Here is a 57,671-nt window from a genome sequence, read left to right on the forward strand (position 1 = left end):
ACAAACCATATACCACCGGTAAAAAGAGGAATCACGGCGAAAGGCCACATATATCCAAGTCCCTTACCTTTGATGCATTGAAAGGAGCTATAGACAGCCAGGATCGCCGACGGCAGAATCTCCAAAATAATCGACATCAGTCCAGTCCTCCCTTATAGAAATTGATGAACGCTTCGTTTACGGCATTATAGGAATTCCTGCTGATAGGTATGGTCTCTTTTGTATTTATAATGCAATCTGTTCTGGTTATTTTCTCAATGCAACTAAGATTAACTAGATAACTACGATGGGTGGAGACAAATCCTTTTGTCAGCTGTTTTTCCATGTCACTCATATTCATTTTCACCTCGTAAACCTTATCTGTTGTGTGAATTCTAACATAATGTCCTAAGGCCTCTACATAGTTGATTGACTCCGTATATAATTTGATCTTCTCCCTGTCTGCCACGATAATAATATAATCCGCTTCTTCTGTAAGCAGACTTTGGACCCGGTCAAGAAGAGGAAACAACTGTGTCTCTGTAAGGGGTTTTAGCAAATACCTCACAGCCCCTACTTCATATCCCTCAAATACATATTCTTTACTGTTGGAGAGAAATGCAATGGTCACATGCTTGTCTACCTGCCTGATATTTCTTGCCAGCTCCACTCCGTTCATCTTATCCAGCTCAATATCCAAGAGGATAAAGTCAAAGGAAAAGTTCCCCTGGTTCTCAAAGAGCATTTCCTCAGCACTCTGGTATACACTGATCTCACACTTTTTCTCCTGCTTTAATTCCCATTTATCTATTAATTCTTTTAAATATACGTATTGAACTTTTTCATCGTCACAATAAGCAATTCTCATATCTGACTCCCAACTGTCTTTTGCCCCACGGGTATATGATCTAGTATAGTTTCCCGCTGCTTTTCTTATGCTATTCTTTAATAGATGTATTTTAACATCTAGTTACCGGATTGCAAAGTACTTTTTCACCGCCGTAATTTCTGGTGTTGCAATCTATCCTATCTGTAAAATGCGAAAGCTCCAGTCCTGGTCTTTACACATTGGAACCGTTTATTTGTTCCATTATGTATTGAGAAGTTCTGGAGCCTGCAGTTTTGTTGCTTCTATTTATATGTCTAAATCCTGAATCTTGAGACTGCCTCTCTCATTTCTTTTGTCCGGTTTCCTAAATTAACCGCAGATGCTGCGACATCTTCCGTGGACTTGGCAATCTCTTCCGTGGAGGCTGAGATTTCTTCAGAGGACGCAGAGGTCTCCTCTGATACGGCAGAGATTTCTTCAATTCTGCTCATAATATCATTCTTCTCTGAATTTATTGAGTTAGCAGCCTGATTGACTCTATCGATCTTTGGTAAGATTTCATTTACTGCTTCAATAATTGCATGGAAGGAGATAAGTGTTGATTCAATAGCGGATGATTGGTTTGTAAATTCACTGCTTACAAAACCGGCAGTTTCCATCATTGCTTCACCTTCCTTTTGTATATCATCAATCAGTACGGAAATGTTAACAGCAGAAGCTCTGGACTGTTCGGCAAGTTTTCGGATTTCCTCTGCTACCACTGCAAAGCCCTTACCCGACTCTCCTGCTCTGGCAGCTTCAATTGCAGCATTTAAGGATAACAGATTGGTTTGTTCGGATATGGAATTGATTAAGTTCGTAATCTCATTTATCTTACTGATATTCTGATTCAGGTTAACAATACCTCTCTCAAATTTTGAGAAGGCAGTATTTAAATCATTCACTGATTTTGCAAGACTCTGCATTTTTTCGTTACTTTCCTGAGAGGAGGTAAAGATATCTCCTGCATTGCCATCTACATTTTTAATATCATCCGTTATTCTGTCGATATTAGAACCAAAAACACTGATCCCTTCTGTAATTTCAGCTAATGCGTCTGTCTGGGAAATAGTTCCTCTTGCCACTTCCTGAATCGAATTTGTCATTACATTGGTTGAGGCACTCATTTCCTGGGATACGGCGGATAAGCTCTCTGCATCTTCATCTATCTGTGTTGAGTTGACAATTACAAGACCAAGCATTTCTTTTAAGGACTCCTGCATGGAATCAAGTCCATTTAACATCTGCCCTACTTCATCCTTTATCTTTAAGTGCCTTTCACTGATCTTCGCTGTGAAATCTCCCTGTGCAATTGGCTTCATATAATTTACTGCCAATTTGATGCCTTTGGTAATACTGCCGGAGATAATGAATATAAGCACACTGGAGATTGCCAGAAAAATTACTGCCAATACGATACAGACACCTGTGAGCCAGGTAAGTTCAGAGAGCAGCTCACTGTTTTCTATTGTAACTCCCAAAGACCAGCCGGTATCTCCTACCGGTGTATATGCCATGAATTTATCTACTCCCATATAAAAATAATTACCGGAACCTGCTTCGCCGGCAACCATTTTCTTCTCCAGCTCTACAAGAGATTTCAGATCGGGATTTGCTTTCACATTTTCGAAGTCATTGTCCTGTTTATCCACCAGCTCCTGGTTGTAATGTGCAATTTTTACTCCGTCTTTGTTAAGCATAAATGCTTTACCGGTATTGCCGAAGGTAATTGCATTTACTATATTACTGATTTCACTGCCGTCTTTTAAGGCTGTCAAAACTCCTGTAACTTGTCCACCCTTGATAATAGGCACCGCATAAACTTCTACAATTATCCCTTCACTCTTGCTCATCAGAGGATCGGAGGCATTGGGTTCTCCTTTTGCTGCTTTGGCAAAATACTCTCGGTCAGCTACATTTGAATTGGTACCATTGCTAAAAATTGCATTTCCCTCCAGATCTACAATGCCAATTTTGAGATATCCGTTCTTCTCAATAGCTGCCGCAAAATGTGCCAGCTTCTCTTCAATGTTTCGTGTGTCATCTGTGAGAAATTCATTTTGTGCCAGAGTTTCCATAACTGAAATCTGCCAGTTAATCTTACTTTCAACAACTTCTGCTCCCTGCTCGACCATTGCCTCCATGGTCTTTTCCGCTGTTTTTTCCAATGCGGTCCGTGCACTGAGAATTGATAATACACTTACTCCGGTGATTACAGCAAAGACTAATGTGACAGTAAATAAAATAAGTTTTGTTCTAATGCTCTTCATCTTTAGCTCCCTTTCCCATGAAAGATTTCATCTGATGCCCTATTATCAGCATGACATTTTAATACATTATATCACACATCTCGACATTGTGAAGTGGAACCTATCCTGTTCCGTTAACAATTTTTATGTTATACTGATTTCGCCTGTTCTATATATTACTTCAAACAGTAGCATTAAGAATGGAGCCACGAAAATATCTGATATCAGGAGTATAAGAGGTTATGATGGATAGTGAATTTATTTCAATCAGCAAAATGGCCAGACTGCATCATCTTACCAGACAAACGCTCATCTACTACGATCATATAGATCTGTTGAAACCAGTTTATGTTAACGAGCATGGATACCGTTATTACAGTGCATACCAAATTCCCTTTCTCAGGGAAATCTGTCTTTTGAAAGAGTTAGGGGTAAAATTGGAGGACATTAAGAATAGTATTGAGAATAGAAACCCTGATTCGGTGGTAAATCTGTTAGAAAAGCAAAAAATTCAGATTGAAGAGCAAATACAGGAGCTAAATAGAACCCGCATGCTCCTGCAGCAGCGAATTAACTTTTATGAAGATACACGGGTAAGTCATATTCTTAACACCCCTATTATTAAGAAGCTCCCTCCCAGAAAAGTCTTCTACATGCCTTTTACGTCTAAACCCGGTAAAGATACCCTTCGTCTTACACTGATGAAGGCCTGGAATCTGTTATACGATTACCGTATACTGCCTTCCAGTGGCTTTGGTACCCTTATCCGGCAAAGCAGCTTTTGCTCGGAGGATTTTTATAAGAGTGCCGGTATCTTTATTATCCTCCCCGACACACAGGAAGATATCAACGATATCCTTAATATTCCTGACACACAGGAAGATATCAGCGATATCCTTAATATTCCTGACACACAAGAAGATATCAACGGTAACATTAATGTTCCCGGCGCACAAGAAGATATCAACGGTAGCATTAGTATTCCCAGCACACAAGAAGATATCAACGGTAACATTAGTATTCCCGGCACACAAGAAGATATCAACGGTAACATTAGTAATCCCGGCATAGAGGATGTTCCCGGCACTACCTTTGCATGTATGTATAAATACTCTTTCCCATATGATAAGAAGGATTTCTGCTTCCTAAAAGAGTGGATTCATAAACAGAATTATGAGATTATTGGCGATGCACTTGATGTATGTCTTTTAGATGCCACTTTCTACACCTCCGAAAATGAAGTGGATTATTGCTGTCTGCAAATACCTGTGAGAAAGAAATAAATTTATTTTCAGATTTTGCTTGACTGTATAGTAGCAATATAGTTCATAGTATTCTTATTGTCCTGATTAACACAGGATATATGAAATATATAAGAAGAGGTATAACAAGATGCCAATCGGAATTATCGTGAATAGCCTGGCAATACTCACAGGCGGTGCTGCAGGTGTCTTATTGGGTAATAATCTTTCTGAACAGCTGCGTAACAATCTGACCTTAATCTTTGGTGTTGCTTCCATGTCAATGGGCATTGCTTCTATTGTTCATTTAACCTATCTGCCAGCTGTAATTTTCGCTGTTATCATTGGTACGGCAATGGGAGAATTGATCCGGCTGGAACACAGTATAAGCCTGGCTGCCGGTAAGGTGCAGGCTCCTGTAGCCAGAATTCTTTCCCATAAAGATGATGGGCTGAGTAAGGAGGAGTTCCTTCATAAACTCGTAAGTGTAATTGTGTTGTTCTGTGCCAGTGGAACCGGTATTTTTGGTTCTCTGCAGTCCGGTATGACGGGAGATCATACCATATTAATCTCCAAATCCATTCTGGACTTTTTTACTGCTGCTATTTTTGGTGCCAGTTTAGGTTTTATCGTCTGCCTGATCTGCATCCCACAGTTTATTATCTTTTTTCTTCTATTTCTTAGTGCTGTTTTTATTCTGCCGCTGACCACGCAAGAAATGTTAAATGATTTTACAGCCTGTGGTGGTATCCTGATGCTTGCAACCGGCTTTCGTATCTCAGGTATAAAGTCTTTTCCAGTAGCCAATATGCTTCCAGCCATGGTACTCGTTATGCCCTTTTCCTATGTCTGGTCTCACGTGATACTGCCTTTATTGTAATACATACATTTATCGCTACTAAGCAAAAGCCAGCTAAGCCTTCTGCGGCGAGGCAGTAAGGCTTAACTGGAGGTCTGCAAAGCAATGGCTGATTAGCTTTTATTAGTTAATTACGAATGAAAAGAGAGTATCCCTAATCACATCTTCATCTATTAGGAATACTCTCTTTATCGATTAATATTAATTACTTACTCTTTTACAGTTACGCAAACTCATAATACAGTTTTATCTATTATCGCTTATTCTGTTATATCAGCATACTGGAAGTACCAGTATCCGTAAGGAGAATGCCAGGAACCTGTAATTTTTGAGCTCTGAAGATAGAAGTCATTGTAATAAGCAACCGGAATAATACCAGCTTCTGCCATAACCAGATCTTCTGCCTCATGCAGATATCCGGAACGAGTCTTAGGATCTGTCTCAGCTGCTGCTTTCTTCATTAACTCATCATAAGCAGGGTTATTGTACTTCGCATTATTGTTGCCATTTGTACTAACCATAAGGTCGAGCATATTGGAAGGATCATTGTAATCGAATAACCAACCATCACGGCTTGCTTCATAATCTCCTGCACGACGCATAGGAGTAAAGGAAGCCCACTCAACAACATTAACATTTACAGTAACTCCAAGTTCTTTCCAAGCCTGCTGCAAATACTGAGCAACAACCTTGTGGTAACCGGTATCATTAAGGGAGTAGTTGATAACAGGGAAATCTTTTCCATCAGGATATCCGGCTTCCTTCATAAGTTCTTTTGCTTTTGCAAGATTTCCGGCATGATCTTCAACATTGATATAAGGAGTTCCGCCGTTAGCGTTATCCATAAAGTTGCTGCCATCCCAATCTGCAACACCTGTTCCAATGAAGTTAGAAGCAGGAGTATAGGTTCCCTGCATTAATGTGTTTGCTACATATTTTCTATCAATAGCAAGGCTTAAGGCCTGACGTACTTTCGGATCAGAGAACTGATCAAGTGTATTGTTAAGATCGATGTAATATGTTCCCAAAAGAGGATCAATGTGGAACTCTGGATTATCCTGTAATGAGGGAATTTCAGCAGTAGGAACATCTTTTATCATCATTGCCTCACCACTCTGGTAAGCACCATAAGAAGCATTAGAATCTTCAATCAGAAGAAGCTTAATGGAATCCAGTTTGATGGAAGCAGCATCCCAGTAATTTGGGTTCTTTGTAAACAGGATGTAAGAACTGGGTACCCACTCGCTGATAAAGAAAGGACCATTCGTGATATATGTTTCAGGTTTTGTAGCCCAAGCATCACCGTTAGCCTCGATTGTTGCCTTATTTACAGGGCTTAATACACCGAAAGCTGCAAGCTTATCAAAAAATGCACAAGGATTTGAAAGTTCAACTTTAAATGTTGTTTCATCTGGTGCGGATACAGCTAAAGCGTCGATGTCACCGCCAGCTGCTTCAGCATAACCTTTCACCATACCAAGTACTGTCTCACCATAAGGAGCAGCGGTAGCAGGGTCAGCAACACGTTTCCAGCTGTATACGAAATCATTTGCTGTTAAAGGAGAGCCATCAGACCATTTTAAACCTGCGCGAAGCTTAAAAGTCCAGGTAAGACCATCAGCGCTTACTTCATAAGACTCCGCAGCGCCGGGGATAACCTTGTTATCCTTGTCAATTGCCAACAGGGTATCAAATGCGAATAATAGCATGTTACCACCATCAACAGCACTATTAAGAGCAGGATCAAGAGTTTCAGGGTTGGGACCGATCTGTGCTACCAGCTGTTTTGCTGAGCCAGAAGGTGTGTCTGTGGTGCCGGCATCACTGCCGCTGTTAGTGCCATTGCTACCGCTGTTCTTATTGGTGTCAGCTTTGCCGCAAGCTGCAAGAACTGTTGTAGCCATCATAATAAGAATTAATAAAAGTGAAAGCTTTCTTTTCATAAATTTCCTCCTTTTAAGGTTTATTTACAATTCACCGTTTACGGTGAGATTGGGCAAAATCAGGGAACCGTTGTTATTTTACACGGTCGAGGTGGTGGCAGGCTGCATAATGTCCGGCGGATACTTCCTTAAATACCGGTTCTTCGGCAGCACATCGCTCATCTGCATATGGGCATCGGGTTCTGAAACGACATCCGGAAGGCGGGTATACAGGACTTGGTACATCTCCCGCAAGGACTATACGCTTAGAGCTTCTTGTGGTTTTGGGATCTGCAACCGGAATTGCAGAAATCAGGCTTCGTGTATATGGATGAACACTATGTGTTGTTAATTCATAACTGTCTGCTAATTCTACCAGCTTACCCAGATACATTACGCCGATACGGTTGGAAATATGCTTTACAACACTGAGGTTATGGGAGATAAACAAATAAGTTAGTCCCATATTCGCCTGCAGTTCTTCAAACATGTTGACTACCTGGGCCTGAATGGACACATCCAGGGCAGATATCGGTTCATCACAAACAATAAATTCCGGATTAACTGCCAGAGCTCTGGCTATTCCTACGCGCTGGCGCTGTCCGCCGGAGAATTCATGGGGATAACGATTTGCATGCTCCGTATTAAGACCAACAAGACTCAACAGTTCTACAATACGGTCACGGCGTTCTTTTGCATTGGTTGCAAGCTTGTGAATATCTATGGCTTCCCCTACAATATCACCAACTGTCATACGAGGGTCCAGACTGGCGTAAGGATCCTGAAATACGATCTGCATCTTTCTGCGGTAAGGAAGCATTTTAGCATGAGTAATGTCTTTACCATCATATATTATCTTGCCTCCGGTAGGTTCATGGAGCCGAAGGAGAGTTCTGCCGGTAGTTGTCTTGCCGCAACCGGATTCTCCTACCAGACCGAGGGTTTCTCCTTTGTTTACATAAAAGGATACGTCGTCTACAGCCTTTACTACTCTTTTCTCTCCGAATTTTCCGCCATGTACGGGAAAATACTGTTTAAGGTGCTCTACCTCGACCAGTTTCTTATTTTCCATTGGTCTGCACCTCCCCTTTTTCAAATTTCTCTTTATCCAAGAGCCAGCAGGCACTGTAATGGTCCTCTGCCACCTGTGTATACTCAGGCATTGTACGAAGACAAATCTTCATACAGGCGCGGCAACGAGGTGCAAACGGACATCCGGCCGGTGGATTCAACATATCTACAGGCTGACCTTCAATTGGAATCAGCTTCTTATGGTCTGTGTCATTCAAGCTTGGAACACTTTGCAGCAGTCCTTTGGTATATTCATGAGACGGATGATAGAAAATTTCATCTGTTGTTCCTGTCTCGACAACCTTACCGGCATACATTACAGCTATTCTGTCACACATTCCGGCTACTACTCCAAGATCATGGGTTATTAGAATAATGGCCATTCCAAGCTTATTCTTAAGTTCCGTCATCAGCTCTAAAATCTGTGCCTGAATGGTCACGTCAAGAGCTGTTGTGGGTTCATCTGCAATCAGCAGTTTCGGTTCACAGGCAAGAGCCATGGCAATCATAACACGCTGACGCATACCGCCTGATAATTCATGAGGATGCTGTTTCAGACGCTTCTCCGGCTCGTTGATACCAACCAGCTGAAGCAGTTCCTTTGCTCTGTCATAAGCCTGCTTTTTGTTTTTATCTGTATGGAGCAGGATTGCTTCCATAATTTGATTACCGACAGTGAATACGGGATTTAAGCTGGTCATAGGATCCTGAAATATAATGGAAACCTCATTACCGCGAATCTTACGCATTTCTTTTTCTTTCATCTTATTGATGTGATGGCCGTTGAAATAGATATCTCCACCAATCATACGTCCCGGATGTGCTGTAATTCCCATAAGGCTGTAAGCCGTTACGGATTTTCCGGAACCACTCTCTCCAACTATCCCCAGCACTTCGCCTTCTCTGACAGACAAAGAGACATCATTAAGGGATTTTACTTCACCTGCAGGGGTAAAGAATGAGAGACGCTCATTTTTTATATCAACTAAATATTCACTCATTTTAAGTTACTCCTCTCCACCTGTCAGCTCTTCATTTTGGGATCGAATGCATCACGCAGACCGTCACCAAATAAATTAAAGCTGAGGATAATGAGACTGATAGTGATAGCCGGAGCTATCAGCAAATATGGATAAGTATTCAAACCATTTACGGCATCACTTGCAAGGGAGCCCAAGGAAGGAAGCGGAATCGCAACACCTAATCCTAAGAAGCTTAAGAAGCTTTCCGTAAAAATAGAGGCTGGAATCTGTAAGGTTGTTGTTACAATCAATGTACCGATACAATTGGTCAGCAGATGCTTGCGGATAATACGTCCGTTGGAAGCACCCAGTGCTTTGGCTGCAGTCACATACTCACTTTGTTTTAACGTAAGTACCTGACTTCTTACGATACGAGCCATACCAACCCAGTAGAGCAGTGCAAATACCAGGAAGATACTGATAAGATTAACACCGACTGTCTGTATCCATTGAAATCCCGGCTTAGTAGCCAAAGTTTTCATAGGCTCATTTATAGCAAAAGATATTAATACTATCAATAAAATATCCGGTACCGTGTATACAATATCCGCCAGACGCATCATTATCATATCTGTCCAGCCGCCAAAGAAACCGGCTACGGAACCGTAAAGTGATCCGATTATTAAAATGATTCCTGAAGCGATAAGACCGACCAACAGAGATATTCGGCTACCCACCATTAATCGTACTGCATAATCACGACCCAGGTTATCCGTTCCCAGGAAATGTGGGAATACCTTCTCGCCGGAATCAATCCTTGCCTGCTCCTGTACGGAATAGGTCATAGGCTTTAAGTACTCCGAGCCCTGAATCTGCTGGTCATATTTATAAGGATAGAAACCGGGAACGAAAAAGGAAAATATCATTATAAACAAAATGATAGCAAGGCTTACCATTGCAACCTTATTCTTACCCAATCTTTTTAATGCATCTTTCCAGAAGCTTACACTGGGGCGCATCAGCACCAGGCTCTGCTTCTCATCATCAGTAGCGGGCAGAAAATCATCTACCTTTAACTGAAAGCTCAATATATTCTTTTCCTTCATATCTTCCTCCTAATTCAGCTGAATACGAGGGTCAATTAGTTTATAAACAATATCAACCAAGGTATTCATCACGATAACAAGCGTTGCAAGAAAAATGGTAGTTCCCATGATAACGGTATAATCGCGATTCATAATAGAACTTACGAACTGACCGCCAAGGCCTGGGATAACAAAGATCTTTTCAACGATGAAACTGCCTGTCAGGGTGTATGCCAACAGGGGACCCACATAAGTAATTACCGGCAGAATCGCGTTACGCAGAGCATGTTTGAAAAGGGATAAGAACTGAGAAACACCTTTTGCTCTGGAGGTACGGATATAGTCCTGTCCGATTACATCCAGCATAGATGAACGCATCAATCTGGTAATGTAAGCTGTAGGATAGAAGGAAAGTGCAAAAACCGGCAGGATATAATGTAATGGTGTAGTAAGTCCAAAGGTGGGAAGCCAGCGTAAATGCACACCGAATAGGTACATACCCACCGTACAGATAACAAAACTTGGTACTGCTATTCCACCCGTAGCTATGACGATAATAAAGTTATCCAGCCATTTACCTCTGTTAACTGACGCTACACAGCCAAGGGGTATTCCTATCAGCAGAGCAACCAGAACGGAGATGCCTCCAAGCCTTGCTGAAATCGGAAATTTACTAAAAATGATATCGGTAACATCACGACCCCTTTGCTTTAAGCTGAGACCTAAGTCTCCATGAAGTGCGTTAACCATATAATTTTTATACTGCACAATCAGTGGCTTATCCAGACCGAACTTTTCTCTCAGCGCCTGCTGAGCCTGCTCACTGATGGATTTTTCTGCAACGAAGGGACCGCCTGGTACCAGGTTCATAAGGAAAAACGTTATGGTGGCAACCAGAAATATGGTCAGGATTGCCGCACCCACTCTTTTAAGAATGTACTTACCCATACAATAACCTACCTTTTATCTTTTATTATAACACTATGATATATCAAATATTAATTGCAAACCCTTTAACCAGAAAGACAAATTTACCCAGAAATAAAAAAAATTGCACCTATGGTGTGTATTTTATACACATCCTTGTGCAAATTCGAGTTGGTAAATTATATATTATAACCAATATATGTTAAGTATCAGCAATTTATATATCACTTTTTAAAGAATAGTATAAAACATTATAAATGTCAAGTGTAAACAAATACCTGTACTTTGCTATGATAAAATCCTACATCTTTATTACATTTTCACTAATAAAAAAACATTTTCCCCAACCAGTAAATGCTTTATAATCCGCTGTTTTACTGTATAAACAATGATTTTTTACCTTTATGTAAATAACATGTATACAATCTCATTATAGCCGGTACGACGGTACATTCCCACAAAATCTTTTTGGATAATTGAGGAATTGTTGTATGATTTTATATTTTATTCTATTAAAATATTAACAATACAGTTGGATATAATCTCTCCGACTCCTTGCACTATCATGTATAAAAACCAGGAATTACTGTGAACTCTATGGCGGCAGCTTATCGGTTATCGTCAGGTTCATCCAGCAGTAATTCCTTTTATTTTATGAAATTCATTCCTCTGTCCGTGTATGTCTAAAAATTATCGTTTTTTTGTGTTCCATCTTACAGCCCGGAGCCTGCAATAAACACACTTTCTACCAGATACCCTGTGCTATCATAGCTTCCGACACCTTTAAAAAGCCTGCAATATTAGCGCCTAGAACATAATTGTCTTTCGCCCCGTATTGCTCTGCTGCTTCAGACATATTAACAAAAATATTCCTCATGATCTTCTTCAGCCTGTCATCCACTTCTTCAAAGGACCAGCTGAGTCTCTCACTGTTCTGGGACATCTCAAGAGCAGAAGTAGCAACACCTCCTGCATTGGCCGCCTTACCAGGAGCAAATAATACTCCTTTTTCCTGCAGAAAGAGAGTAGCATCAAGAGAGGTCGGCATATTGGCACCTTCTGCTACTGCAATACAGCCATTTTCCACCAGAACCTTTGCATCTTCTATGAGTAATTCATTCTGTGTAGCACAGGGCAGTGCTATATCACATTTAACACTCCATACCCCTTTGCCCTCTTTATACAAAGCTTGTGGACGGTATTTTATATATTCTGTGAGCCGGGCTCTTTTTACCTCTTTTATTTCTTTTAATGCGGCTAAATCTATTCCTTCCGCATCATATACCCAGCCATTCGAATCACTTACCGTTATTACTGTAGCGCCAAGTTCCTGAATTTTTTCAGCTGCGTATATGGCTACATTACCGGAACCGGATATCGCTACCTTTTTACCGGCAATGGAATGACCATGAGCTTTTAACATTTCCTCGGTCAGATATACAAGACCATATCCGGTAGCTTCCTTTCTGACTAAGGAGCCACCATAAGTCAATCCTTTACCGGTCAGCACACCCTCATAAGTTCCCCTGATCTTCTTATATTGTCCATACATATAGCCGATTTCTCTTGCTCCGGTTCCGATGTCACCTGCCGGTACATCCGTGTCGGCACCTATATACTTATATAACTCTGTCATAAAACTGGTGCAAAACGCCAGTACTTCTCTATCAGATTTATTCTTTGGATCAAAATCAGAACCACCTTTACCGCCTCCTATGGGCAGACCCGTAAGTGAATTCTTAAATATCTGCTCAAAACCCAGGAATTTTATAATTCCGATATTAACGGAAGGGTGAAGTCTTAATCCCCCCTTATAAGGTCCAATGGCATTGTTGAACTGAACACGGTAGCCGGTATTCACCTGTACTTTACCGCTGTCATCTACCCAGGGAACTTTAAACTTTATCTGACGGTCGGGTTCAACCAGACGCTCCAGTAAAGCTTCCTTACGAAATTTTTCTTCATTCGCCTCCACTACAGGACGTAATGACTCCAATACTTCTTTCACTGCCTGGTGAAATTCTGCTTCTGAAGGATTTTTGCGAATCACCATATCAATAATTTCATTTATATAATCCATGCTTCTCCTCGCCACCTCTCTTAGCTGTATGAATTATTGTGGCCTACTCTTAAATTTTCATACAGCCTGAGCTGCCAAAGCCATACAATTTCCCGGCATCGTAGCTATACCAATATATGTAAAACAAAAAAGGGTAACACAAAGACAGGGTTACCCTTTGGCCTCGCTCAAAATAATTATAAGCGATATCTCGTTATTTTTCAACAGTTTAATTTGATGCAGTAATAAAGCTTCCTTATTATATGTAAAATAAATCCGATGCAGCAACTGCCAGCAGCAGTTCCTTGGGGATTGTTATTTTATATCTGTTCACTTTATGTTCTATCTTTTTGATATCTCTCAGATACGTTATTATACTGTTATAATTAAATACTTTTTCAACAAGGAAGACTCTCTTCGTAAAATGGAACAGGATTTCGTACTTAACACCATTTTCCAGATCTATAATACATTTCTCCAATACATTAAAAGAATCGTCGTGTTTCTTGATACATCGATAAACAACGGAAGCAGATATCCCTTTTTGCTTGAGCAGCTTTATCAGCGACAAGCAGATATACTCATGGGTATTGGTTTGAAGGTTTTTGTTCCTGTATTTTTTTGGTATTGACAGCAATCCCTCCATGAAAACCTTTATCAGGTCGGAAGATTTACTAAAATATTTTGTGTTCATATAGATCCTTCCGGTAAATGGGCCAAGATACATATATGAATTAATCTTTATAAGAGCTGTTGCATAAATCACTTTTATGGCGATCCAGCAAAATACTGTTATCGAAAAAGCCCAAACAGCTAATCTGGGAGCACGAAGCAAATATGTGATAATTGAACTATAGGATTTCAATAATAGTTCCAGTAACATCAGTTCAAGAAACAGAATTACAAAAATAAATAGATATAATTTCCTTAGAAATGCATAGATAACAGATAGTTTAATAATCTTCAGCATAACCCCCTCCTTTTACCTGGTGTCTTCCGTACGATTAAATAGTATAGTAATATCTTGTAATAGGCAATAAAAAATCCATAAATATCCAGACCACTGGCACCCCATAGACTTTCTAATATGCGCTGGTAAAAAAATAAGCCGCTACCAAGTGTATTATCATCACTTGATAGTGGCTTATTAACTAATTACCTATGAGCAGCTCGTAGGGGAATCGAACCCCTGTTTCCGCCGTGAGAGGGCGGCGTCTTAACCGCTTGACCAACGAGCCTTAAGAACAATATTTATAATATACTATCTCAAGGAAAAAGTAAAGAGTTTTTTTAATTTTTTTTATTTTTTTAATTATCCTGATAATTTACACTTCTTTTGCTATGTCAATTCTTTCACAAAAAACAGAATCAATTCATCATCATTTTCACAAGTTCCATAAGGTTCCAGAGGTTTGTCTTTATACCAGACTCCAGATCCATCGGGGATATACCCCCTCTTTACATACATTCTTTGTGCTGTTCCATATCCGATGTGCATGCCAACAGCCAGTGTTACATAATCACTGGCTTCTTTTGCAAGCTGCTCTGTGACATCCATAAGCTTATTACCAATTCCTCTTTTCTGAAATTGGATCAATACGTTAAAATCTACAATCTCAGGATAACCTTTGTCAGCAAAAGGCCCAACTGCCGCAGAAGGAAGCAGTGTGACATATCCGGCTGTACAGCCCTTATACTCAGCGACAATAACTTTTCTTATGCCGTCATCTTGTTCCTTATAATATTTTTGAAACTGCTCTGCAGGTTTATTCCATCCCTGACTGGCAAATCCCTGTACAAAAGCTTCCGTGTCAGTATAAGCCATTGAACGTATTAACAAACCATCTCCATTAAAATAAATCATTTAATCCCCCAAGTTTCTACATTAAACAAATAATTTCTATCGGCTACCAAACTATATTTTTTGTGAATTTTCTAACACGCTTCAACTAGTTTTTTTCTACAGATTCACCCTACTCCTCCAGAAATATTTCCAAATACCCCTGTACTCTTGCTTTGGGATAACGGTTTTCTAAAAGTCCGAACTCAGGGTCATAATATTTGCCTTTATAATAGACTGCCCAATGGCTATAACCCGGTAATAAAAGCTTCAGAAGACACACCTCTGGTAAAGGAGAAGAATTATCTGCTTTTGTCATGGTTTTTCCATGCCTTATTCCATAATGGGTAAGGGAGTCTGCTATTTCTTTTTTTGAGGTTCCTTTGTCATTGTTCATTAATTGTATAACCGCTTCCACAGTAACCCCTGCGAGCATTGCTACACAAGCCTGTCCGCATAAATACTCTGTAGGCTGCTTGATAAAATTAATTTCCATCATCTATTCCCCTCTCTCTTATAAAGCTTAAGTGATAAAACTACTCTTTTCAATAATATCCAAAGGTTATATGGGCCACCTTTGTAATCAGTGGCCCTTATACGCTCAACTTAATTATAGTTTTTATATTATAGATTCTCCAGCATAGTATTAACCATCTTATAAATATAGTCAAAACAGTCCTTGTTAAAAGGAGAACGAAGTCCGCATTTCTCTATGATTTCAGGAAAGGTCATTGTACCTGCTGCCCCCAAAAACGATAGATATCGTTTCCAGGCACTATCCATGTCCTCTAAGGATTCTGCAAAGAACTGGAAGGCCAGTGTCTGAGCCAGTGCATAGTCAATAAGATAGAAGGGCATTGCGTAAATAACCGTCATATCCTGCCACATACAACCCCAGGAATCAAAGGGCAGGTCTGAATAATCAATATAGGGGTTGTACTTCTTATGTATTTCTTCAAAAGTCCTGTTCCGTTCCTCCGGCGTCATATCAGGATTATCATAGATAAGATGCTGAAATTCATCTCCGATGCAGATTGAGCTGATGAAATAAGCGGAATACTCAATTTTCTTCTGTTCATATTTTTTCAGGTTGTACTCATCGAAGAAAAGATAGTCATACTTGCTGGTAATCAGCTCCATTGTCTTTGAATGGGTTTCTGCTATTTCCTGTCCCAGAGGATTTCTTGATTCCACTAGCAGGACCGGCTGTTCCGTGGAAACCTTACCTGCAAAAGAATGCCCAAACTCATGGGTAAATACTTCCAGGTCAGACTCATTCCCATTAAAACGACCAAATATAAAGTTCTCGTTATAAGCCGTGAAGTCCATGCTAAAGCCATCATAAGGTGCTTTCCCCGGACGGTCAAACAAATCCATTAGTTCATTTTCAAGCATGAAATCGATATATTCACCGGTATCTTTACTCATTAGATGAAACATTTCAACACCAGCTTTGATAAAATCATCCTCTTTTACTTTCATAACAGGACTGCCGTCTTTGAACCGCATAGGTGAATCATAAATTCGAAAAGTAGGCACCTCCAAACGTTTACGTTGTCCTTCTTTTAACTCTACTATGAAAGGCACCCATTTCTTAAGTACCTCCTGGCGAAAGATTTCAACCTCTGAACGACCATAGCCAATTCGTCCCCTTAGTATGTATGCAAGTTCGGTATAGCTTTGAAAGCCCAATTCCTTTGCCTGCTTGGTACGGTTTTTAACCAGTTTATCAAAAATTTCATCCAGTTCCTCTCTATTCTCATAAAACCAATGATTATAGGTATATAACGCATTGCGGCGCTCCTCCCTGTCTACTTCATAGAAGTAGGTTTTCATTTTAGATAGAGGTACTTCTTCCCCTTTGTAGTTAACTGTGGCTGTTGCAAATAGTTTCATATATTTTGTGACTAATTCATTTTCTTCAGCCATCAGAGGCAGAATGGATTCATTAATAGCTTTTGTTTCTGCTTCCCATTTATAGAAAATAGTATTGCCCAACCGTTCTTTCAGTTCTTCAATATAAGGAGAGTTTACCATAGCTTCCTGTATCTTCGTCTCTAATTCTTTTATCTCCGGCTGCACATTGTCCCAATATTCCTGCTCTTTGCTATAAAATTCATCGTTTACATCAAGATAAGTTCTGACTTCACTTATTTCCTGCATCGTGACAGCTTTATATAACATTTTCTCATATTCTCTGAACAAATCCTCCTGCTCTTTGGCACTGCCTGCTTTCTGAATCCGCTCTAAATAATCCTTCATCCCTGCCATTACTTCCTCAATATCTGGTCTTACATAAAGCATTTCACTAAACTTTACACCTTTTTGTACTTCAGCCATTCTGCTTTCTCCTTCTACTCTGCTGTTAATAATAACCCAAGAATTCCAGTCATCTGGTTTTTTGCTTGTTTGCTATTATAGTCGAAGGAGCCAAAAATATCTACTAATTTTTACAAAAGCGACATCTTTTAAATATAATAATTTGAAATCTTAAGAAGCACACTGAAATATGTTATATTATTTAACCTCAACTCCTAAAAAACGAGCTAAGGCTGCAGCTTGATATGTATCCACGATTGCTCCGGCCAGTTCTTTGTAACTGTCCGACAATACGATTCCATCAATAGAGCTATCTCTAAAATCAATTCCTTTTAAAGGTGTTTTGAAAAAATCGCAGTTATTAAATTCTACCTTTTGAAGTTCGATCTCTTTTAGTATACATTCTGCCAATGCTGCATTTCCAAAGTTTGAAGCAGTTATCATTACCTTCTGAAACTTTGAATGCTCAAAGTTAGCATAGGTAAAATTCCCATCATTAATCAACACATGCTTGATGGTTGAATTCTGAAATTTACTCCCCACCCCTTTGCAGGAGATAAATTCCACCTGACTAAAATAACAGTTTTCAAAATTGCAATTGGAGATATCACAGTACCTGAAAGAAACATTCGTAAAACCTGCTTTGTTAAAATTACAGCTTACCAGCTTGCAATTGTCAAATTCAACACAGTTATAATCTATCCCTGACAGGTCTTCTCCTGACAGATAATCTGATGAGAACCTTAAGCTTTCCGCGGATTGTTCCAATGCCTGCAGTTCAATTATTTGATTTATCAGTGGGCCTGCTTCTCTTAAGCTTGTTATTTTCGGTTCATTTATCTTCATTTTTTTACCTTCTATTGTCTCAAATCACTTTGAGGCATGTCCGTTACTACTGCTATACAGATATTAATAACGGGCTTTCCTTTCACAATTCTACCTGAACTATCTTTCTATTATTATAATATATATTCATCGATAATTACAGTTAAAAAGTTCCTCCAAAAATATTAAAAGCTCCGCTGGTACCAGCAGAGCTCTTAATATTTTCGTTATTACTATCTCTATCTTACCATTGTAAATGTTGCTAAAACGCCTTCCCTTCCTATTGACAACATGTTACAAACTGTTTTCCTTCCATGTTATTGCATATTGATGATCAATCCAGGAGAGCTGTTACGATTATCTGTGCGTAGCGGGTAATCTTTTTTTTCGCATCATCCTGTACTTCCATAATCAGATTAAAATAATCCCCTGGTCTGGCATCCTTTGGAACTGTAAAACGAGTGCGAAAAAGCATTGGTTCCCAGTTCAGAGACAGCTGTTTGCCATATTGAAAAATCTCCGGTTCGCCTTCATAATAAGTCCCATCTCCGAAAAGACCATATTTAGACATCAAGGCACCATGGTCATACTTAACCCTCTGTAGCTTCTCTGACATCCCCTTCAAAGGCAATATATAAACATAACTTATCTCTTAATGGAAAAGATATCCCAGCCAGTTCCTCTTCCTAATTCATAACTCTCAAAGCAAATATAAATTTTACTTTTGCTCAGATAAAATTTATAATCCTTTAACTTACAGGACTTAATATAATCGTAGGCACTCTTATCAAAATCGTTACCGGAAGTAAGATATTTTTTAGCGGCTGCCAATATATTTTTCTTGATCGTATCCGGTTCTCCCGGAGCGACCTCCTTTAATGCCAGCTTTGCGCCTCTCTTTAAATCAAAGGTATATCCATAATCTGCTTGATTATAAACTCCGCCTGCATACCAACCATTTATCATATGCAAGCTAATGATGGAGTCGTCGCTATAGGTCACCTTGCAATCTGTTTTATAATAATATTGTTCATCCTCGTCATAAAAAGCATTATTCGCAATTGCTGATTCTGCGTATTCTTTCAAACTTGCAGCACTCTCACTCTGCAAATATGCTTTACTCTCTTTTTTTAGTATATCATTAATTTTCTTTGCAGCACTTGTATCCCCTTTTATAACAGGGTATTGAAAAGAGATAATACCCCTTACTTTCCCCTTCTTATCTTTAAAAGTCACCTTATCTATTTTCATTGTATATTCTGCTTTTGTTGCTGATGCAGCAAAAGCTACCGGTCTTGAGCCTAACATAAAGATTGCTATAATAACCAAAAAACAGATTACCTGTTTTAATTTATAACTTTTCATATAAGAATCTCTCCTTCTAATGATTGCAAAAAAGCCGTTACATAAGTCATGTAACGGCTTTACATTATTAATCCAGTGTGTAAGGCATAAGTGCAATGTGTCTTGCTCTCTTAATTGCTACTGTAAGAGCTCTCTGATGTTTTGCACAGTTTCCGGTGATTCTTCTGGGAAGAATCTTACCTCTTTCGGATACGTATCTCTTTAACTTGTTAACATCCTTATAGTCAATTCCTGTATGGTTCTTATCCGCACAGAATACGCAAACCTTTTTTCTTCTACGAGTATTTCTTCTTCTCATAGGTGAATCGCCTTTATCATCTCTATTGTTTCTGTCATTTTTATTGTATGCCATGACTTGACCTCCTTATCCAATGAATAACTGATTATTCTCTATTCTTTATGCTTTAACTAAATGGCAGCTCCTCATCCAGTCCGTCGGGGATATTCATAAATCCGTCGCCTACGGCTTGGCTAGGTGTTGGCCTCTGGGTCTGCTGATAGCCGGACTCGTTATTTGATGAGCTTTTGCTTTCTGCAAATTCCTGCTCTTCTACTACTACATCCGTTGTATATACCTTCTGTCCATCCTTGTTAGTATAACTGCCTGTCTGGATTCTTCCTGTAACAGCAATCTTGGTTCCCTGTTTAAAATACTTTTCTGCAAATTCCGCACTTTTACCAAAGCTTACGCAATTGATAAAGTCCGCATCTGCTTCTCCGGGTCTTTTAAATCTGCGGTCTACTGCCAGGCTATATCTGGCAATTGCTGTGGAATTCTCCCCCTGGGAGTATCTAACTTCCGGGTCTCTGGTAAGACGACCCATTAAAATGACTTTATTCATACTAAGGAATACCTCCTTTTACTATGCGTCCCGTCTAATGCATAAGAATCTGATTACATTTTCCATAATGCGAATACGATCTTCAACTTCGCCTGGGCATGTTGAATCAGCATCGAATTGGATAAAATAATAAAAGCCTTCTTTCATCTTCTGAACTTCGTAAGCTAATTTCTTCTTACCCCATTCATCAATGTTTGTAATGTTGCCGCCGAATCTTGTAATAAGTTCTTTAACGGCTTCCACTGTTGCGTTTCTGGCTTCGTCTTCGATTTTTGCATTTACAACTAAGGATAATTCATACTGGTTCATAGTTGTCTGCACCTCCTTCTGGTCTCTGGCCCTCTCTCGCTATTACCGCAGCGGTAATTGACAAAGTCGGATTCATGGAATCCCTTTGTATGGAAAGAGCAAGGAAAATTATTTATAACATATCACAAATATGTATTTTATCATATTTTGTAAAGCTTGGCAAGTTAATTTTATCTTTATTTGGTAAGAAAATAATTGGGGCTTATTACACATAAAATTTTTATTAACACGCTGCTATTTGTAATTGGCTGTATAACTGTCATACTCAACTTTTACGTACTTCAAGTTGCTTACTAAGAAAAATCAATACTCTCCGTAAGGAGAATCAAATAATGCAAATTTATACGTTAAGGAGCTGGATTTTCCTTTCTTATATACCTTTATATAATAAGTACCTTTGCTGTAAGTATTGCTACACCAGTGCACCATATTCCCTTGAGTTATATCCCCTTGTTCACTTAATTTAAACAATACCTTTCCCTTTGCATCCAGAATTTCATAATCAAAATATCCATCCAGGTAGTATTGCATGTTTAATTTTACATATTGATCGGATGATAAAGTAAATTTATACCAGTCAACAACAGATGTTTTGTCTGTATATAAAAAATAACCAGCTCCCTGTGTTTGCATCACTTTAAGTGTTTTTGCCTTGCTCTTTGTAGCACCTGCATTTTTTACTATACCAAAATCAATGTATTTTAATTGATACAGGTTACAGGAGGAAGTTACTTGCACATAGTATGTACCAGCAGGAACAGTATACATTTTTTCACTGATATATTCCTTATCGTCGTCATCTTTTCTGGCGTATACCTTGCTGCTTTTGGATATAACTTTCCCATCCTTATCCAGTAAGCTAAAGGTTGCATATCCACCTCCGGAATTAAGAAAGGGTGTTACTACAACTCCCAGTATACTCTTAGATTTTACAGTTACTTTATATCTTATCTTTTTACCTTCTTTATCCTGATAGGCTAAGGTACTCTTACCGCTGGTCAAAGTTCTGGCATTACTATTTATTTCATAAAGCTTAACAAGAAAGGATGTCACCCCCACTGCATCATAATTATTAGAGGTAAACTTTATATAATAAGTACCTGCACCTGCTAAGCTTCTGAAATAATCTTGATATTCATCACCATAATTAAATCTGAAGCTTTTCCCGACAGGGGTCGTACACTCTTTATCCTTATAAATTGATCCTTGTATATAATTGAAACCACCCTTTTTTTCGCCAAGTGAAATGTATAATCCATCACCATTTTTAACCTTAAAAGGAATAATAATATCTGTATTCTCTCCATCTCCGAACTTAAGCTCTTCGTAATTTTTTTTTACTATTTCTTCGAATGAATCAACCCTATTTACCTTTAGTAGAGAAATATTTTCCGGAACAGTTGGAAGAATTTCCTGCGAACAATATAGTGATATCGCAGTATATGTTAAATTACCACTATCATTTTCCAATTCACAGTGAATCACATAAGTCCCTTTCTTCAAGTCTATAATTGTATCTGTTACAGGCGTACTATCACTAATGTCAGTAAATTGTATAACCGTTTCAGAAACCAATAAAGAATCTTTTGTAATACTTATTGTTAATGTACCTGGTACACTACCAATATTTTTTACATTTGCGTTGAATCTAATCTGTCCATCCTTAGGCATTACAAACTCATAAGATCTACCAGTATGCATAATATCAAAATCTCTACTCATACTACTAAAATTCTTATAGGCGTAAGCGTCGATTTGTGATAATAAAAAGATTGCAACAAAAACTGCTGCAAAAGCCAAAATTTTCTTTCGTATATTAGACACTATCGTTTCCTCCCTATTTTACCGTAAGTCATTGCTTAATAGGAACATAGTACCAAATTCAACCAGTATAATCAATACATAAAGAGACCGTTTACCCTTAAGTCAATACCTCATTCAACCCGAAGCTAATACAAATTATTACAAAAATTATACTTTCCAACAAAACAGGAGCAACAGACTATAACATAACTGCTGCTCCTGTATGCTCTATTCTAACCAAAATAATCTCCCAGCACATCATCAACAGTTCTTATCCTGTCTTCAAGATATGCGTTGGCTCCACAGAATAACAAGGCCTTCTGAATATTTCCTTTTGCTGCATTAATCAATGCTTCTGTTATACAATAAGGTGTTTCCTTTGGGTTACAGGTCTTTATACAGCCGTGGCAATGATTAACCGGAACTTTGCCAAGGAGTGTTTTTTCAATAAAATCATTCCTGATAGCTCTTCCTGGCATTCCTACAGGGCTTTTTACAATCATAATGTCTTCTTTTTTACAGTTTATATAGGCTTCTTTATAACGATAATCGGCATCACATTCCTCCGTGGTCACGAATTTCGTTGCCACCTGTATGCCCTTGACACCAAGGGAGAAATATTCTTCCATGTCCTGCTTATTCAAGATTCCACCTGCCGTAATAACCGGGATGTCTTTTTCATACTTTTCGCTGTATTCTTTTACAAGACTAACAATTTCTTCTATTTCTTTCTTGTAGACACCTTCCTCATGATTCTGAATCTCTTCTACCGTAAAACCTAAATGTCCTCCGGCTTTGGGTCCCTCAATAAGTACTGCATCCGGTGCGGTATTTTCTTTTCTGTCCCAGAGTTTTAGAAGTACTCTGGCTCCCTTTAAAGAAGATATAATGGGTATAATCTTAGTTTTTGTTCCCTTTACTAACGCCGGCAGCTCAGTGGGAAGGCCTGCCCCGGAAATGATAATATCAATGCCATTTTTCACCGCTTCTTTTACATACATTTCATAATTTTTCGTGGCAACCATAATATTAACACCCAGGATACCTCCTTTGGCTGCCTGTCTTGCTCTTCTTATATGTTCTCCAACCATCCTTAAATTTGCTTCAAGGGGTTTCCTGTCATAATCCGCTTCGGTAAAGCCTATCTGGGCAGTTGATATTACTCCGATTCCTCCTTTGGCAGCTACTGCGCCGGCCAGAGAACTTAAGCTGATACCCACGCCCATTCCACCTTGTATAATTGGTAATTTAGCGGTAAGATCTCCTATTTTCAATGAGTGAAACATCGCAATTCCTCTTTTCTTCCTGCTGCTAACAGGCAAATTACAACAACCACGGCCTTGGCCGTTTTTGTCTGCTTCCTTTAGGAAATGTTCCGGTATAAAGCAAAAGCTATTGCAAAAAACCGGAATCCGTTCACTTATACACCGGATTTCCTGATTTCTTGCAATAGCTTTATTCAGATAACCATTTCTTATTCGCCGCCGGGCAATAATTCTTCTTCATAGCTGCCCTTAGTTCCACATAACAGCCGCACTGCCTGCACATACCGTTTAACAGCTGGTCGCACTGTCTGCAATGCTTTAACCGTTCTTCATAGACATTGTGAGACACCTTTATGTCTTCATCCAGATGGGCTACATATTCTTTCAGACTTTTGAAATATTCATTTTCCGGCATATCCTCCAGCAGGCATTTTCTGCAAAAGGCTTTTGTATCTTCTGCCACACTTTTCTCCTTGACTTCACTCTGATGAAACTTCTCTACTTGTTGTATATAAAATCTACTGCTTTGTTTATCCATTCAGCAGAGGGATGTTTTTCTTCATACTTCCAGTCTCCGTTTACCACATGATTTCCAAGGGAAAGGCCATGGTTCCCATGGGGATAGAGATGCATCTCGGTTACTACCTTATTTTTAGCCAGCGCTGCGGCAAAGTATAGTGAATTCTCAACGGGAACAGCACCGTCATCCCACGTATGCCACAGGAAGGTTCTTGGTGTATCCTCTGCCACCTGAGCTTCCAGACAGTTAAAAGCGATAAGCTCTGCGTCCTGTCTTCTCTCAGCCAGAAGATTAGTCATGGAACCCTCGTGGGTGTATTCACCGCTGGTAATAACAGGGTAGCATAATATCAAATTGTCCGGTCTTACTTCCAAAGCTTTCCTGCCAATTCCCTTTAGTATCTCTTCTTTGTTCCAGTGAACACCTGTGGAGGCCGCTAAATGCCCTCCCGCAGAGAATCCGCAGACACTGACATTGGCACTGTCTATATGATATTCTTCGCTGTTTTCTCTTATGTAAGCAATTGCCGTTAAAGCTTCACTAAGTGCTACCGGGAATCTGGCAGGTGCTGTATGGTATTTCAGCACAAAAGCACATATGCCCTCCGCTGCCAGTCTGAGCGCCACTGCTTCGCCCTCCCGCTCGGAGGTGTAGCCATATCCGCCGCCTGGTAATACTAAGACTGCCGGATGTTTTCTGTCTATATCAATCTCAGAGAAATTACTCGGTATATATCCCCATAATACAGCCGGTTCCTTTAATTCTCCAAACTCAAGTTTAATCTCCGTTGTAAAACACCTCATACGTACTAATACCTTCCTTTCCAACCTTATCTAACTGTCTGTTTATAAGCAATAATTTAATCTATTATAGCACCATCCGCTTAAACCCTCAACCATTATACGGGAATAAATACCTTGCAGGTTGAACATTTTCCCCCACCGAGTGATCAACACAGGAAATACCACAATAATATAATTTGACCTATATTTTTTTTCCGTTATAAGTTAAAATAGGGACAATGAATATTTTTACAACGGAGGATACTATTTATGTTACTTGGTGCTTTAGAAGCCGGCGGAACCAAAATGGTGCTTGCAGTCGGCAATGAAAATGGTGAAATACTGGAGCAAATCTCAATTCCAACAGAAACCCCTGACATTACCTTACCGAAAATCATAGATTACTTTAAGGAAAAAAAGATTGAAGCACTTGGTATTGGCTGCTTTGGTCCCATTGATCCTGATAAAACCTCGAAGACCTACGGTTACATTACATCGACTCCTAAATTAGCCTGGATCGACTGTAATATCGTTGGTATCATGAAGGAAGGCCTTGGCATTCCTGTAGGTTTTGATACGGATGTCAACGGCTCTGCACTGGGAGAAGCTACCTGGGGCAGCACAAGAGGTCTTGGCACCAGTATCTATGTTACCATCGGTACCGGTGTTGGTGTTGGTGTGTATCAGAACGGAGGACTTCTCCACGGTATGCTCCATCCGGAAGCAGGACATGTTCCTTTAGGCAGACATCCAGAGGATTCTTTTGAAGGCGTATGCCCTTATCACCCTAATTGTCTGGAAGGCCTTGCAAGCGGTCCTTCTATTGAAAAGCGCTGGGGAAAGAAGGCTTATGAGCTGGAACCTTCTCATAAAGCCTGGGAACTGGAGGCATATTATATCGCACAGGCTTTAGTAGGTTACATATTACTCCTGTCCCCTCACAGAATCGTATTAGGCGGCGGTGTTATGCACCAGACGCAGTTATTCCCTCTAATCAGAGAACAGGTAAAAGTACAACTGAATGGATATTTGAAAACTGCTCTTTTAGATGACATGGATAACTATATTGTTCCAGCAGCTTTAAAGGATGACCAGGGTATTATGGGATGTATTAAACTGGCATTATTAGAGCTTGAGTAATATTATATATTAGGAAAAGTAAAAAATTCTGCCAAAGAAGATTTTTGTAAATAATTAGTAGGGTTAAAAACAGTAGGGGCACAAGTTATATCACACTTGTGCCCCTAAATTTCACAGATAAACTTCTCTAATAATTCCTTTTAATGTGATTATAATAACAAGGTTCATCGTATTAACGCCAGACCCCCCTCTTACAAGTCAAAACTACCGAACAGATAAGCTATGGAACTTTCGTCCCTGGAACCTTTGTTCCAACCCCTTATCAATCCGTCAGTTATATTATGTTTCCATAACAGTTATTTTCTTATCAATAAGTGACATCCTCTTCCATTTACCTTGCTTATAGCGGATTACACTGAACAGACCAGTAATAAACCAGGTTAAGCCGGAAGTATACCAGATACCCCATATGCCGATAAAAGGAATTGTAACCAATATAGCTGCAAAGCCTACCCTTCCAATTACCTCAACCAGACCAACCAACATGGCATAAGCCGCATCACCGGCCCCGTTTAAGGTACCTCTGGCAACATAGATCATACCAAGAGGAAAGTAGAACAGGCTTGTGATCTTCAAAGCCTTGCTGCCTATACGGATAACCTCAGCATTATTAACAAAGAGCTGCATAATAGGCCTGCTTGTCAGCTGTATCAGTACGAGCATAAACAAGCTGAATACGGCAACAATGATAACACTCTTGTTAAAGCCTTTTCTTACCCGGTCTAGTTTTCTGGCACCGATATTCTGACCCGCAAAGGTAGAAACAGCTGCACCCAGTGAATTAAAGGGCTGTTGTACCAATTGCTCTATACGTCCGGCTGCTGTAAATGCCGCTGTTACATCTTTTCCAAAAGAATTGACAACCCCCTGTAAGATAACGCAGGAAACTGCAATCAAAGCGGTCTGTGCTGCTACCGGAAGCCCAATCAGAATACTTCTTTTCATAATAAATTTATCAAATTTCATGTCCTGTTTTTTGATACGGAAGTAGGGGTTTTTTATAACAGCATAGGTTCCACAGCTGACCGCAGCCATAAACTGGGAAACCACCGTTGCGATACCGGCTCCTCTTACACCCCAATGAAAAACGCAGACAAACAGCAGATCCAGTGCCACATTAAGAAGACAAGCCATAATCAGAAATATCAGAGGCGTCTTGGCATCGCCAAGAGCTCTTAATATAGCTGCCACTCCATTGTAAGCCGCGACCGCAAGAATACCTCCGCACATAATCTGCATGAAAGCTACCGAATCGTTAAGAATTTTAGGATCCGTATTTAATAATACCAGAATCTGCCTTGCAAAAATTACACTTATGCTGCTCATAAGAATACCGGCAGTCATGATAATATAAATTGCATTGGCAATGGTCTTCTTAACTTCCTTTTCCTGATTAGCACCAAAGTACTGGGATATTAGTATACCGATACCGGTTGACATACCAATACATAGTGAAAAGAATAAAAAATGCAGGGATGCTGAGGTTCCAATTGCCGCTAAAGCATCGGACCCAACAAAATGACCTACAATAATAGAATCTATCAGATTATAAAACTGTTGAAATATGTTTCCTATTAGCATAGGAAAGGCAAACCTGATAAGCAGAGAGAACTCTTTTCCCTCTGTCATGTTACGCACATTTGAATTTGACATGTCTACTCCCTCGCTGATTTCTTAAAATTCCTTTGTAAACACCCGTGTTTGGATCTGTTGAACCCAATATGAATAGTTTTTGCATAAAGCAGGTTTATGGAACGGACTGCTTTCTATAACTGCTCTCTTACAACATTGGATCCCGGGTGAACTGTCATATCCTTTGAACTTTAATCAGCGAAAGTTTAACAATAATCATTCAGGTCTTCTGTATAACGAAGCATTACTCTGGATATTATAACACAAAATGCATTTATTCGAAATGGTGTATCTTCTACCAATAATGCATTCCCATGTTATAAATTCTCTTGGTTTTCCTCTTTTCTGATTAATTGCCGCAGATTCTTTTCTACCAGTTTTCTCGGTATCATAATCTGATGACCACAGCCTTGGCATTTCAGTCGGAAATCCATACCAATACGAAGTACCTCCCAAAGAGAACTGCCGCATGGATGCTGTTTTTTTAATTTCACTACATCTCCTACTTTGATATCCATTTATGTTCCAACCTTTCCCGGGTGATTCTTTACTTATTTACACCCAAAATATAAAAATAAAAATATTTTTAAAAACCCCTTGATTTTTTCTCACCACGTGATATAGTATATTCATACATTACATGTAGTATTGAAAACTACATGATGCGTCTATCAATAACGTTTTATGAAAGGAATGATTATTATGGCTCATTTTATCAAACACCCAAAAGATCCTGGAAGTGCAATCACACACTTCATCGGCATGCTTATGGCTGCCTTTGCCGCATTTCCCTTACTCATCAAAGCCTCTAAAACCCCTGATAAAACAGGAGTCATCGCGCTTGGTATATTTGCCTTGAGCATGATACTTCTCTATACCGCAAGCACAGTATATCATACCTTTGATTTATCTGACAAGGTTAATAGAGCCCTGAAAAAATTTGATCATATGATGATCTTTATATTAATAGCCGGTACTTATACGCCTATCTGTCTTGTTCCACTGAAAGGAAAAGTAGGTACTGCTCTCCTGATTCTAATATGGGGAATGGCAATACTTGGAATTTTATTAAAAGCACTTTGGGTATATTGCCCTAAGTGGGTATCCTCCGTTATCTACATCGCTATGGGTTGGACTTGTGTACTTGCATTTGCACCTATTTTAAACACGCTGCCAAGAGAAGGTTTTAACTGGCTTCTGGCAGGCGGAATAATCTATACCGTTGGAGGTGTGATATATGCGCTGAAGCTTCCTATCTTTAACAGCCGTCATAAGAACTTCGGCTCCCACGAGATCTTTCATTTATTCTGTATCGGCGGTACTGTATGCCATTTTATACTGATGTATAAGTTCATAGCCGGGGGGAATTTTTAAATATTGACAATTTAGCTCATCTGTGATAAAATTGATAATAATTATTGTTATTGGAGGTGAGCTATGACAACTACAAAGTTTAGCCGACAAAGAGAATCTATTAAAGAATATTTGTCTACTACCAAAGATCATCCTACGGCTGATATGGTATATGACCATATTAAGAAGATATATCCGAATATCAGTTTAGGAACTGTATACCGCAATCTGAATTTTTTGGTTGAACAGGGATCGATTATTAAGGTATCTTATGGTAATGGCAGTGATCACTTTGATGGCAATGTCTTACCCCATTATCATTTTATCTGTAGAAATTGTTCCGCAATCGAAGATATTTCATTGCCGGCAGAGGCAGTTGAAGAATTCCTTCATTCTGCAGATGAGAACTTCGCAGGAACCATTGAAGCCAGCAGTACCTATTTCTATGGACTCTGTAAAAAATGTTCAGAAAAATAAACATTAAGCATGTGATAAACCCAGCCCCATATCCGATCAGGATAATGGGGCATTTTATATATGAAGGAGTAATACCCCCAACCATTCAGCCACCACGATGTAAAATTCCATCTGAAGAATATGTCTTTGCAAGATGATTATGCTCATGTCTACAATGCATCTACTCACATAGTTTCTGCCCTTATCTGTTAATTCCATGACTGTACACAGCCTATTTGCTGTAATCCCTTCTGCTCGTACCATGGTATTCAACTGAGAAACTATCGACCTTTTCCAGTGTTTCCCATTACCAATATCAAGATAAGGCTGTTCCAAACATCGAAGGGATGCCCCTGCATGCAAGACTTTCTCACAGAATACGACATAATATTATTTCATGTTCTGATACCACATCAGTATTGATGAAATCAATTCAGTTTACACGAAAAGCGAATCAGTAGAACCTGAAACGACTTAGTGTACATTAAAACGATATTTATATTACAATATATAAGCTACATTCTTCATACTCTATAGAGAGATTTACTTTAACATTTTTCCATCTCATAAACTTTTTCATAATCTGTCATTTCATCAGCATATGTAAGCGTAAGCCACTTACAATTGCTTGTCTCTGTTGCATTACATCGAATTAAATCCATCAGTTTTTTGATACTCTTTTTAACACTTTTGGGAGACTGGTAATGGTTCTTCAGATTTATTTCTCTCTTTGATTTCTCCAGTTTCTCTATCAAGGTATTTGTCCTTAGAAATATTTTGTATCGGACACCTTCTGCTAACTCCTGAAGAAAACTGGACTTCTCGGGTGTTTCCCGCTATTTTGAATTTACTTCGGTCTCCTCATAGAGAATAATTGATTTTGAATCGCACCTTTCGCAACAAATTTTTTGCTATAAAAAGTACGTTTATATGAGAGTATTGGAACTACACCTAAAGATCCGATTGTATACCCAAGGTAAATTTTTTCGCTAAATTTTCTTAATTCATATCATGGATTACGTCACTTCGTGAGAGCCATAATATTGAATTAAGAGACAAGGATTTAGGTAGTTGGAGTCCTAAAGTATAACCCTAATATATATTATTGAAATTCTAACTCATTTTTTATATATCTTATTTCCTCGACATTTAATTGAGTCATGCAAATCTCTGTGATTTCACTTGAATTTGATAGCCCTATATACAATGTATCTATTATTATATATTTAGCACTATTCTCATTGGAAAGCACAATCTTAATACCATCATTGAATAAGTAGGTCGTAAATTTTTCACATTCAACTACGTCATATTCTTCAAACTTTATTATCCCATATTCATAATTTATTTCATCAATAATCATTTTACTTTGAAAAATCACATAGTCTTTACTCAGTAAAAGTGTAATTTTTTTTATTAATCCGCTGTATGCACCTACCGCTATTTCCAGTAATGATGTTTTATCTTTTGAATATGAAAAAAAGTTAACTGGCTCTTCTTCACCACTGTATATTATTTTCAATGGTATATATTCTTCTAGCTCTAATTTAATTTTGGTATCTTCATTTTTTTCAATTGAAAATTTCACACTTTATACCTCCTAATGCCATCCTTTAAACATTGCGTGCTTTATTACTGGAAGTTGACCTTCCTGCCTTGGTGATGCAAAAATGAACTCCCAATTACCGCTAGTTATTTTTTCTCCATATGTAATTCCTGATGATGTTGCTTGTTCTAATGAACCATAAAAATCGTTCATAAGTTCTTGCGAATACAAATCAGGATTAGTGTATGCTGTTCCATTGCCAGTACTTATTCCTTTATACACATCTTCATACATATGCTCAGTAGCATTACCATGAACCCACATTTTTTGACCATTTACCTCAATCTCAAACGATCTAGGTATCTTAGTGTTTGGATAATTATTTTGCGTTGCTGTTATATTATCCCATACTGTTCCTGTTTCACTGCCACCCTTAATTACATCATCTGACCCTTTAATGGCCTTATCAACCTTATCCAAACCTTTCAAATACTGAGCATATTCCTCAGATGTCATACCATAAGGTATATCATACTTTCCATTAGCAACATCATCCCAATACTTTTTGTATTTTACAGTATCATCAATCTCAATTCCGTTTTTAAGCAATGCTTTATCCGCAATAACTCCTGTAGTAGATCCTAAAAAAATCGCCAAAGCGACCGTCACTGTAGAAGGTACTCCTGCCTTATCACAAACGATTACGGTTGACCCTGACACCGCTTCAGCCAGTATATCTGCAGCAAAAATCTTGCCGAATGCCGCTCCCCCGCCTTTCGTGACTATCGCTCCATACGCTCCATATCCTAAAGTCGCCAGACTTACTACCCCTGATACTACCTTAAAAGCTTGTTCATCACCCGTTAGATAATCTCCCGTTATAAGGGTTTTACCCGTTGCTGCCTCAATAATAGGAATTACGACAGTAATCTCGCTTAACGATTCTAATAGTTCTTTCCAGAAAGGAGAGTCCTTTTTATGGGCAAATTCTTTTAATACCAGGCTGTCCAGATACTCCTGCAAAGTCTTTTTATTTGGGTCTATTTTATCATTATTTACCAGATTTTCATAGTCTTTTGCAAATAAATCCGCAAAATCATCTACTTTCTGATAATTGGTGAGACTTTTATTCTTATTACGGCTGCCTATAAAATCTTCCAGATTAAGAGAGAGCATATCTCCCCCAACCTCATCATACATTCCAGCACCCACATACAAACTTGTATGTTCCTGTAACCCAATGGTATTATCTGTCTTTGCATCTCTCATATCAATGGCAGCCATCATATCCATGGCATGATTAAACCCTTTATAAAGTGGATTTTCCAGATATTCATCTATATCATATAAGACATCACTGGTATAGCTTAACAACGCACTTCTATGTTCTACGAATTCATCGATCCGCTGCCCTTGGGAAGAGAAGCCTGCTCCCAGGGCTTGGGCGTCCAGTTCGCCTTCGATATCCTTGCACAGATCATCCAGATCAACGAAATCAAAGAGGAGGTTCGTGGAATAACCCATGGTAATATTTGCTCTCTCCAGCCAGGTGTATTTGTCAATTATTTCTCTTCCCAGTTGTCTTACCATTTTGCCACCCCCCGCTGCAATGCCAATAAATTTGTAGTATCCATCTGGCAGATACTAAATTTATTATCATACATGTTAACGAACTCTCCAGCCAGGATTTCCTTCGTTTCGGTCCCTTTTATTATCTTAAACGCCATATCACAGCCTGTTTTTAATTTGTGATAGAGTTCTTCCTCCTTGGGAATCTTCTTATTTAGATATTGGAGTAATTTACTGTATTCCTCTCTTTTTCGTTCATTGTCCGATATATGAAAAAAATCACCACCCAAATCCCAGTAATACATCCCATACCTCCTTCCTAGGTTATTATCCGCTCTATTGCATTTTGCTTTGTCCAAGCATATACAGTTTTATTGTGAATTCTGAAAAAAGCTGCAATAGGAAAGGATTTTTGTTACCAACCCCTTCCTGCTGCAGCCTCTTTATAGCTTAATTCTTATAATTTTAGCCTGTCAGCGATTGCCTTATCTGTCTCCTCCAACGTAGTTGCAGTTTCTGTTAACTGCGTTTGAATTCCAGTAAGAATCTGAGGCATCGTCTTGTCCAGAACCGGCCATAAGTCGTAAGTAAAGCCGCTGATAAATGCAGATTGAGCAGCACCTTCCCAATTCGCTGCAATTTCATTGATTTTTGCATTCAATGCATTTGCATCTGCTGTCATTGCATCCTGTTTCTGTTTGATAAAATTCGCGGCTTCTCTTAGTTCTTCCGGTGTAATTCTAATGGTTCCTGCCATTTTTTATCCCCTTTCAATTTGTATGATTTTATTTTAATGCTCCTTATATATAGGAGAATTAATATCACATTCACAAAACTCTAACGATATTTTTTATATGTGTTTTATATATCATAACTTTGTTTAATCTTTTTATTTCATTTATGTTTTTACTTACAGAAACAATATGACATTTATTTTTGTTTTTAGTATCTTTTTTGAGGATTCTAAAATATCTATCTATATATATAGATAGATAGATGATTCATCTAGCTTCAAATAAAGCTAGAGTAGCAGTAACAATGAATATTAACAGTTTTGTAGAAATTTTACATTGCGCAAGGATATTGCGTTCTTTTTTAGGTTAGTTGATTAGGGAAAATATCTATAAAATAGTTAAAAGTAACTTTTGGTGTTGAACCTATTGTTTTTTATCGCCATGAATATTTCTGGTTTAATGATAATTTTTTATAAAAAAGGGTTGACTTTTATAAGATATTATAATAATATAATAACGATAATTATTACTATAATAATAAAATGTCAAAGGAGAGCAATACAATGAAGAAATTTGTCTGTCAGGTTTGTGGTTATGTTCATGAAGGAGATTCTGCACCGGAGCAATGTCCAGTATGTAAGGCACCTTCTGCTAAATTTACAGAGCAGAGCGGAGATATGACTTGGGCTGCTGAGCATGTTGTTGGCGTAGCACAGGGTGTAAGCGAAGATATCTTAAAAGATTTAAGAGCTAATTTCACAGGTGAATGTACCGAAGTAGGTATGTACTTAGCAATGGCCAGAGTAGCACATAGAGAAGGATATCCTGAAATCGGCTTATATTATGAAAAGGCAGCTTTTGAAGAAGCTGAACATGCTGCAAAATTTGCTGAGCTTTTAGGCGAAGTTATTACTCCCAGCACAAAGAAAAATCTTGAGCTCAGAGTAGATGCTGAGAACGGCGCTACTGCTGGAAAGACTGACCTTGCAAAACGTGCAAAGGCTGCTAACCTTGATGCTATTCATGACACTGTTCATGAAATGGCAAGAGATGAAGCAAGACATGGTAAAGCATTCGCCGGTTTACTTGAGAGATATTTCGGAAAGTAAGAAGTACTCCTTTCATTATACGTGACCTTATGCAATAATAATTTAACTATTATTAGATTTTGAAATACATACAAGAAAAGAGGAAGCTCCTCCTGGACCTTCCTCTTTTCTTGTATACAGCATTTTACCGCCTATCCTCTTGAAGTATTTTATGTACAAGATACTGCCATAAGGCTCTTTTAAAATATGAACGCAAGAGAGCATTAAAACCATTTCTAACATCTTTCCAAGTTTGCAGTTTCTACAAGCATACAGAAAAGGGCTGATTCATCTTCGCAGAAAAATCAGCCCCTTAAAATTATTTTAAATATTCCAGATTCTTAGCAATAAAATCACATCTCTGCTTTACACAGTCCACGGAACGAAGAGGATCCACAGGTGTATGAAAGGTATAATCCAATAGCTTATCAATCGTTGTCGCCGCTACATGAAGCCTTGTATCAGAAGAAGCGTAATAGATATATACTTCTCCGTTATCTCTTGCTATGGCACCGTTTGTAAAAGCTACATTGGAGACATCCCCGACTCTTTCTTCCCCTAAAGGAGCAATGAAGAAACCGGAGGGCTCTGCAATCACTTTTGCAGGATCTTTTAGATCTGTTGCAAATACGTAGATAACATAACGAAGTCCTGCTGCTGTATTACGTACACCATGGGCAATATGAAGCCAGCCTTTTTCAGTCTTAATTGGAACAGCACCTGCACCGTTTTTCGCTTCTGTTATGGTGTGGTATTTTCTCTCACTTGTAATGATTTCTTCATCGATTACTGCATTTGTGATATCATCGCAATAACCAAAACCAATACCGCCGCCGGAACCTGTATTAATAAAGTCATCCATAGGTCTGGTATAGAAAGCATATTTTCCATTAATGAATTCGGGATGAAGTACCACATTTCTCTGCTGAGGTGATCTTAAGGTCTTTAAGTTAGGCAGCCTCTCCCAGGTCTTTAAATCCTTGGTTCTTACAATTCCGGCTTCTGCTTTGGCAGCGGAAAGATCAGAGCTTGTAGTATCCTTGCTTTCGGAGCAGAATACACCGTAGATATAACCGTCTTCATGTTTGGTAAGTCTCATATCATAGACATTGGTCTCTTCCTTGCAGGTATCAGGAAGAAGGATCGGATAATCCCAGAATTTAAAGCCTTCAGTAGGGCTGTCACTTTCTGCTACACCAAAGAAGGATTTTCTGTCATTTCCTTCAATTCTGGCAACCAGATAATATTTTCCGTTTAATTCAATTGCTCCGGAATTAAATACCGCATTTACACCAAGACGTTCCATAAAATATGGGTTCGTCTCCTCGTTTAAATCATATTTCCAGAACAGGGGAATATGCTCATTGGTAAGCACGGGATTAACATATCTGTCATAGATACCGTTAAAAATCGGGCTTACTTCATTGCTCTTATTAACTAATTTATTGTATTTCTCTAACTGTACATAATAATTGGGATGCATTTTCTGCCTTCCTTTCGATTATTTCTTTTGCATTCAACTTTTCAATGAGTTTTTTCCATAAAGTCTTTTTATATTATTTCTTTTTAAGCATGATTTCATTATTATATTGAACACATTTTTCTTAATACTTCCTAAACACGATTTCTTCTTTATATTATTTCTTCTTAAACCTGATTTCTTCTTAAACCTGATTTCTTCTTAAACTTGATTTCTTCTTTTACATTACTTCTTTTTAATTTGATTTGTCTTTTACATTACTTCTTTTTAATTTGATTTGTCTTTTATATTACTGCTTCTTAAATTTGATTTAAAAATGTTTCTTTTTATTAATTTTCTTCCTATCAATGGTTGCTACTTACCAGTCAATCCCTCTCTTAATAACTTCAAAGCACATTCTTCCGTTATGATAAGGGCATTTCCAAGGTCCCACGATTTCTTTCCTGCTAACAGGATGTCCATCTTTATCAAGGTCGTAGAACCATTCAGAGCCTTCTCTTTTATCAATAATGTACTCTTTTATAAAATTCCAGATAGTCTTTCCTGCACTTAAGTAATCCTCTCTCTCAGGAGTAAGCTGATAGCCGTTAAGGAAACCAAGGAGTGCCTCTGCCTGTACCCACCAGATCTTGGTCGTATCTATTTCGCCTTTGAAATCTTCGTTATTCAAAGAGAAACCATCATATCCCACCTCTAAAATGTGCTGTCTTAAGGCCTCGGTTACAGCAAACATTTTCTTTGTATAAGCTACGTCTCCAAGAACTTCACAGCCTCTGTCTATCAGCCAGGAAGCTTCGATGTCATGACCATAAGAATTAAGATCTGATATAGACTTCATATTCTCATCAAAGAAAACCTCCAGGATTCTGCGCTCTTTATTGTAAAGAACATCTGCGAACTGATCCATCATCCATTTTAAATCCTCGCCTACCTGAGGATTTTTATCCACACGGTAGAGTTCTGTATAAGCTTCAAATACATGGAGCAGGGTATTCATAGTCTTGCTGGCTAATAATCCGTTCTCAGATAATTTCTCATTATCTACCGGCTGGAAGGTTCTGTCGAAGGCTTCCAGGTATCCAACAGAATCCTTGCATTTGGTTTCAATAAGTTTGTATATACCATAAGCAATGTCAAGAGCCTCTTTGTCACCGGTAGCTCCATAATAAGAAGACAGGGCATAAATAGCAAAAGCCTGATTATAGGTATGTTTCATGGAATCCTCTGGCTTGCCGTCATAGGTAAGTGACCAGTATACGCCGCCATATTCCTTGTCAAGGCAATGATCTTTCAGAAACTCATATGCATGTTTTGCATGCTCTAAGCACTCTTTATCACCTATTGTGGTATATGCATTAGTGAAAAACCATAATATTCTGCTGTTTAATATTACACCCTTTATTGCTTCTTTGTGCAAATTCAAGTCGAAATCGTAAAATCCGTAGTATCCTCCGAATTTTTCATCCTTAAAACTCTTCCAGAAGGGAATTATCTGCTGTGTTAGATTCTCTTTAACTTCATTAATAAACACTGATCTTCACGTCCTTTCACATTTTTACCTTCGCTTTCATGGTTATTATAACATAGTTTTGGGCAAATACAAGAAGTTAGTTCACTTTTATTGCACATTTATATGTGGTTTATTAGTGCATTAATAATGCATTATATGGTTCTTCTCTAATCCCTCGGACTTAAGGATAGTATATCCTAATCCCAAAGGAAAAAATTACTTCACTTGTTAATTTATCTGTTTCGTAAAATTCTCTTATTAGAATTCTTCATTAACTTATCTACCTCAGCTTACAATAAAACACTTTGTAAATCAACTACATATGGTAAAACAAAAGGCTGCTCCAAAAAAGGAACAGCCTTACATTTTATATATTACTTTTATATATTACTTTCTGTTGGCAGGTTCAATATTAATGCTCTTGCCTTTAATCTTCGCATCTTTCATTACCTGGATTACATCAGAAGCATATTCTCTTGGTACTTCCACGAAAGTGTATTTATCATACATATCGATGGAGCCGATTAATTTACCAGGCATTCCGGTTTCTCCGGCTATCGCACCCAGGATATCTCCAGGTCTTGTGTTCTGCTTCTTTCCGATGTTGATAAAGAGTCTTACCATTCCGGCTTCTGCTCCGGTATCGCCATAATCTTCAAACGCAGCTTTTTCTTCAATCTGCTCGTTCTCGTCACCCATGGACATTTTAAGGAAAGCTGCTGCAATATCAAGAGCTGTACAATCTGCTGCATTAACTCTTTCTTCAATGATTTCCACCATTTTTGTCAAGTCCTCATCAGCCAGAATGTTCTGAATACGATCCAGGATCTTTTCTGCTTTTACTGCTGTTACGTCATTAATGGACGGTATGGGCTGTGCTAAAATCTTAGTCTTACAATATCTCTGGATATCTTTTAATTTGTATACTTCTTTCCCTACTACTAAGGTAAAGGCTCTTCCGGTTCTTCCGGCTCTTCCGGTTCTTCCAATACGGTGAACATAATATTCATCGTCCTGAGGCACATCAAAGTTAAATACCGCTTCTACATCATCAACGTCGATACCTCTGGCTGCTACGTCCGTCGCTACGAGAATTTCGGTTTTGCCGTTACGGAAGCTGTGCATAACCCTGTCACGCTGCTGCTGCTTTAAATCTCCGTGAAGTCCTTCTGCAAAATATCCTCTTCCCTGAAGAACGGATACCAGTTCATCCACCTGTCTCTTTGTGTTACAGAAAACCAGGGATAACTTAGGATCATACATATCAAGAAGTCTGCATAATACTTCGTCCTTGTTCTTAGGTTTTACATCATAATAATACTGCTCAATCTTAGGAACAGTAAGCTCCTTCTTAACCACCTTGATAATCTGGGCATCCTTCTGATACGTTCTTGCAATGTCCATGATAGGCTTTGGCATAGTGGCGGAGAAGAGTACTGTCTGTCTCTCTTCGGGAACATCCTTTAAGATGGTCTCGATATCCTCACGAAATCCCATGTTAAGCATTTCATCCGCTTCATCTAATACGATTAATTTTACTTCATCGAACTTAACGGTCTTTCTTCTCATGTGATCCATTACACGGCCAGGAGTACCAATTACAATTTGTGTTCCTGCCTTTAAGGAGCGGATCTGCTTGGAAATTTCCTGTCCTCCGTATATAGGAAGCACCTTGATTCCATGCATGTATTTACCGAGATTTCTTACTTCTTCTGCTATCTGAATGGCAAGCTCTCTTGTGGGGCTTAATACAACTGCCTGTAAATGTTTGTTCTTCATATCTATTGCCTCTAACAGAGGTATACCAAAGGCTGCTGTTTTACCAGTACCTGTCTGTGCCTGTCCTACAATGTCTTTTCCCTCCAGTATAACCGGTATTGCATTGGCCTGAATGGGAGAGGCTTCTTCAAAGCCCATATCTACGATAGCTTTTAATATCGGCTCGCTGAGCCCTAACTCTTCAAATCTAACTGTGTTCATAAATATACCCTTTCTATTCTTGAATTCTTTCAGTGTTTATCCTGCTGCGGCTGTATAATTTCATCAATCTGCTTATAATTAGTATCCCGCTCTTATCAGTCTTCCTGTGCAGCCTTACACAAATTACTGCTAATCTTTACTGCACACAGACTTCCATCAAGTTATTAGAACCGCTGTATAAGTTATTTTTCATCCTTTTCCGTAGCAATACTTTAACAGTTAAAGTTTTGCCGGTCTTTTCATTTTTATAAAAGCTGTTGTCCATTATTCTTCTTTAGAAGTTTAATTCTGCTTCTTAAAGCTTTATGTGAAATTAGGATAAAATAATATTAACTTATATATAAGCATCTGTAAAAAGATATTCATCTATAAAAGGAGCTTAAACCCATAAAAAAAGCTCTTGGTCGATTAGGACAGAGAGCTCTATATCTTATATTAGCTGTATTCCGTAATTATTCCTTTGCTCCAGATGCTTAATCCAGATAAATGTACCGTTGGTATTATATCACGATTAAATATATTAGTCAATTATTTTTTTTGCAACATATTGGATCAGGCGCTGTTCCACCAGGGAAGACATATTAGAAATAGCCGTTTCCTTCTCTAGTCCTGGAATGAATCCAGCAGCCATAACGGCATGACCGCCTCCGTCACCATGCCCTTTCAGTGCCCACTTAATTGCTTTTCCGGCATCGATCAGAGGTGTTGCGCTGCGGATTGAAAATTTTAACCCACCCACCCGGTAAGCATACACTAAAGTCACATCCAGTTCCGAGAGACTAAGGAGGAAGTCTGATATACTGGCCAGGATAGCTTCGGAGTAATCATTTCCAATCTTTACGATTCCTAACCTGCCATAAATCTTTAAATTGGTTATGGCTTCTTTGTAGGCATTGAGGTCATCTTTTGTAAGAGAGCTTTTGTCTAACTCCCGTAACTTCTCTTCATCTGCTCGTCGAAAGAGAAAGCTGAATACTTCTACATCCTGCTCCGATACTCTTCTGGTTAGATTTCCAGTATCCATCTTAATTCCATAGGTCAGGGCCGTTGCTACCGGCTCTTCCGGCTCTATGTCATTTTCCATAAAATATTCACCGATAATGGAAGCACAGGAACCCATGGAACTTCGAATATCAAAGAATCGATAGCTGTCTGTATCCTGCAGAGGGTGGTGGTCTATACAGGCTATAATTTTCCCAGGGAACTTCTTTACATTGATATTTCCTTCCTGAGAATCCACCAAAAGAATCTCATCCATTGCAGTTATGATAAGTTCTTCCCCTCTCCTGACCGGAATAGGAATCAGCTCTACCATCTTAAGGGTATTAAACTTATCAATCTGTCCGCTGTAACAGATGGTTGCGTTAATTCCTCTGTTCTTTAAAAGTGCGGCCAGGCCAAAGGCAGAAGCCAAAGCATCCTGATCCGGGTAATTATGTGTTTGTATATAGACATGTTTATTTTTTATGAACGATATCAGGTTATCTAACTTTGTCACTTTTATCCCCCCAGTCACCAAAGCCTTCTATAACATATGCTGCTGATATACCATTTATGGGTATTATATACTATCACATAGTAAAATGCACGAAAAACCATTATTTACACATTTTATACACTATTCTGAGATGCATTTCCTTATGCTGAATTGCAACAAAGAGTCTGTCTTGCCCAGATACCATGATATCTGTTATCATAGTGTATACTCCTTCAGTCCGTCAATACATCCAGTCCGTCAGCGTATCCAGTACGTCAGCACACTCAGGCCGTCAGTGCATTCAGTCCGTCAGTGCATTCAGTCCGTCAGCGCATCCAGTCCGTCAGCGTATCCAGTACGTAAGCACATCCAGTACGTCAGCGTATCCAGTACGTCAGGCTTTTATAGCAAGACGCATTTCTTAATGGCATCAAAAGAGGATAGGTTATATCAGCGAACCTTATTCCCACTGTATAACCTATCCCTCTAGTTGTAAAGTTTCCAGTAATATATTACTGCTACTGTAACAGCAATTATGATACTTTTTTACTTCTTCACTTTTTCTTCAAACGATGCTCAAACAGATACTGCTTTTCTGACACTGCCTGAAAGCCTATTATCACTTACATCAATTACAATGGTATCTTCCGCATCCACTTCATCACTTAAGATCAATCTGGCACTTAAGGTCTCAACATTCTTTTGCAGATACCGCTTCAGAGGCCTTGCACCGTAGACAGGGTCATATGCCTCTTCTACTACGAAATCCTTGGCAGCTTCCGTTAGCTCTATCGTTATTTGGCGGTCGGACAACCGTTTGTTAAGTTCATCAATCAGCAGTTCTATGATTCCTCTGATATCCTTTGGTGATAATGGTTTAAACAAGATGATTTCATCCAGACGGTTTAAGAATTCAGGTCGGAAATGGTTCCGCAAATCGTTCATTACAAGTTCTTTGCAGCCCTCCAATATATTTCCCGCTTCTCCGATACCCTCCAAAAGATAAGAAGAGCCTATATTAGAGGTCATAATAAGAATGGTATTCTTAAAATCTACGGTTCTTCCCTGTGAATCTGTGATACGCCCGTCATCCAATACCTGGAGCAGTACGTTAAACACATCGGGATGGGCCTTTTCAATCTCATCAAATAGTACTACAGAGTAAGGTTTTCTCCTGACTGCTTCCGTCAACTGTCCGCCTTCTTCGTAACCTACATAGCCAGGAGGCGCTCCAATCAGCCTGGATACCGAATATTTCTCCATATATTCACTCATATCAATACGGACCATGTTCTGCTCGTTATCAAAGAGAGCTTCTGCCAGTGCTTTGGCAAGCTCCGTCTTACCGACACCGGTAGGACCAAGGAATAAGAAGGAACCTATGGGTTTCGTAGGGTCTTTGATACCGGCTTTGGACCTTAGGATAGCATCTGCAACCAGCCTTACTCCTTCGTCCTGTCCCATAACCCGTTTGTGCAGTTCTGCATCCAGATGAAGAGTCTTCGCCCTCTCGCTTTCCGTCAGCTTGGATACGGGAATACCTGTCCAGCGGGATACAATCTTCGAGATTTCTTCTTCACTTACGCTTTCATGGACAAGGGTGTGCCCTTCTTTTTTAACTTTCTCTTCTTCTTCCTGCAAAAGTCTGGTTATCTGGGGTAGCTTTCCGTATTTTAATTCTGCGGCTTTGTTCAAATCATAGTTTCTTTCAGCTATTTCTATCTCATTGTTGAGGCTTTCCAGCTCTTCTCTTAACTTCTGCACTTTTTCCACGGAGGATTTTTCATTGTCCCATACTGCCTTACCCGCTGCAAACTGTTCCTTTTCTTCTGCCAGCTCCCTTTGCAGGTTCTCAAGGCGCTCCAGACTTAAACGGTCTGTTTCTTTCTTAAGGGCTGCCTCTTCAATCTCAAGCTGCATGATATGCCTGCTGATATCATCAAGTTCTGTTGGCAGGGAATCAAGTTCCGTCTTTATAAGGGCACAGGCTTCATCCACCAGGTCAATGGCTTTATCCGGCAGAAAGCGGTCAGAGATATATCTGTTCGATAAGACTGCGGCTGATACCAGGGCACTGTCTGTTATCTTAACTCCATGAAAGACCTCATAACGGTCCTTTAAACCTCGTAGAATAGAGATTGTATCCTCAACAGTGGGTTCTTCTACCATAACCGGCTGAAAACGTCTTTCCAGTGCTGCATCCTTTTCAATATACATACGGTATTCATTTAATGTGGTCGCACCGATGCAGTGAAGCTCGCCTCTTGCCAGCATGGGTTTTAACATATTTCCAGCATCCATGGCACCTTCTGTCTTACCGGCACCTACAATGGTGTGAAGCTCATCGATAAAGAGAATGATCTCACCTTCGCTGTTCTTGACCTCTTCAAGGACAGCCTTCAGTCTTTCTTCAAATTCACCACGGTATTTCGCTCCTGCAACCAGCGCACCCATATCCAGTGCAAATACCTTCTTATTCTTCAGCCCCTCAGGAACATCTCCTCTTACGATTCTCTGGGCAAGGCCTTCCACTACAGCAGTCTTACCGACACCGGGTTCTCCGATTAAAACCGGATTGTTCTTGGTCTTTCTGGATAAGATTCGAATAACATTACGGATTTCCGCATCTCTTCCGATTACAGGATCAAGCTTTTGTTCTTTCGCTCTTTCTACCAGATCAGAGCCGTATTTCTCCAGCGTATCATAGGTAGCCTCCGGATTGTCGGAGGTAACCCGCTGATTGCCTCTTACGGATTGCAACGCCTTTAAGAAGCTGTCCCTGGATATGCCAAAGGTCTGAAAAAGTTCCTTCAGTTCTTTACTGGGCTGCTTTAACAAGCTCAGAAACAAATGCTCCACGGAAACATATTCATCTCCCATTCCCTTTGCTTCATCTTCCGCATAAATAAGTACTTTGTTCAAATCATTACTGATATAGACCTGACCACCGGATACCTTATGCCTTTTATTTAAAAGTCCTTCTACCTGTGCGGCAAAGACTTCACCTACTATCTCCATCTTCTTAAGGAGTTTCATGATAAGGCTGTCCTCTATGGTCAGCAGACTAAGCAGCAGATGTTCCTGGTCAATTTCCTGATGTCCGTATTCCATTGCCAGCTTTTCGCAGCTTTGGACTACCTGAATGGAATTCTGAGTGAATTTGCTAATATTCATTTAACTACCCCCTTCTAAGTACTTTTGATTTGTTCTATAACTAATATAACATTTATATTTATTAAATGCAAGAGCTAATTAAAATTTTTGATTTTTGCTCCACTTTTACGCTTAAGTGATGGACAAATGACAGCAATTACTATAATATATTACAGGAGTGTTAAGAGACACAAAAAACACTCTGTCGTTAAGTAAAGCAACCACCTTTCTAATGTGTTAATTTCGATAGAATCAAGTTGTTTTTTCTTAATAATTTCAAGTAAGAATCAGGAGATGATCAAACAGCCGCAGCATAGTTGAAGGCCAGCCTACTATGCAATGACATACAAACGGCATTCATTATAAAATAATTTTTACGGTTAAGGTAAACAATAGCATAGTATTACCTTGTCAAAGTATATTTTTAGCCGAAACGAACCGTTTTAGTTCGTGCTATATAAAGGAAGAAAAAATATTCCAGCATTTTGACACGCTGGAGCAGTTAATCAAACATTTTGCAAAGGGGTAAAAGAGTGAATTTAAATTTAATATCGAAAGGCTGCCATTCGGAGTTACATTCACTCCCCCTGATATTGTAAGCGTGTTAAATCACGCAGACGGGAGCCTAAGATGGATATTTCATCAAAAAAATCCAGAATATCCAAACTGACATTGGGAGGGATTCTGGTAACATTAGGTGTAGTATACGGAGATATCGGTACTTCACCACTTTACGTAATGAGATCTGTTCTTATAGGGAACGGTGGTTTAGAAAATGTATCCGAAGATTTTATTCTCGGAACTTTATCTTTGGTATTTTGGACGCTCACTATATTAACAACAATTAAATATGTAATTATAACCTTAAGAGCTGACAATAATGGAGAAGGCGGTATCTTCTCACTTTTTACACTGGTAAGAAGCCGTTCCAAATGGCTTGTCATCCCCGCAATGATTGGAGGCTCCGCTCTGTTGGCAGATGGTATGCTGACACCGGCAGTTACCGTCACCTCCGCTGTGGAGGGCTTAAAGCTGCTCCCGGTATTTCATGACTTTTTTTATGGCAATCAGAATAATATCGTTATCCTGGTTATTGTCATTATCTGTCTGTTGTTTTTTATTCAGCATATTGGAACGGAGTTTATCGGAAGGCTTTTTGGCCCCATTATGTTCTTGTGGTTTGGCAGCCTTGCTTTATTTGGAATTATCAATCTTGCAGGAAATTTTTCTCTTTTACGGGCATTATCACCACATTATGCCATCAGTATCCTGTTCAGTGATGATAATAAGCTTGGCTTTTTTATTTTGGGCAGCGTTTTTCTTTGCTCAACCGGTGCTGAAGCGCTCTACTCTGACCTTGGGCATGTAGGGAGAAAGAACATATACTTTACATGGCCTTTTGTTAAAATAAGCTTATTATTAAATTACTTTGGTCAGGGTGCCTGGATTTTATCCGCGAAAAACAATCCCTCCCATGCCTTATTGGAGGATATCAATCCGTTTTACCAGATGATTCCCAAAGGCTTCTTAATGTATGGCATCATAATATCTACCTTTGCTGCCATCATAGCATCCCAGGCTTTGATTTCAGGTTCCTTTACGCTTGTATCAGAAGCAATAAAGCTAAATCTTTTTCCCCGATTACATACACTATATCCCTCCTCTACAAAAGGTCAGTTATATATACCTGCCGTTAACCGGATATTATGTGTGGTCTGTATCGGAATTGTTCTTTACTTTCAGAGCTCCGAGAAAATGGAAGCAGCCTACGGTCTTGCCATTACCGTTACCATGCTTATGACAACCATCCTGCTATATAACTATATGCTGAAGAAAAAGACTCCTGTAATACTTGCAGTGATTATGCTGGTTTTCTTTATGTCCTTTGAGATCTCGTTCTTCCTCTCAAATATAATTAAGTTCTTTCATGGTGGTTTTGTTGCGGTAATCATTGCAGTCTCAATACTTTTTATTATGTACATCTGGGATAGGTCACATATCATCAAGATGCGTCACCGTGAAATCGTGCCTATTGAAAATTATATCAAACAGCTGAGCCAGTTGCGCCATGACCCGGACATCCCGAAATATGCAAGTAATCTTGTGTGCCTGACAAACTGCCCCAATCCAAAAGAAGTGGAACGCAAGGTAATGTACTTCCTACTGGATAAAAAGCCAAAAAAAGCCGATGTCTACTGGTTTGTAAACGTTTATGTAACAGATGAGCCTTATCAGGCAGATTATGTAGTTGAAAAATTTAAGACTTCCTACATTGTTAATATCCAGATTAATCTTGGATTCCGTGTTGAACAGAATCTAAATATATTCTTACGCCAGATATCAACAGAGTTGGTAAACAATAAGGAAATTGAGCAGCAGTGCAATATTTACTCCATTCTACCCAATCGTAAGCTGGGAGACTTCCGTTTTGTGTTTATTGAAGAAGTGCTTTCCCATGAATCTTCTTTGTCCGGTTGGGATTCCTTTTTGCTAAGAACCAAGTTCTTTATACAGAAGTTCACGGTATCTCCGTCAAACTGGTTTGGACTTGACACCAGTGATGTTTATATTGAAAAGGTTCCAATGATCCTTGGTCATTCCAACCGTACCGTCTTAAAAAGAAGCTCAAAGTCAGAATAATTTATGTTGTGTAAAAAACACAAACCCCGATTTTCGGCTTAACAGCTCAACATAAAAATCCCAGACATGCAGTCAAGGCAAGGGTTCAGCCTTTACGACATATCTGGGATTTTGTAGTTCTGAGCTTTGAAAATCAGTAAAAATACAATTCTATTACAGTCCCGATGAAAGAGCCAATGATTAAACCAAAATAGCTATCTATTTCTTCATAAAGTCTCTAGTCTTTTAAACCCAAAGATACTTTCAAGGTATTTATCTCAAATGGTTTGAATTCCAATGTACAGGATTTACCTGATGCAGTATCTTTCGCGAGCCCTGACTGACTGGTCTCCTTTTCCATCAGGTCTACCAGCTGTATATCTTCTGCTTCAAAGGCCAGATTTATTCTGGTTTTGACTCCTCTTCCATGGCATTCATACAGGCGCAGGATCAAATCTCCGCTTTCCTCGCATTTCTTAACAGCTTCAATAATAACATTCTCTGCCTCCACTGATACCAGTGATTCAGCTTCTGCTATCATAGGACAATCAGCCGCAAATACCTGGAGAGGTACATTCAATTCATAACCTGCTCTAACCACTCTGCCTTCCATATAATCCCCTCTATGAGGATACAGGGAATACGTAAACTCATGTCTTCCCTTATCAGCAGCTGTATCGGGATATGCAGTGCTTCTTAACAGATTCAGATCAATAACATTGTCCTTTAATTTATGACCGTACTTACAGTCATTTAGAAGTGCGACTCCGTAGTCTCCCTGAGACATATCCACCCATTTATGGGCACTGACTTCATATTTAGCCATATCCCAAGAGGTATTTCGGTGAGTAGGCCGTTTGATATTGCCAAACTGTATTTCACAGGTGGCTTCCTGGGCTCTTACGTTTACCGGGAAAGAGGTACGGAGCATCTTAGCACTTTCCTTCCAATCTGCCTGGGTTACAAAGTCAATACGACGGCTTCCCTCTGTGAGGATTACTTTCTGTACCATATGAGATTCACCGGAAACAGTGCGGAAATGATTCTGCCTAATAAGCTTGGGCCCCTCACGATAAACTTTGCACTCCGTGAGAATCAAAGTCTCTCCGGGTATCTCATCATAATAGATAGGGAAATCCCAGGCATCTCCCTGATCTTCATAGATTACCAGCTTGTTTGCAGCCTCTCCGGTTGCAATAACTTCTCTCTTTTCTTCTTTATCATAGATGGATTCGATGAAGCCATCAGGTGAGAATACTACAACATAGCTTTCGTTCTCAAGTGTATTCTGCTCTGAACCCTTCCTATCCTCGAGAATATTAACCTTGTAGGGCAGAATTACAGGTGTCCCCTCAGCTGAGCTCTGTCCTGCGGCTGTAGTGGCAGATAGAGAGGCATTTGCAACTGCAGCTGTAGTTGCTGCTGTATCATAATTATTTTCCTCAACAGACAGAACACAGTAACCCATAGCTGGAACCTTCGCTTTTATCCAGGTATTATTGTAAGGCAGCCATTCCTCCCTATCCCAGGATAAGGAGTTAAAGACACGTACACTGTCGGCTGCTGCTCTGCTTTCAGTTATAGCAGCTTCCTGCTGCCCCTGCAAATCACCAAGAGAAGTATACATTTCCTTTACTGCCGCTTCCGTTTCCAGCAGCATATTTTCATAACGTTCAAGAGATTCACTGTATACTCTGGCAATGGAGGAACCCGGTAAAATATCATGGAACTGATATAACAAGGTTTCCTTCCAGGTCTTATCAAGAAAGCCAGAAGGATATATATCTTCTGTAATCTTCTTATTTCCAGTCTTTAGAACATTCCAGGCAGCTGCGAATTCAAGCTCTCTTAAAGCCAGCTCCAGCTTTCTGTTGTACCTCTTATTACGCCCCTGAGAAGTATAGGTTCCCTGATGAAACTCTAAATACAGTTCTCCCTTCCAGGTCTTATAAAGAGAATCCTCTGTATCAATCCTATCAAAGAAAGCCTGTGCCGGTCCCTGGGATACGGGAATAAGCCCCTCCAGGTTCTTCTCTCTCTTAAGTCGTTCCAGATGCTCTTCTCCCGGTCCGCCTCCGCCGTCACCGATACCAAATAACAACAGACACTCCTCACCGATTCCCTTATCCAGAAACTCTTTCTCAGAATGAACAATAGCCCGGGGTGCTGCTGAACTGTTATAATTCCCTTCCGGCGGCATATGTGCCAGAATCCTGCTGCCATCCAACCCTTCCCACCAGAAAGTATGATGGGGATGCTTATTGAATTTACTCCAGGAGAGCTTAATCGTCATAAAATAATCTACACCGGATTTCTTTAAAATCTGGGGTAACGCTGCAGTATAACCAAAAACATCCGGCAGCCAGAGGTTTTTTATATCCTGTCCGAATTCCTCTCGAAAGAACCGCTTGCCAAGGAGAACCTGGCGAATCAGAGCTTCACCGCCAGAGATATTGGTATCCGCTTCTACCCACATGGCACCCTGAACCTCCCAGCGGCCTTCCCGGATTCTCTCCTTCACCTCTTCATAAAGAGCAGGATAATACTCCTTGATCCATTGATACAGCTGAGCCTGGCTGGCACCAAAGATATAATCCGGATATCTTTCCATATTCCTGAGCGCCGTGGAGAAGGTTCTGGCACCTTTACGAATTGTCTCCCTAATCGGCCACAACCAGGCGAGATCAATATGTGCATGTCCTAAGGCATTGATCTTAAGAGAAGAATCTCCGCCTTTCTTATTCAGTTCTTTGCTAAGGATATCCCTTGCCCTTCTGGCTTCCTCATTGTTATAAAGATGAAGCTCATTGGCAGCCCGGTTAAGGCTGTGAAGAAGACTGTGATATCTGGCTTTATCTTCGCTTAAGTAAAGCATCAATTCCTGAAGCACCTCGAAATCAAAATAAAGCTGCTCCAAATCCTTGTTGCAGACTGCAATGAAAGCCTGCCTTACGATTCCGCTGTCCTGATATTTACCAAAAAGGTCATTGCAGCCGGCATCTGCCCACAGATCAATTTTTTCCCCTGCCTTAAGTGTTCTGTTAAAGCGAAACACCGTTTTACCCGGTCTGCCTAAGGAATAGTCATATTCTGAGGAAACATTGGTAAGACCTCTTACTGGTTTCCCCTCCTCATCCACTACGCAAAGCTCTCCGTTTATGTCAATCAGCAGAACAGATTCCGCAGCCCCAATGTCATTCACACCAGCTGCAGCAACCTCTGAATCCTCTGGTACAGTTCCGGTAAAATGAAACCATCCGCACTCAAACAGACCGCCCCAGCTATCCCCTATCTCAATCTTCTTCTCTTTACCCGTAGTCCTGTTCATAAAAGCAACCGGTTCCGGCGTCAGATAAACCGTCATATCAAGGGGCGCTATAATTTGAAATATGGCTTTCTTGATTCTATCCTGTACCCCTGGCAGTCTTTCCTTCATATTAGGCAAATAGTATGGCATAATAACCTCCCTAAAGTTTTATCATAGTTAAAATTCAATCATAACCCATCTCTTATTACTCTGTATCCTTATCATTCTGTACCCTTATTACTTTGTACCCTTATCACTTTGTATCCTTATCACCTTGTATCCTTATCACTTTGTATCCTTATCACCTTGTTCCCTTATTACTCTGTATCCCTATCATAATAAAGACCCGCATTATTTTCATGCCAATAGCAACTCAAAATATCTCATTATTTTATCTCTTTTAATTTCTCAAAGTCTGCCACAACAAGATAACAAACAGCAATTGACTTGCATAACGCTTATACTTATAATGAAACTATTACCAAACTAACATCTCCATTTTATAGGCATGGCATCCTTTATACCAAAACCTTGTTTCTCAAAAGTTTTATTGTTCCTTAAACCTTATTTGCTATCAACTTTTAGTATAAATATATATTTGCCATCAGCTGTATTGTTCGTAGAAATTTTTATACTCTATAAACTTTATATTATGTTATTATAACCTTAGTTCAAACTTTAGGCGTTCGTATTAATAGTATTACGAAGTAAGCAAGGACAAAAAAGTACGATAGGATTAACCCTGATAAAATATAATCACATCGTACCCTTATTACTTAACTCACCATGCTATTCTAAAGCATTATAACTGTATCAAAAAGTCAAGCTCAATGTTCTACACTATAGCCACAAGACCTTATTTACTGAATTCCATATTTACACCAGTCCTTATTAACACAAGTCCTTGCAATAATAACCTTATGAGTAAAAAACAAAAAACTCACCCCACATGTATCAGGCAAATTGCACAAACCAGAAAGAACGAATGCGCCTATGGAAAGGTATTAGAAGTCCTTTTCTCTGGAGGCTTTGTGCTATGTTATAAAACAGATTGTTTGAGCGAAGCGAGTTATCTGATTTATAACATGCCCAGCACAAAGCCTCCAGAGAATTAGGACTTCTTATACCTTGGAATTGAAGCATACGTTTTTCTGGTTTGTGCAATTTGCCGTCCCCTTTTGAGTACCTCCCCTTTTGAGTATCTCCCCTTTTGCCACCCCCTTTTTCCACCCCACTTTTATTTTTCCATACTTATCCCCCTTCCAGAAAGGCAGGCAAAATCCAACAATGAACCCTTTATTGGTTTCCCATGAAGAATGGATCAGCAAAGACCTCCCCTTTGCATTAAGAACTGATATCCTAACGGCACATGTAATCCCCCATTGTCATAATTACATTGAATTTAATTTTACAGTGGCCGGCAGTGCCATCGAGAAAATCAACAGAATAGAACATACCTTAAGACCCGGTACCTTCACTTTATTATTCCCTCATCACATTCATGAAATCCTGGCAGCACCTGAGTCCCCGGTTACCGTAATTGTCGGAAGTATAAAAATTGAGAGCTTTTATGACAAAAAAGGAGATTTTCTTGCCCTGACGGAGCTCTTAAGCCAGGCTGCCCTGGACAAGATCCCTTATAATGAATTCGGGGAAGAAGTCACGAAAGAACTGACTGGTATATTAAGAACCATGGAACGAGAGCTGATGGAGCAAGGCAAATGGAGCGCTCTGATGTTTAAAAGCAAGCTGATGGAACTGCTGATTACCTATGACAGAAACCGTACTCTAAGACAACTGCCCGCTGAGGGAAAGCGTATCCTGAGCCAGAAGAGCGGCGTATGGGATATTATTACTTATGTATCTCAATACTATCAGGAGGATATTACCTTAGAGGAGCTTTCCAAACGGTTTCATATGAGCGCTTCTCATATCAGTTCCTCCTTTCATCAGCTGTTAGGGGAAAACTTTCACAGATATCTGGAGAAGATACGCCTGGCACAAGCCTGTGATCTGCTCCTTTCTACGGATTCCTCTGTCCTGGATATCTGCTATGAAACGGGGTTTAGATCATATAAGACCTTCTCCCGGGTATTTCGTAAGAATCTGGGGCTGAGTCCCACCGATTACCGAAAGCTGCAATCAGTTAATCAACAAAAGAAGCAGTAAGACAGGATACTCCCTTCTTACTGCTTCTTTTGTAAAATAAATTTATGGATTAACAATAATTGGATTAAAACTCCTTGGCCAGGTTCTTTGCTTCTTCGATGGCTTTACCGACAATACCGTCAATATCCTGTCCGATTACATCCAACTGGTTAGCCGCTATGGTCGTGTAATCTGTCACTCCCATAAATCCCAGGATTGTCTTAAGGTATTTGTCTCCCATCTCAATTTCAGCCATAAAACCGGATGTATAATCTCCGCCGCGGGAGGTAATATTAACAGCTTTCTTATCCTTGCATAAACCAACAGGACCTTCTGCCGTATACTTAAAGGTTACATTAGCAACACAGATATAATCAATATAAGCTTTTAAGATGGCAGGTACGCCTAAATTCCATAAAGGCTCTGCTAATACATATTTATCTGCCTCAAGAAATTGATATGCATATTTCATAACAGGATTGTCACTGTTGTCCTCTGTATTAGCTCTTAATTTCTGCAAATCCTCTACAGACAGGCTGTCAATTCCTTCTTTGTATAAATCCAATGTGATAACTTCATCAGAGGGATGATTCTTCTTATAACTTTCTATGAACTCATCTGCTATTTTATAGGTTCTGGAAAGACCTTCAGGTTTTGCATTTGCTTTGATATAAAGTACTTTACTCATTTATTCTCCATTCTGTATACCTTCGTACACGCTTAAATAGTAGGTTGCATTTTTCAGATATCAAGCAAGCTGTTAATCGCCTTATTAATATTTGCCATGAATGCCTCCTTTTATCCATTGTGTAATATTAAGTCTGCCTATTGATTTTGTAATCAAGACTGTTATAATTATAACATACGGTACCCTTAAGACAAGTAGGCACTAAAAAGTACTATAGTACCCAAAAAGATACTTAAAATACCCACTCTATAGATAGGAGTTTCTATGACAATGAACGAAGACATGCATGAAGTATGCCATATGCGTGACAAATGCATAAAGTTTGATAAATGCCCTATGGTTCTGGTTCAGGATATACTGTCCGGTAAGCGTAAGATTCTGATTCTTTGGTATCTCAGCTATAAAGCTCTCCGGTTTAATGAAATCAAAAAGAAGCTGCCGGATGTTACGCAGAAAATGCTTACCCAGCAGCTTAGAAGTCTGGAGGAAGACGGACTTATCCTCCGAAATGTTTACCCGGTGGTTCCGCCAAAGGTTGAATATTCCCTGACAGAACTTGGTCAAAAGATTATACCGATTCTTGAACTAATGCATGGTTACGGAACAGAATACCTGACCACCGCCAGTCAAGGAGACTTAACATCGTCAGGATAAGAACTCTACCGCTTCTTCGGAAAGATCCGATATTTCAGAATAGAGTACATCTCGAAAGTCTATTCCTGCTTTTTCATTATCCGGCAGTATTAGATTTTTCTGAATTGCCTTGCTCGCTTTTAGGAAAGCTTGCTTCTCTTTCTCCGTAATTTTCTCTCTATAAGAAGTATTAATCACATTTCCGCCGGATACATAGAACATTTTGTAACCGTCTCCCACCGGAAGTTTTATGAGTATATCTCTTGAAGCCAACGCTTTATAACCGTCCAGTCCGTTCTTTAACATACCAAAGCAAATAATCATATCCCGGTATATAGAAGCCATCTCAAATCGGCAGGCCGCGGCAGCTTCCTCTAATTTCTCCTGAAGGGCTTCTGTCAGGAGGACAATATTCTCCTCTTCCTTAAAAAGCTCCAGCAGCACCTCCCTGTTCTCATAAAAGGTATCCTGTTCCATAACGAAAGGAAACATATGATATTCCACTTTATACCTGCCGTTACTTTTTCTTATAGGATAGAGGTTCTTAAGCCTTCCCAGAAAATCACTGATGGTATACCTGCTGCGAAAGGGTCCGAAGCAGTTGTCCGTCCTTTCCTCTGTTATTGCTAAGGCATTATGCTTATTATAATTTTCAACCCTGATATAAAAATATCTGCCGTCATTTTTCATTTGGGCATTAAAACGGGGCCTGACCTCTTTTATTAAGGTACATTCCAGGAGCCTGGCCTCCAGATGGGTATCCGTTACAATATAATCTATATCTTTTATCATGGATACCATACGGCTTATCTTTTCCCACTTCGGATTTTTCACAAAATAGGATTGTACCCGGTTACGCAGACATTTGCTCTTTCCTATATAAAGAATATTCCCATTCGCATCCAGCATTTTATATATTCCCGGCTGCTTGGGAATCTGTGATAACTTCTCTTTGGTTATGTATTTATGCTCCATTCTTTTATCCTAACGTTGAACCTCATTTTCATTTCTTACTTGTCTATCATAACACAAACAGGCAATTCCAGTCTATTCGTTTGTTATAGGCTATTATCGATTGATTAGGCCGTGGGGTTACTCCCCTTAACGGGCAGGACGGGTTCTCACGAACTCCACTAATGTTATTTATGTCGTAGTATCACTTCTTAAAATTGCAAAAATCAAGAATATCATACATGCCTTCGATATGGATGCCTGATTATAATCGGCAAAAGAAATCCATCCATTAATCTTTCGAAAAGTTTTTGGTCAGTTCTATCTCCTTCGTTCATATAAATAAAATAAATGATATATCGAGGTAGTTCCATGACCGAATCCGAACGGTTAAAAATTACAAGTGAAGCTTTTGCAGATTTAATTATCAGCAATACCACCAGGGATGAACTTTTAAGGACTTACCCTGACAGTTCAGTTAGTACGAGCTTCGCCAATTCTTCCATTGTTCATTTACCTGTCGCAAATATGGATTTTGACAGTATTAATAGATTTGGTTATAACAGTATTCCTGCCTGCTTCGGTCTGCTGACAGCTGATAGCTTTGCACCTGATTTTAATTTGGGGAATCTTCCTGAACCCTTTGAGACCAAAGACGGCTACAGTGGCAAAGAGGTATTGATTGGATTTATTGATACAGGAATTGATTACCGAAATACTGCCTTTATTAAAAGTGACGGTACCAGCCGGATTCTATCTATCTGGGATCAGACAATTGAAAGTACCAATTATCCCGAAGGTTTCTTTTATGGTACCCAATACAGCAATGAACAAATCAATACTGCCCTGACATCAGCAGAACCTCTTTCTATCGTACCAAGTATCGATGAAATCGGGCATGGAACTATTTTAGCTGGTATTGCTGGGGGTAACCCTAATGCCAGCTACGGCTTTTCAGGTGTTGCTATCGATATTAATATCGCAATGGTTAAATTAAAACCTGCCAAGGCTTATCTCAAGGAATTTTTCCTCATTCCGCCCCAGTCAATCTGTTTTCAGGAAAATGATATCATTAATGGTGTCACTTATCTGAACCAGCTTGCAAATCAGTTAAAGAAACCTCTGGTTTTATGCCTCGGTATTGGTACCAGTCAGAGTGACCATACCGGTAACAGAGCATTAAGCAGATACCTCTCCTCCATAGGTGAATTACCGGGAAGAGGAGTCGTTGTCTCCGCTGGTAATGAAAGCAACCGGGGAAGTCATTACTATGGGGATATCAAACCTCCTGACTCTTTTGATGATGTAGTGCTGACGGTTGGAAAGGATACCTTTGGCTTTACCCTGCAGTTCTGGGGAACCTCACCTAATTTATTCTGGATTGATTTATATGCACCCAATGGCGAATTTATATCCAGAGTTCCCCCCATAACAGGTAAAAGTATCGTTATCGTTATAGAGGAAATGACATTGATTATAGACAGTCAGATAAAAGAACCCTTTACTGCAGAACAGTTTATCGTTATGCGTTTTAGCAAACCCATACCAGGTGACTGGCACTTCTATGTGTATGGTGTTACAGGGGATTTACCCATGCGATTTCATTTTTGGCTGCCGCTTCATAATTTTCTTACACCAGGGACTGTCTTCGGCAACCCCAATAATTATACAACCATAGTCGCCCCGGGTAACAACAGTAGCTTAATCTGTGCTACTGCTTACAATCCCCAGAATGCTACTCTCTATTTTTATGCCAGCAAAGGAAACACCATCAACAATTACCCCAAACCCGATATTACTGCACCTGGTGTCAATTCCATAGCTCCTTTTATAAATGGTAATTATGTAACCGCAACAGGTACCAGTATTTCCTCTTCTTATATAGCAGGTGTACTTGCTCTGTTACTGGAATGGGGCGTTACCAACGGCAACTATACGGAAATGAATAATACCCTGCTTAAAAAAATCATTACGCAAAGTGCCAGCAGAAGACCGGAAGTCAGTTATCCCAACCCGGATTGGGGTTATGGTATTGTAGATATCAGTAGTCTGGGCGGCGTGATTAATTCTATATTAAGAGTACAGGAGATGAAATAAAGATATTTATAGATGAGTTCCTGACATCCTACTTCATATCTGTGAGATAATATTCATATAAATAAAGTAATGATACCTCCGAGGCGGCAATATGACCTATTCTGAGAGATTTAAGATAATAAAAGAAGAATATGCGGATCTTATTGTCAACGAGATCAACCGGCAGGACATCTTAGATTCCTTTCCCGACAGCACCATAAGTCTGGAAGTTTCCGATTTTTCCATTGTTCATATACCAGTTGATAATATGACCTATGACAGTATTGACAGGTTTGGTTTTAACAGTATTCCTTCCTGTTTTGGTTTATTAACAGAGTATGGACATGATAGAGAAACAAAAGAAAAAAAAGAACGTCGACAGGCTCCTTTTCGGTTCAATCAAGGCTATACGGGAAAAGAGGTTCTGATTGGATTTATCGATACGGGAATAGATTATCAGAATCAGGTATTTCGAAACAAAGACGGCACCAGCAGAATTATATCCATCTGGGATCAGACAATGGTTAGCTCCGATAAACAAAAAAATATACATTATGGCGTCGAATATACAAACGAACAGATCAATCTGGCTCTGGAAGCTGCCGATCCTCTGTCCATTGTACCAAGTATTGACGAAATCGGACATGGAACTATCATGGCAGGAATTGCTGCCGGAAATGAGGGTTTTGAAAATGAATTTGCAGGTGTTGCAACAGAAGCTTCTTTAGCAGTCGTTAAGTTAAAACCTGCCAAAGCATACTTAAAGGAATTCTTTGCTATCCCTCCGGAGGCTATCTGTTTTCAGGAAACAGATATTATATTTGCTATCTACTATTTGAATAAATTAGCCAATCACCTGAACAAACCGCTTATATTATGTCTTGGTATCGGCAACAGCCAGAGCGGTTATATGGGGCAGCGTCCCATTGCCGTATATCTGGGAGCTCTCAGTAACTCTCACAAACGGGGTGTTGTAGTGGCTGCCGGCAATCAGGGGAATCGTGGCAGTCATTATTATGGAGAAATCACCTCCGGCCAG

At 39.4% G+C, this 57,671-nt stretch carries 50 protein-coding genes and 1 tRNA gene (2 of these 51 cut by a window edge); 12 read left to right on the plus strand and 39 right to left on the minus strand.

All coding sequences use genetic code 11. The features are described 5' to 3' along the window. The 3 genes from R2R35_RS10925 to R2R35_RS10935 all read right to left on the minus strand — a co-directional run. Positions 1-137 carry the beginning of a sensor histidine kinase gene (locus R2R35_RS10925; RefSeq protein ID WP_317734551.1) on the minus strand. Its footprint begins 892 nt before the window's first position, so only the first 137 of its 1,029 coding nucleotides appear in the window; its start codon is at positions 135-137; its stop codon lies off the left edge, out of view. After that, the gene (locus R2R35_RS10930; protein ID WP_317734553.1) at positions 137-847 is read right to left on the minus strand and encodes a LytR/AlgR family response regulator transcription factor; all 711 of its coding nucleotides are present in this window, start codon (positions 845-847) and stop codon (positions 137-139) included. Before R2R35_RS10930 ends, R2R35_RS10925 begins: the two co-directional genes overlap by 1 nt. Before the next feature lie 275 nt (positions 848-1,122). Beyond that, entirely contained in the window at positions 1,123-3,117 is a 1,995-nt protein-coding gene (locus R2R35_RS10935) for a methyl-accepting chemotaxis protein (protein WP_317734554.1), read from the minus strand. 221 nt (positions 3,118-3,338) lie between these two features. On the opposite strand from R2R35_RS10935, the gene R2R35_RS10940 reads away from it, so the two are divergent. Together R2R35_RS10940 and R2R35_RS10945 are read left to right on the plus strand one after the other, a co-directional pair. Further along, positions 3,339-4,379 (plus strand): MerR family transcriptional regulator, encoded by a 1,041-nt coding sequence (locus R2R35_RS10940; protein ID WP_317734555.1) that lies wholly within the window; start codon positions 3,339-3,341, stop codon positions 4,377-4,379. A gap of 109 nt (positions 4,380-4,488) precedes the next feature. Beyond that, positions 4,489-5,217: a DUF554 domain-containing protein gene (locus R2R35_RS10945; protein WP_317734556.1), complete on the plus strand. Its 729-nt coding sequence runs from the start codon at positions 4,489-4,491 to the stop codon at positions 5,215-5,217. A gap of 239 nt (positions 5,218-5,456) precedes the next feature. On the opposite strand, the gene R2R35_RS10950 is transcribed toward R2R35_RS10945, so the two are convergent. The 21 genes from R2R35_RS10950 to R2R35_RS11050 form a co-directional block, all read right to left on the minus strand. After that, the gene (locus R2R35_RS10950) at positions 5,457-7,139 is read right to left on the minus strand and encodes a peptide ABC transporter substrate-binding protein (RefSeq protein ID WP_317734558.1); all 1,683 of its coding nucleotides are present in this window, start codon (positions 7,137-7,139) and stop codon (positions 5,457-5,459) included. A gap of 73 nt (positions 7,140-7,212) precedes the next feature. Beyond that, positions 7,213-8,190 carry an ABC transporter ATP-binding protein gene (locus R2R35_RS10955; protein ID WP_317734560.1) on the minus strand — a complete coding sequence of 326 codons (978 nt, stop codon included), beginning with the start codon at positions 8,188-8,190 and terminating at the stop codon, positions 7,213-7,215. Further along, positions 8,180-9,190, minus strand: coding sequence for an ABC transporter ATP-binding protein (locus R2R35_RS10960; RefSeq protein WP_317734562.1), 1,011 nt, complete (start codon positions 9,188-9,190; stop codon positions 8,180-8,182). Before R2R35_RS10960 ends, R2R35_RS10955 begins: the two co-directional genes overlap by 11 nt. A 23-nt stretch (positions 9,191-9,213) precedes the next feature. Further along, positions 9,214-10,257: an ABC transporter permease gene (locus R2R35_RS10965; protein WP_317734563.1), complete on the minus strand. Its 1,044-nt coding sequence runs from the start codon at positions 10,255-10,257 to the stop codon at positions 9,214-9,216. Positions 10,258-10,266: 9 nt separating this feature from the next. Beyond that, positions 10,267-11,184, minus strand: coding sequence for an ABC transporter permease (locus R2R35_RS10970; RefSeq protein ID WP_317734564.1), 918 nt, complete (start codon positions 11,182-11,184; stop codon positions 10,267-10,269). A gap of 724 nt (positions 11,185-11,908) precedes the next feature. Continuing rightward, positions 11,909-13,243, minus strand: a complete 1,335-nt coding sequence (gene gdhA / locus R2R35_RS10975; protein WP_317734565.1) for an NADP-specific glutamate dehydrogenase — start codon at positions 13,241-13,243, stop codon at positions 11,909-11,911. Between the two features lie 238 nt (positions 13,244-13,481). After that, positions 13,482-14,192, minus strand: a complete 711-nt coding sequence (locus R2R35_RS10980) for a hypothetical protein (RefSeq protein WP_317734566.1) — start codon at positions 14,190-14,192, stop codon at positions 13,482-13,484. Between the two features lie 196 nt (positions 14,193-14,388). Next, positions 14,389-14,460, minus strand: a tRNA-Glu gene (locus R2R35_RS10985). Positions 14,461-14,561: 101 nt separating this feature from the next. Next, on the minus strand, positions 14,562-15,086 hold the full coding sequence (locus R2R35_RS10990) for a GNAT family N-acetyltransferase (RefSeq protein ID WP_317734567.1): 525 nt from the start codon (positions 15,084-15,086) through the stop codon (positions 14,562-14,564). Between the two features lie 109 nt (positions 15,087-15,195). After that, complete coding sequence (locus R2R35_RS10995; RefSeq protein WP_317734568.1) at positions 15,196-15,561, minus strand: hypothetical protein; 366 nt, start codon at positions 15,559-15,561, stop codon at positions 15,196-15,198. A gap of 125 nt (positions 15,562-15,686) precedes the next feature. Beyond that, positions 15,687-17,402: a M3 family oligoendopeptidase gene (locus R2R35_RS11000; protein ID WP_317734569.1), complete on the minus strand. Its 1,716-nt coding sequence runs from the start codon at positions 17,400-17,402 to the stop codon at positions 15,687-15,689. 177 nt (positions 17,403-17,579) lie between these two features. Next, complete coding sequence (locus R2R35_RS11005) at positions 17,580-18,227, minus strand: pentapeptide repeat-containing protein (RefSeq protein WP_317734571.1); 648 nt, start codon at positions 18,225-18,227, stop codon at positions 17,580-17,582. 313 nt (positions 18,228-18,540) lie between these two features. After that, positions 18,541-18,822, minus strand: a complete 282-nt coding sequence (locus R2R35_RS11010; RefSeq protein ID WP_317734572.1) for a hypothetical protein — start codon at positions 18,820-18,822, stop codon at positions 18,541-18,543. A gap of 29 nt (positions 18,823-18,851) precedes the next feature. Continuing rightward, entirely contained in the window at positions 18,852-19,571 is a 720-nt protein-coding gene (locus R2R35_RS11015) for a PdaC/SigV domain-containing protein (protein WP_317734573.1), read from the minus strand. Between the two features lie 67 nt (positions 19,572-19,638). Further along, on the minus strand, positions 19,639-19,923 hold the full coding sequence (rpsR, locus tag R2R35_RS11020) for a 30S ribosomal protein S18 (protein WP_033164398.1): 285 nt from the start codon (positions 19,921-19,923) through the stop codon (positions 19,639-19,641). Between the two features lie 52 nt (positions 19,924-19,975). Beyond that, entirely contained in the window at positions 19,976-20,413 is a 438-nt protein-coding gene (locus tag R2R35_RS11025) for a single-stranded DNA-binding protein (protein ID WP_317734575.1), read from the minus strand. 21 nt (positions 20,414-20,434) lie between these two features. Further along, on the minus strand, positions 20,435-20,722 hold the full coding sequence (gene rpsF / locus R2R35_RS11030) for a 30S ribosomal protein S6 (protein WP_033164396.1): 288 nt from the start codon (positions 20,720-20,722) through the stop codon (positions 20,435-20,437). Between the two features lie 303 nt (positions 20,723-21,025). Further along, positions 21,026-22,546, minus strand: coding sequence for a hypothetical protein (locus R2R35_RS11035; RefSeq protein ID WP_317734576.1), 1,521 nt, complete (start codon positions 22,544-22,546; stop codon positions 21,026-21,028). Positions 22,547-22,758: 212 nt separating this feature from the next. Then, positions 22,759-23,811, minus strand: coding sequence for an NAD(P)H-dependent flavin oxidoreductase (locus R2R35_RS11040; protein ID WP_317734577.1), 1,053 nt, complete (start codon positions 23,809-23,811; stop codon positions 22,759-22,761). A gap of 169 nt (positions 23,812-23,980) precedes the next feature. Then, entirely contained in the window at positions 23,981-24,253 is a 273-nt protein-coding gene (locus tag R2R35_RS11045) for a DUF6171 family protein (RefSeq protein WP_317734578.1), read from the minus strand. A 35-nt stretch (positions 24,254-24,288) separates the two neighbouring features. Beyond that, a complete protein-coding gene (locus tag R2R35_RS11050) occupies positions 24,289-25,113 on the minus strand; it encodes an alpha/beta hydrolase (protein ID WP_317734579.1) in 825 nt (274 codons plus the stop codon). Between the two features lie 249 nt (positions 25,114-25,362). Between R2R35_RS11050 and R2R35_RS11055 the strand changes: the two genes are divergently transcribed. Continuing rightward, positions 25,363-26,232, plus strand: a complete 870-nt coding sequence (locus tag R2R35_RS11055) for an ROK family protein (RefSeq protein WP_317734580.1) — start codon at positions 25,363-25,365, stop codon at positions 26,230-26,232. 279 nt (positions 26,233-26,511) lie between these two features. Here the strand turns inward: R2R35_RS11055 and R2R35_RS11060 are convergent, their stop codons facing one another. Beyond that, positions 26,512-27,885: an MATE family efflux transporter gene (locus R2R35_RS11060; RefSeq protein WP_317734581.1), complete on the minus strand. Its 1,374-nt coding sequence runs from the start codon at positions 27,883-27,885 to the stop codon at positions 26,512-26,514. A gap of 296 nt (positions 27,886-28,181) precedes the next feature. Then, positions 28,182-28,382 (minus strand): DUF951 domain-containing protein, encoded by a 201-nt coding sequence (locus tag R2R35_RS11065; protein ID WP_317734582.1) that lies wholly within the window; start codon positions 28,380-28,382, stop codon positions 28,182-28,184. A 184-nt stretch (positions 28,383-28,566) separates the two neighbouring features. Between R2R35_RS11065 and trhA the strand changes: the two genes are divergently transcribed. Beyond that, complete coding sequence (gene trhA / locus R2R35_RS11070; protein WP_317734583.1) at positions 28,567-29,238, plus strand: PAQR family membrane homeostasis protein TrhA; 672 nt, start codon at positions 28,567-28,569, stop codon at positions 29,236-29,238. Between the two features lie 63 nt (positions 29,239-29,301). Beyond that, on the plus strand, positions 29,302-29,694 hold the full coding sequence (locus R2R35_RS11075) for a Fur family transcriptional regulator (RefSeq protein WP_317734584.1): 393 nt from the start codon (positions 29,302-29,304) through the stop codon (positions 29,692-29,694). A gap of 527 nt (positions 29,695-30,221) precedes the next feature. Here the strand turns inward: R2R35_RS11075 and R2R35_RS11080 are convergent. The 5 genes from R2R35_RS11080 to R2R35_RS11100 form a co-directional block, all read right to left on the minus strand. Beyond that, the gene (locus R2R35_RS11080) at positions 30,222-30,428 is read right to left on the minus strand and encodes a hypothetical protein (protein ID WP_317734585.1); all 207 of its coding nucleotides are present in this window, start codon (positions 30,426-30,428) and stop codon (positions 30,222-30,224) included. A 347-nt stretch (positions 30,429-30,775) separates the two neighbouring features. After that, a complete protein-coding gene (locus R2R35_RS11085) occupies positions 30,776-31,261 on the minus strand; it encodes a hypothetical protein (protein WP_317734586.1) in 486 nt (161 codons plus the stop codon). 12 nt (positions 31,262-31,273) lie between these two features. Next, a complete protein-coding gene (locus R2R35_RS11090) occupies positions 31,274-32,809 on the minus strand; it encodes a pre-toxin TG domain-containing protein (RefSeq protein WP_317734587.1) in 1,536 nt (511 codons plus the stop codon). Beyond that, positions 32,803-33,093 carry a hypothetical protein gene (locus R2R35_RS11095; RefSeq protein WP_317734588.1) on the minus strand — a complete coding sequence of 97 codons (291 nt, stop codon included), beginning with the start codon at positions 33,091-33,093 and terminating at the stop codon, positions 32,803-32,805. The genes R2R35_RS11090 and R2R35_RS11095 overlap by 7 nt, the downstream gene beginning before the upstream one ends. Positions 33,094-33,245: 152 nt before the next feature. Next, positions 33,246-33,545: a WXG100 family type VII secretion target gene (locus R2R35_RS11100; RefSeq protein ID WP_317734589.1), complete on the minus strand. Its 300-nt coding sequence runs from the start codon at positions 33,543-33,545 to the stop codon at positions 33,246-33,248. A gap of 540 nt (positions 33,546-34,085) precedes the next feature. On the opposite strand from R2R35_RS11100, the gene R2R35_RS11105 reads away from it, so the two are divergent. Beyond that, on the plus strand, positions 34,086-34,631 hold the full coding sequence (locus R2R35_RS11105) for an NADH peroxidase (RefSeq protein WP_317734591.1): 546 nt from the start codon (positions 34,086-34,088) through the stop codon (positions 34,629-34,631). Between the two features lie 298 nt (positions 34,632-34,929). Here R2R35_RS11105 and R2R35_RS11110 read toward each other — a convergent pair whose 3' ends face one another. The 5 genes from R2R35_RS11110 to clpB form a co-directional block, all read right to left on the minus strand. After that, entirely contained in the window at positions 34,930-36,093 is a 1,164-nt protein-coding gene (locus tag R2R35_RS11110; RefSeq protein WP_317734592.1) for a glycoside hydrolase family 130 protein, read from the minus strand. A gap of 355 nt (positions 36,094-36,448) precedes the next feature. Then, positions 36,449-37,621, minus strand: a complete 1,173-nt coding sequence (locus tag R2R35_RS11115) for an AGE family epimerase/isomerase (protein WP_317734593.1) — start codon at positions 37,619-37,621, stop codon at positions 36,449-36,451. 366 nt (positions 37,622-37,987) lie between these two features. After that, the gene (locus R2R35_RS11120) at positions 37,988-39,580 is read right to left on the minus strand and encodes a DEAD/DEAH box helicase (RefSeq protein ID WP_317734594.1); all 1,593 of its coding nucleotides are present in this window, start codon (positions 39,578-39,580) and stop codon (positions 37,988-37,990) included. Between the two features lie 520 nt (positions 39,581-40,100). Then, complete coding sequence (locus tag R2R35_RS11125; protein ID WP_317734595.1) at positions 40,101-41,078, minus strand: DHH family phosphoesterase; 978 nt, start codon at positions 41,076-41,078, stop codon at positions 40,101-40,103. Between the two features lie 555 nt (positions 41,079-41,633). Continuing rightward, entirely contained in the window at positions 41,634-44,231 is a 2,598-nt protein-coding gene (clpB, locus tag R2R35_RS11130) for an ATP-dependent chaperone ClpB (RefSeq protein ID WP_317734596.1), read from the minus strand. A 609-nt stretch (positions 44,232-44,840) separates the two neighbouring features. Between clpB and R2R35_RS11135 the strand changes: the two genes are divergently transcribed. Next, complete coding sequence (locus tag R2R35_RS11135) at positions 44,841-46,850, plus strand: KUP/HAK/KT family potassium transporter (protein ID WP_317734597.1); 2,010 nt, start codon at positions 44,841-44,843, stop codon at positions 46,848-46,850. A gap of 217 nt (positions 46,851-47,067) precedes the next feature. Here R2R35_RS11135 and R2R35_RS11140 read toward each other — a convergent pair whose 3' ends face one another. After that, positions 47,068-50,286 (minus strand): alpha-mannosidase, encoded by a 3,219-nt coding sequence (locus tag R2R35_RS11140; protein WP_317734598.1) that lies wholly within the window; start codon positions 50,284-50,286, stop codon positions 47,068-47,070. A gap of 1,137 nt (positions 50,287-51,423) precedes the next feature. Here R2R35_RS11140 and R2R35_RS11145 point away from each other — a divergent pair. Next, entirely contained in the window at positions 51,424-52,305 is an 882-nt protein-coding gene (locus R2R35_RS11145; protein ID WP_317734599.1) for an AraC family transcriptional regulator, read from the plus strand. 64 nt (positions 52,306-52,369) lie between these two features. Here R2R35_RS11145 and R2R35_RS11150 read toward each other — a convergent pair whose 3' ends face one another. Then, positions 52,370-52,972, minus strand: a complete 603-nt coding sequence (locus R2R35_RS11150) for an FMN-dependent NADH-azoreductase (protein WP_317734600.1) — start codon at positions 52,970-52,972, stop codon at positions 52,370-52,372. Positions 52,973-53,242: 270 nt separating this feature from the next. Between R2R35_RS11150 and R2R35_RS11155 the strand changes: the two genes are divergently transcribed. Further along, on the plus strand, positions 53,243-53,626 hold the full coding sequence (locus R2R35_RS11155; protein WP_331670278.1) for a helix-turn-helix domain-containing protein: 384 nt from the start codon (positions 53,243-53,245) through the stop codon (positions 53,624-53,626). Here R2R35_RS11155 and R2R35_RS11160 read toward each other — a convergent pair. Continuing rightward, the gene (locus R2R35_RS11160) at positions 53,618-54,580 is read right to left on the minus strand and encodes a GIY-YIG nuclease family protein (protein WP_317734601.1); all 963 of its coding nucleotides are present in this window, start codon (positions 54,578-54,580) and stop codon (positions 53,618-53,620) included. The genes R2R35_RS11155 and R2R35_RS11160 overlap by 9 nt on opposite strands. 166 nt (positions 54,581-54,746) lie before the next feature. Here R2R35_RS11160 and R2R35_RS24705 point away from each other — a divergent pair, with 166 nt between their 5' ends. The 3 genes from R2R35_RS24705 to R2R35_RS11170 form a co-directional block, all read left to right on the plus strand. Beyond that, positions 54,747-54,821 carry a hypothetical protein gene (locus tag R2R35_RS24705; protein WP_442872290.1) on the plus strand — a complete coding sequence of 25 codons (75 nt, stop codon included), beginning with the start codon at positions 54,747-54,749 and terminating at the stop codon, positions 54,819-54,821. Positions 54,822-54,928: 107 nt separating this feature from the next. Continuing rightward, a complete protein-coding gene (locus R2R35_RS11165) occupies positions 54,929-56,653 on the plus strand; it encodes a S8 family peptidase (protein WP_317734603.1) in 1,725 nt (574 codons plus the stop codon). Between the two features lie 91 nt (positions 56,654-56,744). After that, positions 56,745-57,671, plus strand: the 5' portion of a protein-coding gene (locus tag R2R35_RS11170) for a S8 family peptidase (protein WP_317734604.1). The gene runs 804 nt beyond the window's last position; 927 of the gene's 1,731 nt are visible here — the first part of the coding sequence; the start codon lies at positions 56,745-56,747; its stop codon lies beyond the right edge, outside the window.

Origin of the sequence: Anaerocolumna sp. AGMB13020 (assembly GCF_033100115.1) — a bacterium.
Taxonomy (GTDB): Bacteria; Bacillota; Clostridia; order Lachnospirales; family Lachnospiraceae; genus Anaerocolumna.

What these genes read in the sequence shown, in the direction of transcription:
- R2R35_RS10930 (WP_317734553.1), bottom strand. Translation starts at nt 847, where the DNA reads ATGAGAATTGCTTATTGTGACGATGAAAAAGTTCAATACGTATATTTA.
- R2R35_RS10935 (WP_317734554.1), bottom strand. Translation starts at nt 3,117, where the DNA reads ATGAAGAGCATTAGAACAAAACTTATTTTATTTACTGTCACATTAGTC.
- R2R35_RS10940 (WP_317734555.1), top strand. Translation starts at nt 3,339, where the DNA reads ATGATGGATAGTGAATTTATTTCAATCAGCAAAATGGCCAGACTGCAT.
- R2R35_RS10945 (WP_317734556.1), top strand. Translation starts at nt 4,489, where the DNA reads ATGCCAATCGGAATTATCGTGAATAGCCTGGCAATACTCACAGGCGGT.
- R2R35_RS10950 (WP_317734558.1), bottom strand. Translation starts at nt 7,139, where the DNA reads ATGAAAAGAAAGCTTTCACTTTTATTAATTCTTATTATGATGGCTACA.
- R2R35_RS10955 (WP_317734560.1), bottom strand. Translation starts at nt 8,190, where the DNA reads ATGGAAAATAAGAAACTGGTCGAGGTAGAGCACCTTAAACAGTATTTT.
- R2R35_RS10960 (WP_317734562.1), bottom strand. Translation starts at nt 9,190, where the DNA reads ATGAGTGAATATTTAGTTGATATAAAAAATGAGCGTCTCTCATTCTTT.
- R2R35_RS10965 (WP_317734563.1), bottom strand. Translation starts at nt 10,257, where the DNA reads ATGAAGGAAAAGAATATATTGAGCTTTCAGTTAAAGGTAGATGATTTT.
- R2R35_RS10970 (WP_317734564.1), bottom strand. Translation starts at nt 11,184, where the DNA reads ATGGGTAAGTACATTCTTAAAAGAGTGGGTGCGGCAATCCTGACCATA.
- gdhA (WP_317734565.1), bottom strand. Translation starts at nt 13,243, where the DNA reads ATGGATTATATAAATGAAATTATTGATATGGTGATTCGCAAAAATCCT.
- R2R35_RS10980 (WP_317734566.1), bottom strand. Translation starts at nt 14,192, where the DNA reads ATGCTGAAGATTATTAAACTATCTGTTATCTATGCATTTCTAAGGAAA.
- R2R35_RS10990 (WP_317734567.1), bottom strand. Translation starts at nt 15,086, where the DNA reads ATGATTTATTTTAATGGAGATGGTTTGTTAATACGTTCAATGGCTTAT.
- R2R35_RS10995 (WP_317734568.1), bottom strand. Translation starts at nt 15,561, where the DNA reads ATGATGGAAATTAATTTTATCAAGCAGCCTACAGAGTATTTATGCGGA.
- R2R35_RS11000 (WP_317734569.1), bottom strand. Translation starts at nt 17,402, where the DNA reads ATGGCTGAAGTACAAAAAGGTGTAAAGTTTAGTGAAATGCTTTATGTA.
- R2R35_RS11005 (WP_317734571.1), bottom strand. Translation starts at nt 18,227, where the DNA reads ATGAAGATAAATGAACCGAAAATAACAAGCTTAAGAGAAGCAGGCCCA.
- R2R35_RS11010 (WP_317734572.1), bottom strand. Translation starts at nt 18,822, where the DNA reads ATGTCAGAGAAGCTACAGAGGGTTAAGTATGACCATGGTGCCTTGATG.
- R2R35_RS11015 (WP_317734573.1), bottom strand. Translation starts at nt 19,571, where the DNA reads ATGAAAAGTTATAAATTAAAACAGGTAATCTGTTTTTTGGTTATTATA.
- rpsR (WP_033164398.1), bottom strand. Translation starts at nt 19,923, where the DNA reads ATGGCATACAATAAAAATGACAGAAACAATAGAGATGATAAAGGCGAT.
- R2R35_RS11025 (WP_317734575.1), bottom strand. Translation starts at nt 20,413, where the DNA reads ATGAATAAAGTCATTTTAATGGGTCGTCTTACCAGAGACCCGGAAGTT.
- rpsF (WP_033164396.1), bottom strand. Translation starts at nt 20,722, where the DNA reads ATGAACCAGTATGAATTATCCTTAGTTGTAAATGCAAAAATCGAAGAC.
- R2R35_RS11040 (WP_317734577.1), bottom strand. Translation starts at nt 23,811, where the DNA reads ATGTTTCACTCATTGAAAATAGGAGATCTTACCGCTAAATTACCAATT.
- R2R35_RS11050 (WP_317734579.1), bottom strand. Translation starts at nt 25,113, where the DNA reads ATGAGGTGTTTTACAACGGAGATTAAACTTGAGTTTGGAGAATTAAAG.
- R2R35_RS11055 (WP_317734580.1), top strand. Translation starts at nt 25,363, where the DNA reads ATGTTACTTGGTGCTTTAGAAGCCGGCGGAACCAAAATGGTGCTTGCA.
- R2R35_RS11060 (WP_317734581.1), bottom strand. Translation starts at nt 27,885, where the DNA reads ATGTCAAATTCAAATGTGCGTAACATGACAGAGGGAAAAGAGTTCTCT.
- R2R35_RS11065 (WP_317734582.1), bottom strand. Translation starts at nt 28,382, where the DNA reads ATGGATATCAAAGTAGGAGATGTAGTGAAATTAAAAAAACAGCATCCA.
- trhA (WP_317734583.1), top strand. Translation starts at nt 28,567, where the DNA reads ATGGCTCATTTTATCAAACACCCAAAAGATCCTGGAAGTGCAATCACA.
- R2R35_RS11075 (WP_317734584.1), top strand. Translation starts at nt 29,302, where the DNA reads ATGACAACTACAAAGTTTAGCCGACAAAGAGAATCTATTAAAGAATAT.
- R2R35_RS11090 (WP_317734587.1), bottom strand. Translation starts at nt 32,809, where the DNA reads ATGGTAAGACAACTGGGAAGAGAAATAATTGACAAATACACCTGGCTG.
- R2R35_RS11095 (WP_317734588.1), bottom strand. Translation starts at nt 33,093, where the DNA reads ATGTATTACTGGGATTTGGGTGGTGATTTTTTTCATATATCGGACAAT.
- R2R35_RS11100 (WP_317734589.1), bottom strand. Translation starts at nt 33,545, where the DNA reads ATGGCAGGAACCATTAGAATTACACCGGAAGAACTAAGAGAAGCCGCG.
- R2R35_RS11105 (WP_317734591.1), top strand. Translation starts at nt 34,086, where the DNA reads ATGAAGAAATTTGTCTGTCAGGTTTGTGGTTATGTTCATGAAGGAGAT.
- R2R35_RS11110 (WP_317734592.1), bottom strand. Translation starts at nt 36,093, where the DNA reads ATGCATCCCAATTATTATGTACAGTTAGAGAAATACAATAAATTAGTT.
- R2R35_RS11120 (WP_317734594.1), bottom strand. Translation starts at nt 39,580, where the DNA reads ATGAACACAGTTAGATTTGAAGAGTTAGGGCTCAGCGAGCCGATATTA.
- clpB (WP_317734596.1), bottom strand. Translation starts at nt 44,231, where the DNA reads ATGAATATTAGCAAATTCACTCAGAATTCCATTCAGGTAGTCCAAAGC.
- R2R35_RS11135 (WP_317734597.1), top strand. Translation starts at nt 44,841, where the DNA reads ATGGATATTTCATCAAAAAAATCCAGAATATCCAAACTGACATTGGGA.
- R2R35_RS11140 (WP_317734598.1), bottom strand. Translation starts at nt 50,286, where the DNA reads ATGCCATACTATTTGCCTAATATGAAGGAAAGACTGCCAGGGGTACAG.
- R2R35_RS11145 (WP_317734599.1), top strand. Translation starts at nt 51,424, where the DNA reads ATGAACCCTTTATTGGTTTCCCATGAAGAATGGATCAGCAAAGACCTC.
- R2R35_RS11150 (WP_317734600.1), bottom strand. Translation starts at nt 52,972, where the DNA reads ATGAGTAAAGTACTTTATATCAAAGCAAATGCAAAACCTGAAGGTCTT.
- R2R35_RS11155 (WP_331670278.1), top strand. Translation starts at nt 53,243, where the DNA reads ATGAACGAAGACATGCATGAAGTATGCCATATGCGTGACAAATGCATA.
- R2R35_RS11160 (WP_317734601.1), bottom strand. Translation starts at nt 54,580, where the DNA reads ATGGAGCATAAATACATAACCAAAGAGAAGTTATCACAGATTCCCAAG.
- R2R35_RS11165 (WP_317734603.1), top strand. Translation starts at nt 54,929, where the DNA reads ATGACCGAATCCGAACGGTTAAAAATTACAAGTGAAGCTTTTGCAGAT.